The 57,671-nt window shown below is 65.1% G+C and carries 39 protein-coding genes and 2 pseudogenes (1 of these 41 running past the window's edge); 31 read left to right on the top strand and 10 right to left on the bottom strand.

The annotated features are described in order from the left end of the window. Together BM115_RS17030 and BM115_RS17025 are read left to right on the top strand one after the other, a co-directional pair. Nucleotides 1-27: the final stretch of a cupin domain-containing protein gene (locus tag BM115_RS17030; RefSeq protein WP_218158040.1), read on the top strand. It extends 471 nt beyond the left edge of the window; the window shows 27 of its 498 coding nt (coding positions 472-498); its start codon lies off the left edge, out of view; it ends in the stop codon at nt 25-27. Between the two features lie 42 nt (nt 28-69). After that, the gene (locus BM115_RS17025; protein ID WP_092296364.1) at nt 70-720 is read left to right on the top strand and encodes a DsbA family protein; all 651 of its coding nucleotides are present in this window, start codon (nt 70-72) and stop codon (nt 718-720) included. 15 nt (nt 721-735) lie between these two features. On the opposite strand, the gene BM115_RS17020 is transcribed toward BM115_RS17025, so the two are convergent. Both BM115_RS17020 and BM115_RS17015 read right to left on the bottom strand, forming a co-directional pair. Then, the gene (locus BM115_RS17020) at nt 736-2,664 is read right to left on the bottom strand and encodes a sensor histidine kinase (protein ID WP_143093913.1); all 1,929 of its coding nucleotides are present in this window, start codon (nt 2,662-2,664) and stop codon (nt 736-738) included. Next, nucleotides 2,657-3,364, bottom strand: coding sequence for a LuxR C-terminal-related transcriptional regulator (locus BM115_RS17015; RefSeq protein WP_255370871.1), 708 nt, complete (start codon nt 3,362-3,364; stop codon nt 2,657-2,659). The genes BM115_RS17020 and BM115_RS17015 overlap by 8 nt, the downstream gene beginning before the upstream one ends. A gap of 404 nt (nt 3,365-3,768) precedes the next feature. Here BM115_RS17015 and BM115_RS17010 point away from each other — a divergent pair, with 404 nt between their 5' ends. The 4 genes from BM115_RS17010 to BM115_RS17000 all read left to right on the top strand — a co-directional run bounded on the left by BM115_RS17010 (nt 3,769) and on the right by BM115_RS17000 (nt 12,566). Further along, a complete protein-coding gene (locus tag BM115_RS17010; protein WP_092296355.1) occupies nt 3,769-4,953 on the top strand; it encodes a hypothetical protein in 1,185 nt (394 codons plus the stop codon). An 831-nt stretch (nt 4,954-5,784) separates the two neighbouring features. After that, the gene (locus BM115_RS17005) at nt 5,785-10,701 is read left to right on the top strand and encodes a hypothetical protein (RefSeq protein ID WP_092296352.1); all 4,917 of its coding nucleotides are present in this window, start codon (nt 5,785-5,787) and stop codon (nt 10,699-10,701) included. Nucleotides 10,702-11,309: 608 nt separating this feature from the next. Beyond that, entirely contained in the window at nt 11,310-12,407 is a 1,098-nt protein-coding gene (locus tag BM115_RS27135) for a DUF6516 family protein (RefSeq protein WP_143093912.1), read from the top strand. Between the two features lie 3 nt (nt 12,408-12,410). Further along, nucleotides 12,411-12,566 carry a CzcE family metal-binding protein gene (locus BM115_RS17000; RefSeq protein WP_304441464.1) on the top strand — a complete coding sequence of 52 codons (156 nt, stop codon included), beginning with the start codon at nt 12,411-12,413 and terminating at the stop codon, nt 12,564-12,566. A 440-nt stretch (nt 12,567-13,006) separates the two neighbouring features. Here the strand turns inward: BM115_RS17000 and BM115_RS16995 are convergent. Further along, nucleotides 13,007-13,192, bottom strand: a pseudogene (locus BM115_RS16995) (integrase core domain-containing protein); the annotation flags it as partial. Nucleotides 13,193-14,946: 1,754 nt separating this feature from the next. On the opposite strand from BM115_RS16995, the gene BM115_RS16980 reads away from it, so the two are divergent. From BM115_RS16980 to BM115_RS16905, 16 genes are all read left to right on the top strand, one after another. Beyond that, complete coding sequence (locus BM115_RS16980) at nt 14,947-15,522, top strand: Pvc16 family protein (RefSeq protein ID WP_177219951.1); 576 nt, start codon at nt 14,947-14,949, stop codon at nt 15,520-15,522. Then, a complete protein-coding gene (locus tag BM115_RS16975; protein ID WP_092296343.1) occupies nt 15,519-16,256 on the top strand; it encodes a hypothetical protein in 738 nt (245 codons plus the stop codon). Before BM115_RS16980 ends, BM115_RS16975 begins: the two co-directional genes overlap by 4 nt. Before the next feature lie 24 nt (nt 16,257-16,280). Beyond that, complete coding sequence (locus BM115_RS16970) at nt 16,281-17,837, top strand: phage tail sheath family protein (protein ID WP_092296340.1); 1,557 nt, start codon at nt 16,281-16,283, stop codon at nt 17,835-17,837. Nucleotides 17,838-17,893: 56 nt separating this feature from the next. Next, nucleotides 17,894-18,352, top strand: coding sequence for a phage tail protein (locus BM115_RS16965; RefSeq protein WP_092296337.1), 459 nt, complete (start codon nt 17,894-17,896; stop codon nt 18,350-18,352). Between the two features lie 13 nt (nt 18,353-18,365). Further along, nucleotides 18,366-18,836 carry a phage tail protein gene (locus BM115_RS16960; RefSeq protein WP_092296334.1) on the top strand — a complete coding sequence of 157 codons (471 nt, stop codon included), beginning with the start codon at nt 18,366-18,368 and terminating at the stop codon, nt 18,834-18,836. 4 nt (nt 18,837-18,840) lie between these two features. Next, nucleotides 18,841-19,041, top strand: a complete 201-nt coding sequence (locus BM115_RS16955) for a DUF5908 family protein (RefSeq protein WP_092296331.1) — start codon at nt 18,841-18,843, stop codon at nt 19,039-19,041. Further along, nucleotides 19,042-19,740, top strand: coding sequence for a LysM peptidoglycan-binding domain-containing protein (locus tag BM115_RS16950; protein ID WP_092296328.1), 699 nt, complete (start codon nt 19,042-19,044; stop codon nt 19,738-19,740). It abuts the gene before it with no gap. A gap of 3 nt (nt 19,741-19,743) precedes the next feature. Then, nucleotides 19,744-21,531 (top strand): type VI secretion system tip protein VgrG, encoded by a 1,788-nt coding sequence (gene vgrG / locus BM115_RS16945; RefSeq protein WP_092296325.1) that lies wholly within the window; start codon nt 19,744-19,746, stop codon nt 21,529-21,531. A gap of 98 nt (nt 21,532-21,629) precedes the next feature. Further along, a complete protein-coding gene (locus BM115_RS16940) occupies nt 21,630-21,902 on the top strand; it encodes a PAAR domain-containing protein (protein WP_255370870.1) in 273 nt (90 codons plus the stop codon). A gap of 2 nt (nt 21,903-21,904) precedes the next feature. Further along, nucleotides 21,905-22,324, top strand: a complete 420-nt coding sequence (locus tag BM115_RS16935; RefSeq protein WP_092296319.1) for a GPW/gp25 family protein — start codon at nt 21,905-21,907, stop codon at nt 22,322-22,324. 11 nt (nt 22,325-22,335) lie between these two features. Next, complete coding sequence (locus BM115_RS16930) at nt 22,336-26,520, top strand: baseplate J/gp47 family protein (RefSeq protein WP_092296316.1); 4,185 nt, start codon at nt 22,336-22,338, stop codon at nt 26,518-26,520. Beyond that, a complete protein-coding gene (locus tag BM115_RS16925) occupies nt 26,510-27,328 on the top strand; it encodes a hypothetical protein (protein ID WP_092296313.1) in 819 nt (272 codons plus the stop codon). The genes BM115_RS16930 and BM115_RS16925 overlap by 11 nt, the downstream gene beginning before the upstream one ends. Next, a complete protein-coding gene (locus tag BM115_RS16920; RefSeq protein ID WP_143093911.1) occupies nt 27,325-29,946 on the top strand; it encodes a hypothetical protein in 2,622 nt (873 codons plus the stop codon). Before BM115_RS16925 ends, BM115_RS16920 begins: the two co-directional genes overlap by 4 nt. Next, on the top strand, nt 29,943-32,897 hold the full coding sequence (locus BM115_RS16915; RefSeq protein WP_092296307.1) for a contractile injection system tape measure protein: 2,955 nt from the start codon (nt 29,943-29,945) through the stop codon (nt 32,895-32,897). Before BM115_RS16920 ends, BM115_RS16915 begins: the two co-directional genes overlap by 4 nt. Next, nucleotides 32,881-34,269 (top strand): ATP-binding protein, encoded by a 1,389-nt coding sequence (locus tag BM115_RS16910; RefSeq protein WP_092296304.1) that lies wholly within the window; start codon nt 32,881-32,883, stop codon nt 34,267-34,269. The genes BM115_RS16915 and BM115_RS16910 overlap by 17 nt, the downstream gene beginning before the upstream one ends. After that, nucleotides 34,266-36,869 (top strand): putative Ig domain-containing protein, encoded by a 2,604-nt coding sequence (locus BM115_RS16905; RefSeq protein WP_143093910.1) that lies wholly within the window; start codon nt 34,266-34,268, stop codon nt 36,867-36,869. Before BM115_RS16910 ends, BM115_RS16905 begins: the two co-directional genes overlap by 4 nt. Nucleotides 36,870-36,887: 18 nt before the next feature. On the opposite strand, the gene BM115_RS16900 is transcribed toward BM115_RS16905, so the two are convergent. Together BM115_RS16900 and BM115_RS16895 are read right to left on the bottom strand one after the other, a co-directional pair. Continuing rightward, the gene (locus BM115_RS16900) at nt 36,888-37,532 is read right to left on the bottom strand and encodes a response regulator (protein WP_092296299.1); all 645 of its coding nucleotides are present in this window, start codon (nt 37,530-37,532) and stop codon (nt 36,888-36,890) included. Beyond that, the gene (locus BM115_RS16895) at nt 37,529-38,275 is read right to left on the bottom strand and encodes a sensor histidine kinase (protein ID WP_177219950.1); all 747 of its coding nucleotides are present in this window, start codon (nt 38,273-38,275) and stop codon (nt 37,529-37,531) included. The genes BM115_RS16900 and BM115_RS16895 overlap by 4 nt, the downstream gene beginning before the upstream one ends. Nucleotides 38,276-38,641: 366 nt before the next feature. On the opposite strand from BM115_RS16895, the gene BM115_RS16890 reads away from it, so the two are divergent. Then, entirely contained in the window at nt 38,642-40,909 is a 2,268-nt protein-coding gene (locus BM115_RS16890; RefSeq protein ID WP_092296293.1) for an eCIS core domain-containing protein, read from the top strand. Nucleotides 40,910-40,942: 33 nt separating this feature from the next. Here the strand turns inward: BM115_RS16890 and BM115_RS16885 are convergent, their stop codons facing one another. After that, nucleotides 40,943-42,796 (bottom strand): hypothetical protein, encoded by a 1,854-nt coding sequence (locus BM115_RS16885; protein ID WP_143093909.1) that lies wholly within the window; start codon nt 42,794-42,796, stop codon nt 40,943-40,945. A gap of 436 nt (nt 42,797-43,232) precedes the next feature. Between BM115_RS16885 and BM115_RS16880 the strand changes: the two genes are divergently transcribed. The 3 genes from BM115_RS16880 (at nt 43,233) to BM115_RS16870 (ending at nt 46,236) form a co-directional block, all read left to right on the top strand. After that, the gene (locus tag BM115_RS16880; protein WP_092296287.1) at nt 43,233-44,195 is read left to right on the top strand and encodes a lactonase family protein; all 963 of its coding nucleotides are present in this window, start codon (nt 43,233-43,235) and stop codon (nt 44,193-44,195) included. Nucleotides 44,196-44,353: 158 nt separating this feature from the next. Then, nucleotides 44,354-45,565: an NO-inducible flavohemoprotein gene (gene hmpA / locus BM115_RS16875; protein WP_092296285.1), complete on the top strand. Its 1,212-nt coding sequence runs from the start codon at nt 44,354-44,356 to the stop codon at nt 45,563-45,565. Between the two features lie 104 nt (nt 45,566-45,669). After that, a complete protein-coding gene (locus tag BM115_RS16870) occupies nt 45,670-46,236 on the top strand; it encodes a TetR/AcrR family transcriptional regulator (RefSeq protein WP_092296282.1) in 567 nt (188 codons plus the stop codon). A gap of 13 nt (nt 46,237-46,249) precedes the next feature. On the opposite strand, the gene BM115_RS16865 is transcribed toward BM115_RS16870, so the two are convergent. Beyond that, the gene (locus tag BM115_RS16865; RefSeq protein ID WP_092296823.1) at nt 46,250-47,257 is read right to left on the bottom strand and encodes a LysR family transcriptional regulator; all 1,008 of its coding nucleotides are present in this window, start codon (nt 47,255-47,257) and stop codon (nt 46,250-46,252) included. Nucleotides 47,258-47,485: 228 nt separating this feature from the next. Between BM115_RS16865 and BM115_RS16860 the strand changes: the two genes are divergently transcribed. The 4 genes from BM115_RS16860 to BM115_RS16845 are packed head-to-tail and all read left to right on the top strand — an operon-like array spanning nt 47,486 to nt 54,073. After that, a complete protein-coding gene (locus BM115_RS16860; RefSeq protein ID WP_255370869.1) occupies nt 47,486-48,292 on the top strand; it encodes an alpha/beta hydrolase in 807 nt (268 codons plus the stop codon). Nucleotides 48,293-48,296: 4 nt separating this feature from the next. Continuing rightward, on the top strand, nt 48,297-49,517 hold the full coding sequence (locus BM115_RS16855; protein ID WP_092296276.1) for an efflux RND transporter periplasmic adaptor subunit: 1,221 nt from the start codon (nt 48,297-48,299) through the stop codon (nt 49,515-49,517). 4 nt (nt 49,518-49,521) lie between these two features. After that, a complete protein-coding gene (locus tag BM115_RS16850; RefSeq protein WP_092296273.1) occupies nt 49,522-52,686 on the top strand; it encodes an efflux RND transporter permease subunit in 3,165 nt (1,054 codons plus the stop codon). Beyond that, complete coding sequence (locus tag BM115_RS16845) at nt 52,673-54,073, top strand: efflux transporter outer membrane subunit (protein ID WP_255370868.1); 1,401 nt, start codon at nt 52,673-52,675, stop codon at nt 54,071-54,073. Before BM115_RS16850 ends, BM115_RS16845 begins: the two co-directional genes overlap by 14 nt. 5 nt (nt 54,074-54,078) lie before the next feature. On the opposite strand, the gene BM115_RS16840 is transcribed toward BM115_RS16845, so the two are convergent. Next, nucleotides 54,079-54,720, bottom strand: a complete 642-nt coding sequence (locus tag BM115_RS16840) for a TetR/AcrR family transcriptional regulator (protein ID WP_092296270.1) — start codon at nt 54,718-54,720, stop codon at nt 54,079-54,081. 275 nt (nt 54,721-54,995) lie between these two features. Between BM115_RS16840 and BM115_RS16835 the strand changes: the two genes are divergently transcribed. Next, entirely contained in the window at nt 54,996-55,946 is a 951-nt protein-coding gene (locus tag BM115_RS16835; RefSeq protein ID WP_177219949.1) for a tripartite tricarboxylate transporter substrate binding protein, read from the top strand. A gap of 76 nt (nt 55,947-56,022) precedes the next feature. Here BM115_RS16835 and BM115_RS16830 read toward each other — a convergent pair whose 3' ends face one another. Both BM115_RS16830 and BM115_RS27505 read right to left on the bottom strand, forming a co-directional pair. Beyond that, nucleotides 56,023-56,913 carry a serine hydrolase domain-containing protein gene (locus tag BM115_RS16830; protein ID WP_092296264.1) on the bottom strand — a complete coding sequence of 297 codons (891 nt, stop codon included), beginning with the start codon at nt 56,911-56,913 and terminating at the stop codon, nt 56,023-56,025. A 483-nt stretch (nt 56,914-57,396) separates the two neighbouring features. Further along, nucleotides 57,397-57,531, bottom strand: a pseudogene (locus BM115_RS27505) (helix-turn-helix domain-containing protein); the annotation flags it as partial. Nucleotides 57,532-57,671: the final 140 nt, after the last annotated feature.

Genomic DNA, 57,671 nt, shown 5'->3' with positions numbered 1-57,671 from the left:
CCGCGCCAGAAGGCACACATCCACTGAGTCGCAGCCTTGCGGCGAGCTAAAAAAGATTGAAGGAATGATATGGAACTGCTCTATGTTGCCGACCCCATGTGCTCGTGGTGCTATGGATTCGGCAAGGAATTGACGGAAGTCCGCAAAATCTTGCCCGATCTGCCGCTGCGGATCGTAGTGGGTGGCATCCGAGCGGGGGCCACCGATATCCTCGACGACGCCGGCAAGCGATTCCGCCTGCATCATTGGGGCCTGGTGGAGAACGCAAGCGGCCTGCCGTTCAATCGCGAGGGGCTGATGGCTCGGGAGAACTTCGTCTACGACACGGAACCCATCCGCCGCGCCGTCGTCACGGCTCGCCTGCTGGTCCCGCAGGGCGACCTCCTGACGCTATTCCGTGCCTTGCAGAAAGCGTTCTATGTCGATGCCCGCGACACCACCGACGGCAAAGTGCTAGCGGAAGTCGCCACGCAAGCGCTGAATCGGCAAGGCCATGACGTCTCCGCGAAGACGTTCCTGGATCAGTGGTCCAGCGACGCCGCCATCGCGGCCACCATCGAAGACTTCCATACCGCACGCAGCTGGGGCATTTCAAGTTTCCCGGCGCTGCGCTTGCATCATGGCGGTCGTCTGTACCGCGTCTCGGACGGCTACGCACGAGCCGGCGATATCGCGCAACAACTGACGCGTGTGATCGATGCCGCCAGTGCGGCCGCTTGACGAAGGAGGAAGCCGCTAGCCCACATCCAGCGAAGCGGTCACCGGCGCAATTGGCAGGCTCAACGTGAACCACGTGCCTGTTGCGTCCGGCTCCCAGGATACCGCTGCATCGAGGGCCGACGCGCGGCGCTGCACGTTGGCGAGGCCTCTGCCGCCGTGTGCCAGTGGCACGCCGGTGGGGTCGAACGGCGTGCCGTTGTCGTGCACACGCACCATCACCACGTGGTCGTCGTGGCTGGTCTGCACGCGGATCGCGGTCGCGTGGCTGTGCTTGAGCACGTTCGTGAACACTTCCTGCAGGATGCGCAGGATGTGGAGGGCGCTCTGGGCGCCGAGCCACTGCAGCGGCGGGATGTCGTCGACGTCCCACGTAAGCGAGATGCCCGCGGCTTCGAGCCTCGACCCCAGCCGGTAGCGCAACGTGGCCAGCAGAAGCAACAGGTCCGTCGATACCGGTTCCAGCGAGTCAATTGTCAGCTTGAGGTCGTCGATGCATTCGCGCAGCACCTGGGCGATATCGTCGGCGCGCGCCGTGCCGGATGGGTCCTTCTCGACCATGCGCAAGGCGCTGATCAACGATGATCCACGACCGTCATGCATGTCCTGCAGCAGCCGCTGTCGCTCACGCGTCAGCGTCTCGCGGCGCTCCACATCGCGCAGCTGCCGATGGCTTTCCAGCAGTTCCGCCTCCCGCTGCGCCAGACGCAGCGAGAGGTTGGCGTTGGCCTGCGCCACCTCATCCAGCGCGCTGGTATAGCGGCGATACATCAGCACCATGAACAGCAGCAGCTGCACGCATCCCAGGTAGGACAGCAGGTAGATACCCTCGATATCGATGCGGTAGTTCTGCAGCAGCAGGTCATGCACGGCGATCGGCGTGCTCATCGCATTCCAGGCCGAGAACGTCAGCGCCTCGCGCGACCTGGCTAGCCAGGCAGCCCGCAAGGCCGCAATCGACACCACGAGGTTCAGCGCCACCAGCAGCAACTGGGACAGCGGGTAGAGGAACACCACATGCGTGAGCCACGACAGTGGCAGCGTGCTGGTGGCCAGGAACACGACCGAGCAGTACAGCGCGGCTTCCAGGCGCCGGTAGCGCAGGCCCAGATATCGGAAGATGAACAGGTAGCAGGCCAGGATCAGCCACGCGATACTGTTGAAGGCCAGCCAACTGAACCAGACCTCCGGAATCGGCAATGGGTCCTGGCCAACCAGGTACTGGAGCGTGTGCAGGAAGTAGGCCCCTGCGGCCAGGAAGCACAGCAGGTAGCGCGTTTCGTCGCGGCGCCGGAGCCAGACCAGCAGCGAGAAGATGCCGACCGCGAGCAGGCCACCGCTGGACAGGTAGGGAAACTGCGTCTGGAGGAAGCTTCGTGCTGCGTAGCGCCAGAACAGGTCGTCGCGCGTGCCAATCCGTACCGACGACAGGGCGGCGCCGACCTGACCCACCACATCGATACGGATGACGATGTCGCGCGGCGCCTGCCCGAGCGCGATCCACAAGGGATAGTTGTAGCCGTTCCATACCGGCCCGCCGCGAGACTGCCAGAGTTGCTCGCCGTCCGCGTACACGGTGAGGCGTCCCACGGTCTGCCAGCGCGGCGCGTAGAGGTAGAGGGGTTCGCCGGCAGCGGCCGTGGCCGCCGGAAGCGCCAGTCTCACCCAGACCGTTTCGATCTGGCCTGACCCCACCTCATCGGGTGTCACGTGACGCGGCACGGCCATCGGCAGCGGCGTGTCCCGCCATGCTTCGCCGGCGGCGGGCAGCGCGAGCTGCGGCGGAAGCCGGTCGAGCGTGCCGCCGGGCGTGATCCGTAGCTGCGCCGAGGTGATGTGCCAGGGCAGGGCCTCCGCCAGCGCGCCCTGGAGCGAACCCGCCAGCAGCAGGGCCAGGACGAAGGGGAGCCACCGCCGCCATGTCGGCGTGCCCGCGCCGTCAGTCATCGCGCAGCAGGCCATGTTGCCGGGCCACGTTGATGGCCTCGACCTTCGAATGGACGTCCAGTTTGACGTAGATGCGTCGGACATAGGTCAGCAGCGTATGTCTCGATACGCCGATCCGTTGCGCAATTTCGTCGTGCGAGAAGCCCCGCGTGATGTCGTTCAGGACCTCATATTCGCGCGGGGATAGGGCGGAAGGCTTCGGGCCGGCCGCTGCCTGGGGGGCTCGCACCGGCGCATCGACTGGCGGCGCCTGCAGGCGGGACAGCACCTGGCGGGCGATCAGCGGACTGATCGGGCTGCCGCCCTGATGCAGTGACCGCAGTTCCCGCACGATATGGGCCGCCGTGCTGTCCTTGAGCAGGTAGCCGGTGGCGCCCGCGGCAATCGACTGCATGACGTGGCTTTCGTCGCCGAAGACCGTGGCCACCATCACATCGCAGCGCGGCCATGCCACGCGTGCCGCGCGGATGGCATCGATGCCGGACCCGTCGGGCAGCCCCAGATCGACAACGAGGATGTCTGCGGCAGGGGCCGATTGCAGCAGCGCCAGCCCATCGCACAACGTCGTGACGACGCCAGCGGTGCGCATGTCGGGCGCGCTGGACAGCGCCTCGAGGAATGCCGCACTGAAACCGGGATCGTCCTCGATCAGGGCGACGCGAATGGGCGGGGAAAGGGGAGAGGAGCGGTCAGTGGACACGGGAGGTCGAATGCGAGACGAACGGGTCGACGCACGACATGCAACGGCCCGTGCAGCCGCTATCCCCCCACGATCGTGGGGCATGACGGCTTGTCGCACGATCTGGGGACATACAGCCCGAAAACCCAAGGCTATGATCCAGCCGGATTGTTGCACGCACGGGACCGGATGCAAAGACGGCGCGCGCGGGCATGCACCAAAACAACAGGCTCGACGAGCCAACAGACTAACGAACGGGGAAGGGTCGCAGAATGAAACGGGAAACCTGGGTGAAGGCATGGGCGGCCCTGGCGGTCAGTGTTGCACTGGGCGCATGCGGCGGGGACGGGGGAAACAACGGGGGAAACAACGGGGGGAACGGCGCGGGCAGTGGTGGCGGTAACGGCGGCGCGGGGACGCCATCGATGCCCGAAACACCGAGCACCCCGGGCAATCCGGAGACGCCCGCGACGCCGCAGGCCGTGACATACCTCGGCGTGATCAGCTTTGGCGACACGCTTGCCGTGACGCTCGATGCCCCGGCCGCAGGCCAGGTGCGGATCCGCTTCTCCGATTCGGCGTTCGGGCTGGCTGGTGCGGTGATCGGCCACTACGTCAAGAACGGGAACGTCTACACGGTCAGCGCGCTCGAGGCCGACAGCGCCGAACCGCCGCCGGCTTTCGTGACCGCGCTGCTGGGCTCGGTGACCGCGTCGTTCACGGTGTCGGGCACCACGCTGACGGGCGAGATCTCCGGCCTGCCGAAACAGCTCGGCAACGGCAAGCTGTCGGGACAGGTCACGGCAAGCAGTGTCAGCACGCCGGTGACGGCCGCCGATTTGGCCGGTACCTACACCTTCCTGCGCGGACAATCCACGTACTACGCAAGTTCCGGAAACCTCCAGATTCAGTACGGCATGGGCGGTCAGATGCGCGTGGGCGCCGACGGTACCGTGCGGCTGTGCCAGGCTGGCACGTACAGCGACACCTGCAGCATGGGCCTCGCCGGCACACTCGCGCTGGCGGACCAGACACGCTACCCGGGCGCCTACACGCTGACCCTGGGTGGCAAAGTCTGGGGACAGGTCTTCCCGCTGAAGACGAACGGCGTCACGGCGCTGTACCTCGACCACCTTCAACTCGATTCCGCAGGCAACCGCATGACCGGCACGGGCGTCTTCCGGCCCGCCCAGACGCTGACGGCGAGCCAGGTAGCAGGGCAGTGGGTCTGCCGGCAGCCGGGCGTGTCGTATGCCGCTGTCACGGGTCTCGGCATTAGTGCCGCGCTCGATGGTTCGATGCAGGAGGAAACGCTGACCATCTCCGGCACGGGTTCGGTCACCAGTGCCGGGACCGGACAGGTCGCCTCGCTGGCGCTGAATCGGGCCAACAACCTGCTGGGCGTCTCGTCGCCGGCCGCCATCCCGGGCACCATGTACGCGGACTGGACCGTGCCGGCGGTTCCGCCCAACACCGTCACGGGCCTGCGCACGCAGGTGTTCATGCCGCTCGACGAGAACAGCATGGCCTACTACGCCGAGGTGACCAGCAAGCCGACCGACCCGAGGAATTGGACGTTCGTCGTGCAGGGGATGTGTCGGAAGGGGTAGCGGTAGAGCCTCACGCCGGTGGGCTTGCCATGGAATGGCGTGGCCATCGGCTGGGATGGTTTTTGGCCTTGGCTTTTTCAGATTGGCTGCCGTGCGCCCAACGCACGGCGGCCAATTGTGCATTTCCGGGTTGAGCGATTGGCGCGCTGCTGATCAATAACTCTGGCGCCCTCCCAGAGCTGGGCCACCGCGCCAACGAAAGCATGGGTCTCGCAGTTTCGATGACACCACGGCTCCCTCAGCAGATCCGCCGGACTCCCCCTAAAGACTGGGTTTCGACATGGCCTCAGAGCGTCCAGGCAGCATTGCTTGGAAGCACGATGCGCGCGGCGAGCGGCGTCGGTTGCGCATGCACGTCGCTCGGGACGTCTGTCACACAAATCGATCCATATCGATAAGGTTTGTTATCGATACGGATACATGTTGCGGATCGAACCGTGGCGCTGAAACACCTAAATTCGTGTCTTATCGAGGCAAGGGTCCGCTGTTCGCGCTAGGAGGGTTCGTGCACCTAGTGCATCGGACTCTGCGGCGCGGAGAAATGTAGGCGCAGGAGACCGTGATGTAAAGAAATCGGGCCAGAGCTGCATTTGCGCGTTCTCCTTGCACGAGCTGCATGGCAACGTTCTCGGCTTACTCCCAAGGTGGGGTGTGCGCTCGTAAGATGCGCACCGTTGGTGAAATTGCGTAGTATTTCGCATGGAAAAAAGTCGCCGGATGTTGATTTCGCACACGGACATGCCTTAGTGGGCGATCCGAATCCGTGGCAGCCGGCATACAACAGTCTGGGCAGCAGCGTCACCTGCATGGCCCATTTTTGGACGGAGTGCAATGGAAGCAAGTACAACCGAGATTGCCACGATCTGGAACTTCGCGGCGGATTTCCCGGAACTCTCAAGCAACCTGATCGAGCGTAGGCATCTACTCAGCACAATGGCTGAAGCATTGAGTAACGACGCGCCGGTGCTTTTTCTAGAGGGCGAAGAAGGCGACGGAGCGACAACAACGCTGGCACAATTCTGCCAAGCTTACCCGGATCAGAGTTTCGCGCTATTTATTAAACCGGCAAGTAGTGTGACTTACGGACTGGAGTATCTGCGACTAACACTTGCCGAACAGTTTCACTGGTACTACTACGGTGAGACATTGAAGAAGGATGTTCTCAGCGTCAGTGAGTTCGAAGACCTGAGAATGAAGGTGCTACGCAAGAGCCGCACGACGACGCTCTATTTTGTCGTCGATGGATTGCATCAGATCCCCCCGGAAGGGCGGGGTGTCTTGGGGCAGGTGTTCAAGGAACTGCTACCAACCGGAGCGGCTAGGTGTCGCTTCATCGTCACGGGGACACAAGCTGACCTTGGATCGCACATTCATAGCAGCGTGAAATCCAAGCATTACCGGTTGCTGAAGCTTTCATTTGAGGAATGCAAGCAGTTCCTGTCAGATACCGAAGTGTCAGAAGAGGATTGTGAGAAGGTCTACCAACTTTGCAAGGGGGGTAGTCCTGGTCGCATCGCAGTCGTTCGCCGCTTGCTTCATGGAGGAACGCCGCTGTCAGCAATTTTGGAAACGGATCCAGCCAAATATCTCGAGTTCGTCAAGCTCGAGTTCGATGTTTTGGACAGCCTCGGCGACAGTGAGCAATTATTGATCGCCGGGATAGCACACTCCAAGCTCGCCTTGACGGTGTTGGATCTAGAGGCAACTTTTGACGTTCCCGGTGACGCAATCCGCTTACTGGTTAAGAAGTGTCAGTTCCTGAGAGAGTTGCCAAACCACAACGTCGAGTTCATCTCAGAAACTCACAGAAAGTACGCGGTCAAACAATTGGAACGTTTTGGCCGGCCCGCCTTGGAGGCGCAGCTGGCGTATTTGCAGAAGAATCCTCGAAGCGACGCGTCGCTACGGTTTCTACCCGCGTATCTGGAGACCCTGCAACGCCAAGACGCTATCCTTCAGCTTCTGTCCAAAGAGTATTACAGTGACCTCCTTCATTCCACGGAGTCCTTCTCTGCACTGAAAGCCCAGGCAGAAATGGGCTCTCGGAGTGCATTGGCTTTGGAGCGGGCGACAGAAGTCTTCAAGTTCTCGTTGCAGCGGTCGATCTTCGCCAGTGCCAGCCGCGGTGGCGGTTCTTCAGATCGCGTCAAGGCACTCGTTGCACTTGGGAAATCGAACGCTGCTATGGCCTTGGCGAATTCCGAAGCTACTAAGGAGAGCCGCCTCGCGCTGCTGAGTGCATTTGCACGTCGCTTTAGCGAACGGAACGGAACTCCCGATCCGGAGCTGCTCGCGTACATTAAACGTCTAATCGACGAAGTCGACATAAGCTCGCTGGGCGACACTGCCATGAGCATTGCCGCGGACGTGCTGATGTTTGATCCGGACGCTGCGATCGGAATCATTGAGGCTGCTGTGAAGGGCGCGACTGCAAAGGTCAAAGATGCGGCGTATGCCGAGCTTTCCTTCTCGGCGTCTATGGCGAAAATCAAGCACAAAGCGAAGGTCGAGGACAAGGCGCGTTCAAGGATCTCCGACCAGGCGTTGCAGCAAATTGCTCACTCCTTTGAGCTGATTGCTGAGAAGCTCGATGCCGGAGAGACAATGACCTTGCTCTCAAAAATGCCAGCTGTGCACCAAGTGCATTTCTTACGCTCACTGGTCAGTATCAAGAGACGCGATCCGCGTATCCTCGACCTAATTGAACTCGGCCTCGATATTATTATTCGCGAGACCGAATATACTCCACGTGCAAGGGACCTTGCGGCGTTGTGTGCTCCCTTCTTCGTCGAGATTAAAGATACCGAACGGCTCAAGAAGCTGGTCACGCGGTTTGATAGTCAACTGGGACTAGTTGGAAAAGCAGCACAATCTCGCGACCTGATAGTTCTGCAAATGCGTCTCGCGGCGGCAGAGAAACAGTACGACGAAATTGCTGCCCGACACCGGGTCGATCAAGCTTACTATGAGGTATTAGACATAAAGACGCCAGAGGCACAGATGGAATGCTTAGCCATCATGCTTGGCAATCTTTCAAAGCTTGACCGTGACGGAATTCTCGAGGCCAAAGATGGCTTCCGCGCGCTCATCAAAAGTGATCTGGACAAGCTTCTGACACTCGTGCTCAAGGATACTGCGGACCATATCAGCACGGTAATGCCAGTGCTCAAGGCACTGGCGGCAGATGACTGTCAAGCGGCACTTGCTCTCGCAGCGCGTCTGAATTCGCTGGCTCGGCGGGACGTCGCCTACCAGACCGTCGCTTCAGTCCTTGTTGCTCAGTCATTTTCCGAGAGACGGCTGGCGTCCCTTACGGAAGCGCTAAGTCGAATCAGCAATCCGGATCATAGGTCGCGAGCTGCCGAAGAATTGCTGAGTTACCTGGATGCCAATACGCGCAAAGCAGACTGGGTGCCAAAACTTGAGCGTCTTCGAGGGCATCTGACGCGGGGCTTCCAGCTCAGCCATTGGGACTCCTGGATGTTTAAGGCGGCCGCGACTGCGGGGTGCGATTACTCCGCAGATCTGCTTAGTCAACGTATTACAGAGGCGATCGGTCGTGTTGGATCGCCGCTGGAAGAAGCCAAGATCAACTTTCGGGCTTCAGAAGCACTGGCCGAAACGGAACCGCAGCTTGCGCAGCAATACTACGATGCAGGGCTTCGGGCGATTGGTACAGTGCCGTTTTCGACTTCTCGCACGACGAAGCTCTACGAGCTCTGTATGTCCTTGGTTGGGCGATCGGTCGCTCCGTTGGCCCGCGCCAACATGCTGGACGAGGATAAGCTGGCTCGTCATGCAGCTCTGGTCGATCACCTGCCCGGCATCATCCCCCGGCTGCGCCTCCTCAACGAATTTGCCGAGCGCCTTTGGTGTGCGAAACGACCGGATCTCGTCAATCGCGTGGTGAATCAACAAATTCGTCCGCTATTGGAGCAGTCGCGTGCGGTACATCCAGCTGTGAGCCGGGCGGCCATTCGCATTGCGTTTCCGTCGTTGGTGGCTGCGCATATCGGATTAGCCGTTCCGCTGCTTGGCGAACTCGGCGATATTGATGCGGACAACGCGCTGTTTGATGCCGCGACGATGAAGTTGCGTCACCTTTCTGGCCAGGAGCCGGAGCACCAGGGTAGGTTCGATTACGGAAAGGTGGAGGCTGCAGACATTTCTGATGTCATTGAACTCCTACAACACGCGCACGCTGACTGGACGATCTTCGGCTTGATGCGGGCCTTGGTCGAGGCGGTCAATGATCGAAACAACAGGTCGAAATTCACCGCAACTCAAAAAGCTGACTGGTCGGCAAAGTTGCGCCCTATTGTGGACGCCAAGTTGCCTGACTCCAAGAATATCCAGCACCAAGGTTACAAAATCGTCTGTCAGGCACAGGTCTATGCGCTTGTGGATTTAAATTGGACGGAATGGGCGACGCTGGAAGCGCAGGCGGACGCCATCGACAATCATGCCGATCGAGCCTATATCTATACCGAACTGGCGACGGCACTACCGAGCAAGTACGCCACGAGCCATCGGAAGCGGCTTCTGGACAAAGCACTGGTGGATATCAATCGGATCCCTTCGCCTATTGATCGATTATCGCATCTGCAGGGCTATGCACAGAGCGCCCATGCAAATGATGCTGCCACGTCCGCGCGGGAATGCCTGAGGGCTGCTATGCAGCTCTCGATTGAAATTGAAGACCATGCTCGCGTGGCAGAGCATCGGCGTGAGTTGATTGATATCGCCGACCAGGTTGACGCTGGGCTCGCGGACGAACTCATACAGCTTGTCGACGACGATCCAGCGCGCGCCCAACTCAAGGAAGACGCAAGGCACGCGGCGGCAATTGCCAAGGCGAAGCGAGAAATGGCGAATGCCAAGCAACTCCAGGACACGAATGCATGCGGGCTGGACGTATTGCCTATGGCAGCATGGCGAAATCTCGGTGCACTTGAAGCGAACCGCCTTGAAGTCAAGCCAATAGAGGTCATGACTCAGTATGTCACGATGGCCGCCGATGGGACCTTGCAGGACGCGTATCCAGTGCTTTCGTGGCATATCACAAACATGGAGCGTAAATACATCAGTGCGCAAGATGTGAAAACCCATCTTGTGCCACTGTGCGAGGCGATGCTGCTCTCTACCGAGCTGACCTACGCGATTCTTAGAAAAGTGTCAGGCAAGGGGCCGGAAGTTCGGGAGGAGGCGACAGACGATGACGCGGAGGAAGGTCTCTTGGTGCGTCGGCGCAGTCGGGACGAGGCGCTCGCATTTATCGCAAGGTGGATTCGCGAGAATGCCGACGATCAGATTGTGTACTGCGATGCATATTTTTCGACTAAAGACATCCAACTGTTGAGGATGTGCTTGGCGCAGGCTCCGCAGTCTCAGGTCAAGATTATTGCCAGCAAGCCGCATTTGGTGAAGGTCAAGGAACTAGGAGCGGAGTCTTTCGAGAATGCATGGCGCGAACAGAGCGATCAGGACCCTCCTGAGACGGAGATTATCGCGCCGGGTTTTATGGATGCCCCGGATAAGCACGTGCTTCATGACCGGTGGATTTTGACCGGATCGGCTGGGCTGCGTCTAGGCACGTCGTTCAATTCGCTCGGCGTCGAGCGACTATCTGAGGTATCCGAAATGGAAAAAGGGCAAGCCGCGCTCCTTCGAGAACAGATCGACAAGTATCTTGGGAGGCATCGAATAATTGACGGTGCCAGAGTTCAGTACAGCGCCTTTACTCTGTGATTTTACGGATCGTACCTAACCGCTCGTAGCCTGAGCCTCCGGTGGTGGGAGATGCTAAACAGTCTCTCGCTACCGGGATAGAGATGGTCATTTTTATGCGATTTCGAGGCAACATGCCGGATCACGAACGCGCGTGAGTGCTCGGCGTGTAGATCGCCGTTTCAGTTCACCCGGCAGCCCTGGTGACACCGGTACCGGAAATTCTGGCCGCCGTCCTGCAAAGATATCGCAAGAACCATCCTTCCTCCGCAGCGTCTGATGGACCTGTTGGGTGTGCTCACCAGATATACCGGTGACACTCTGCCATTCGGTTTTTGTTATTCATCGCGTAAACATAAGGATCACTTCGCCTTGGCGATCGAGTCTGGAAAGCTGTGCGGGATGGCGAGGCCGTGTGAACGTCAACGCGGTGACGCCTATTGGCGGTGGCAGGGCGTCTCGACGCTGACGGGCCATGCATGGATCGCTATGTTCGCACAATACATGGAGAACATCGGGTAAGAGGAAGCAGATTGGTGCCGATAGTTTGTAAGAACTATCGGATTGCGCAGTCGGACGATCATGAAAATTAGAGAGTATAGGAATTGAAGCTAAATGATTTGATCAAAATGTGCTTCGACCAGGGCTGCGATGGTCGCGCAACGGACGCATTTGTTTGTGGTATTGGAGTAAACCTGATCAGCCGCGATATTCCGGCCCTGCCAGTGGAGATGCGATCCCTGCAAGACTTGGAGAAAATGCTTAAGGCCGCCGATGATGCCCACATTTTTGTTGATGGAGGAGTATTCCACATTAACGCCGTGTACCGTGTGACTGACAGGTTTCCCGCTGCACGTATCTACTTCGTTAAGACTGAAGATTTACTAACTGTTGGATCGATTGGATTAAATTTTGAAAAACAAGGTATTCACCTTCATCCTATCGATAAGACGAAATTCTCGCGATTGATTGACGATCAAGAATATGCGAAGCGATACGATCGGTGGAAGGAGCGTTTTGAAGAGAACGGCAGGGCGTTCCGTGGTCTGCTGGCCGGCCGGCTTGAGAATACTGCAGTTGATCAGGGTATCTGGCTCTCATCAGATGGTCGCTGCGCGGTCTGCGGGGGCGCCTGCGATCGAATGTCCACTAGCACTGTTATCGGAAAAAGTGGTCTGATGATCGGGCTGCAGCTGTGCGAACGGCACGAGGCAGAGGCGCATAACCATCCGAAACTAATTCTTGGCTATTTAGCCGACAAAATGGGAATTTCGGCCCCATTTTTTGTGGATTCAAAGGTCGTGCAGCATGGGAAACAGACTGTCGAAATGACATGTGAGGCGGTGCAGACGGAGCTGGCTTGCAAAATCGAGAAGGTTGATGGTCAGACCATTACCGCTGTTCGAAAGTCAGGGTTTCGAATCATCCTTCGTCAGGACTCACTGCACGACTATGCCTACAATATTCAAAGCCCACAAAAGAAGCCTGTCTCACGTATTGATTCGGCAGATCATCACTCAGTAAACTATGGTCCGGCGCATGTCCATCGAAATTTGAGTAAATCAAAGAAGAACCAGGTTGAGTCTAGCTTTACGTATGGGTTTGCGGTAGCTGATCTTAAAGTGATCAGGCGACTCGTTGAAGACGCGGAGTCACAGTGGTCAGCGATTCAGGGCGCTGGAAACGTGCCGGATTGCAAAGCCGATGGTGCTGACGGGAAAGTCTGAGAATTGCGGTATGTCAGCGTGGACTCAGGCGAGACAGTTGCCTTTCGATCCGGCGGGAAGGTCTCTGCACGGACCTTCGCCCAGATGGTCAGCGACACGAGTGTGGATCTTGGTCTGCTGATACCAGCTCTGCCAGGTAGCGCAGGGGTGCGTGTTTAGGGGTCCCCTTGATTCCCGTGCAATTCACCGGGGTAGCCACCCCTCGCATCCGTGCGAGTTTCCGGGCCGCGCTCGCCTGATACCCCAAGTCAAATCAGTCACTTGCTAACTGGTCCTTTTCGTCCCTCTCTTGAACCCTGATCGACCTTTGGGCCCGGATGGCGCGCCGGCGAGCCCGAGCGATACCGTGTTTTGGCAAGATAATGGTAGTCGCCAATGATCCATCGCGCTCGCTTCCAAGCAGTAGACGGACCGCCGAGATTAGCGGCAAGAAGACTGACACGCAACGAGACGCCGACCAAGTGCCTCTCGTGCCACTTGCGGCACTCAAATTCGTGAGTCAGCAACTCATTGATTTACATGACTATCGTGTTCGTTTCTGCCCGGAAACCCGCGTGAATGCTGGATTTGCTCCCGTATCCCCGGACACGGTCTCACCCTTAGGTTGAGAACCCCACAGCCCGCCTGAACTCCCGCGGAGAGCGGTAATTCAGGGCGCTATGGGGGTGTTGCTCGTTGTAGTGCTCGAAGGCAATTGCCAGGTTGCGAACGGCCGTCTCCGCATCCGGCTTGGGCATGAAGGCGACGTAGTCTCGCTTCATGGTCTTTACGAAGCTCTCCGCCATAGCCAGCTAATAAGATATCTGAGAAAACTCGCGTACTGCTTGACTCCTGGGGCGATCGCGGAATGGCGGTTGAATTCCCGCATCCTTTGCTCTCTCATGAACAAGAGGCAGTTCGTCTCGCAGCAGCGACAGGGCTTCTGGATCAAGGGGCTCCGCCGGAAGCGATTGAGGTGCTTCCGGAAATATCGAGAAATCCGGAGGGATTCATGGCGGTGACAGCACGGATACTGCTAAAGAAGCGCGGCATTCCCCTGTCGACGGATAGGAACGCCCACTGAACTGGCGGCCGTCACCGTGATTGCCAACGACGCCCACCTGCGCGTTGGGCGTCGTTGTTTCCTGAAAGCGCACGGTAAATGCATGGATTTATCGGTGGGTGGGCATGGACAAAGACAGATTACAGAATTGGATGGTTCCGTTATTGCAGGTCCAGCACGTGGACGCGCGGCACCGAGATATGAGGGAGCCAGTCGACGCCATGGATAGTTCGGACGTGGCGACTTGGTATGGGAACAAGTTGTGGTTTTACGAGAGCCTGCGAGGCCTTGCCAGGCTCGACGCCAGGTTAATTGAAGGCGATCGATGACTACTGGCGTGTGCGAATCGTGATCAATATTACGCCGACACCCTGACGGACCAGGTGACGCTCTCGGGCCTGTGGCTCATGGGTGCGTATGAATCGCTTCGCACGTTCAAAGATAGGTTGAAGGAATTCAAGCATCCTCAACAGAAAGAGTTTGCCGTGCTCTGCGATAGGTTTGGCACTGTACGCGAGCCCTTGGCAAAATTTGAACCTCAACGAGACAAAGGCAGGAAGCTGAAGGGCTACTCGATTGCTCGTCCAGCGACGTCTCGCGAGGGAGCCGGTTGGATTGTAGACGAAGGCGTCTTCATCTCCCGCCTTGAGTTAGCCAATGACCTAATCACAGCGCTCGCCGAATACGATCCCTTTCCCAGCACTTCGGAGTGGTCCCTCGCCCGCCCAAGGGGCCTTTGAACCTTAGGGAGTTCCTCTGCGATGAGGCGTCGCCGCTGCAAACGTAACTCTAGTTCTCGCGCCGCATTCCAGCGACTCGACTAACAGTTGATAATTGGACAAAGCTGGCGTCGGACTTCCCAAGGGCCGCTCCTGGCCGACTTGAGCCTGTCGAACTACCACGCATGCGGTTGATATACGAGGTTTGAGGTAGCGATGGGCGGCCCAGGAGACGGAACAGGACTCCATCTTACGCACCGCATTTAACATAAATTGCGTTCGACATCCTCGCCAAGCGCTGTCGCGAGATACTGGTGTCTGCCACCGAATATCTGCGCCAACACCTAGATTGGGAAGGCGCTGCTCGTCACCGATGGCAATTTCCGAACCAATCAGTATCGACAGTGGTTCTCCAAAATAGGCGCAGCACCCCCCACCGTCAGACAATCACCTACCCCCACAGAGCAATGTCAGGCGCAGGCCGTCTCTGACAATATCCGCCGACCGAGAAATCGGTAAGACCTAAATTCGCGTTCTGACCGCTGCCAATGCGCAGCGGTTTTTTTTTTGTGCGTGTCACGCGTGCGCCGGGGGCCGCCAGTCCCCAGCGCCTACCTGAGATACCCCTCGAAAGTACTACCTAGGGATTTCCGAACCCGGGTTCAGACAATTACCGATGGCCGGCAGGTGTGGCGCCGCGCAACATCCACGCGGTCAAGCAGACGTCAGGTTGAAGGAGCCCAGTGGTGAAGCCAGTGATAGCCGGTCGGGAGCGGGTGTGATTGATACCGCGCTCGCCCATCTCGCCTTGCAGTTGAATCAGATGTTCCGCCGCCGCGTGGTGCTGGCGGAGGACATGGTCGTTGTGTCCAACCTGCAGGAGCTGGGGGGAGGCGCGGTGCCTTCGGTAGCCAACAAGCTGGTGCTGTTCCTGGGCGGGATCGAGCGCGATACTGCCGCGCATCGGGCGCGCGGCGCCGTCACGGCCGAGCAGGGCAGCCGCGTGGCCGGCGCCGAGCCGCTGTTCCTGAACCTGCTGGTGGTCTGCGCGGCCACGTTCAGTGGGCAGACTTACCCCGAGGCGCTGCGCGCCCTGGCCGACGCCATCACGTTCTTCCAGGCCACCCCGGTGTTCGACCATCAGAACACCCCTGACCTCGACCCCCGAATCGACCGCATCGTGCTCAATATCGAAAACCTGAGCACGGGCGAGATGCATAGTCTGTGGAGCATCCACGGCGGCCACTACCTGCCCTCGGTGCTGTATCGCGTGCGGCTCGTGTGCCTGGACCCCGCTGCGACGCAACGTCGCGACCCGCTGGTGGGGCGCCCCGAGGTGGGTGTTCGGCCATGACGTCCGGCTATCGTGCGGTCACCGCGCTGTCCATCCGACATCCGTACTTCTCCGCGGGATGGCCGGGCGCCTTGCACCTCGCGCCGGAGCCGCCCTCGGCAGCGCTGATGTCCCGTTTTGGCCTGCTGCTGCGCGGCGAGCCGCGCCGCTTCGTGATCATGGCGGAAGCCAGCCAGCTCGACACCTTCTGGCGCGCGCGCGACGAATGGCCTGAAGCCGGCCTGTCGTTCACGGCCCGCTCCGCCGATCCGCTCTGGGCTTACTACACCGACGTGCGTGCCCCTGTCTTTGCGGAAAGCACGACGACCGGTTCCCTGCGCGTGAATTTTCCGCTGGCCTCGCGCGATTGCCCGACGCTGGCCGACTGGCTCGCCGCCGCGCCACTCGACCATGTTATCGACGTGCCGGTGCGCCATACGTTCTGGAAATACCTGCTGATCGGCGACTGGGGCACGCTGGATACGCTGCATTGCGCGGATCTTGCCGGCGCGGTCAGCTTTGCCGAGCCGGTGCCCGAGACGCTGCCGGACGGCGCCACCGTGACTGCCATCCGCTCGGCCGCGCCGCTGCCGCTGGCGGAGCGCCCGCGCCACCGTTTCCAGTTGCGCCGCGCATCGGGTGCGGGCGCCCGCGTGCTGGTGCCGCGCCTGCCGATGGCAGCCCCTGTGGCGTTGCGCCGGGAAGTCATCGACGGCGCGCTGTGCGATGTATCAGAGATCTTTGTCAACCGCTAACCGTTTTCACCGGGAGAGTGTGCAATGGGTGCAATGAAGACGCCTGGCGTCTATATCGTGGAGAAGAACGCCTTCCCGAATTCGGTGGTGGAGGTGGCAACGGCCGTTCCGGCGTTCATCGGCCATACGCAGATTGCCGATAACCGCAACAAGCCGCTCAGCATGAAGCCGTGGCGCATCAGTTCCATGGCCGAATATCACCAGTACTTCGGCTTCTCGCCGTTTCCGCGCTTCACGATCGCCGAAAAGACCGATGCCTCGGCGATTGCCGCGTTCCGCGTGGCCGGCAAGGACTACGTGCTCGAGATGCCGGAAGGCAAGGACGGCGGCGGCTACATGCTCTATCGCGCGCTGCGCCATTTCTTCCAGAACGGCGGTGGCCCGTGCTACATCGTCTCCGTGGGCGACTATACGCAGGACCTCGACCTCGACAAATTCAAGGCTGGCATCGACGAACTGCTCAAGGAGCAGGAGCCGACCATGGTCGTGATTCCGGAGGCCGTGCGTTTCAAGGCCGCCGAATGCATCGACCTGCAACAAGCCGTGCTGGCCCACTGCGGCGACAAGATGCGCAGCCGCGTGGCAATCCTCGACATCTGGGGCGGCGACAAGCCGCGCAGCGACCCCGCCGGCGATCCCGTAGCCGCATTCCGCAACGCGCTGGGGATCAATTTCCTGGATTTCGCCGCCGCCTACTACCCGTGGCTGAACACCACGGTCATCGGCGACAAGGACATCAGCTACGAGAACATCGCCAACCCGGACGTGCTGATGCAGTTGCTGCGCAGCGACCTGGGCCTGCCGGACACCTTGCCCGACGACGCACCGCCCAAGACGCGGGAACTGGCCGGCGCCGTCGCCGACATCGGCAAGGACTGGAGCGCCGCCACGCCGCCGCTGACGGACGACGCCATCCTGACCAGCAAGGCGTTGCTGAACAAGACGCTGACTTCGGTCAGCAGCCTGTTCAACACCATCCTCAACGAAGTCAAGTACCAGTTGAACCTGCTGCCCCCGAGCGCGGCGATGGCCGGCATCTACACGATGGTCGACAACACGCGCGGCGTCTGGAAGGCGCCCGCCAACGTCAGCCTGGCCGGCGTGGTGTCGCCGTCGGTGTCGATCTCCGCGGTAGACCAGGAAGAGCTGAACGTCACCACGCAGGGCAAGTCGATCAACGCCATCCGCAGTTTCATCGGCGAGGGGGTGCTGGTCTGGGGTGCGCGCACGCTAGACGGCAACAGCCTCGACTGGCGCTATGTGAACGTGCGCCGCACGATGATCATGCTTGAGGAATCGTGCCGGCTGGCGGCCAAGGCGCTCGTTTTCGAGCCCAACGTGGCCAATACCTGGGTCACCATCAAGAGCATGATCCAGAACTTCCTGACCAGCATCTGGAAGCGCGGCGGTCTGGCCGGCGCGGTGCCGGAGGACGCGTTCAGCGTGCACGTCGGGCTGGGCGAGACCATGACGCCCGACGACATCCTCGAGGGCATCCTGCGCGTGACCGTGCTGGTGGCGATGGTGCGGCCGGCGGAGTTCATCGAGATCACGTTCCAGCAACAAATGCAGAAGTCCTGACGCCGGGTCGCGGGCAGGGTCCAAAGACAAATCACAGATAGCAAGGGAGAAGTGTCATGGCAGACGACGGCTCGGCACAGTCGAAGAACGTGTGGCCCATTCCGAAGTTCCACTTCCAGGTGAAGTGGGACTCCACGGTCATGTCTTTCGAGGAGGTCTCGGGGCTCGACGTCGAGGCCCAGCAGATCGAATACCGTTCGGGCGACAGCCCGGTGTTTTCCACGGTCAAGATGCCCGGGCTCAAGAAGTTCGGCAACGTCACGATGAAGAAGGGCGTTTTCAAGGCCGATAACAAGTTCTGGGACTGGTTCAACCAGATCAAGATGAACACCATCAAGCGCGTGCCGGTGATCATCAGCCTGCTGGACGAGACCGGCAATCCGACCATGGTCTGGACGCTGAACAACGCCTGGCCGGCGAAGATTACGGGTACCGACCTGAAGGCACAGGGCAACGAGGTGGCCGTGGAAACCATTGAGATCGCCCACGAGGGCCTGACCATCGCCAACAGCTGACGCGGGATCTTCCATGCAGAAATCGGCGCGCTTCGGCACCGACTTCACGCCGGTTTCGTTCGCCTTCTCGGTTGGCTTCACCAACATCGCCACGGGCGTTGACTGCTCCTTCCAGGAGGTGTCGGGCATGGACCAGACGATGGAGGTGGAGGACGTGCAGTGCGGCGGCGAAAACCGCTTCGTCTACAAGCTGCCGAAGGGCATCCGCCAGGACAAGCTGGTGCTGAAGCGTGGCGTGGCGGACATGCGTTCGCCGCTCATGCGCTGGTGCAAGTCGGTCCTTGGCGGCGGCTTCGTGCAGGCCGTGACACCGATGGACGTGAGCGTCTACCTGCTGGACGAGGTGGGCAACAAGGTACGCGGCTGGACCTTCCATGCGGCGTACCCGGTCCGCTGGGGCGTGGACGAGTTCCAGTCCACCAAGAACAACCTCGCCATCGAGACCATCGAGCTGGCCTACCTGAACTGCACGCGGGAGCTCTGAGCCCATGACGATCGAAGTCCGCCAGATGGTAATCCGCTCCGAACTCGGCAACGGCCAGCGGGGTGCGGCACCGGCCCGTGCCGAGGCCGAGCCCGATCCCGCGCAGTGCTGCGACGAGGACGAGGCCGCCAGCACGCGCCACCGCGAGCAGCGCGCGCAACTGCGCATGCTGCGGGCGCAGCTGGCCCGGCTGAGGGAGCGCTAGATGCCATTGCAGTCGGCCGAATTGACGCCACTCAAGATCACGGCCTGCGAGGACAAGGGCGGCGTGGTGTCGCCCCAGGCCGGCGCGGGCAAGTCCGTCTCGCTGCTGATCAACCCTTCGCAGCTGCGCCACGAGCGCAACACGTGCTTCAGCAAGGAGAAGCCGATGGGCGACACGGGCTCGGGCCGGCCGTTCAGCCATATGCAACCCGGCAAGCTTTCGTTCGCGGTGATCTTCGACGGCACCGGCGTGGTGCCGCGCCCGGCCAACAGTGCCGTGCCGGCCGAGGTGGAGGACCAGCTCAAGGCGCTGAGCGCCGTGATCTACGAGTACAAGGGCGTGCAGCATCAGCCCAGCATCGTCCAGATCCTCTGGGGCCAGCTTATCTTCACGGGCCGGTTGACCAGCTTCAGCACCGACTACACCATGTTCCGCCCCAGCGGCGTGCCGCTGCGCGCGACGGCCTCGCTCGCCTTCGACTCGTATACCAGCAGCAAGCAGGCCAAGCTCGAGGCGGACGCCAGTTCGCCGGACCTGAGCCACCTGGTGCAGGTGCGCGATGGCGACACGCTGCCGCTGCTGTGCGAGCGCATCTACGGCGACAGCCGCTATTACATGGCCGTGGCACGCTTCAATGGCCTGCGGCAGTTCCGTGCGCTGACGCCGGGCATGGCGCTACATTTTCCGCCGCTGGAGTAGCGCATGCCAACCTATCCGTCGATCGACACCGATGGCGTGCTGCGCCTCACCGTGAGCGCCAACGGCACAGCGCAGCCGGATCTCGCCGTGGTCTCGGTGACCGTGCGCCGCGCGTTCAACCGCATCCCATGGGCCGAGATCGTGATCCGCGACGGCGATATGCCCACCGGCACCTTCGCCTGCGGCGACTCCGCAGATTTCGCGCCCGGCAGCGGGGTGACCATCAGCGCTGGTTTCGGCAACGACGAGGCGCAGATCTTCAGTGGCGTGGTGATCCGCCACGGCGTACGCATCGAGGGCCAGAACGATTCGCGGCTCGTGATCGAATGCCGCGACGCCGCGGTAAAGATGACCGTTGGTCGCAACAATGCCAATTTCATCGACAGCACCGACAGTGACGTCCTGTCCACGCTGATTGGCGCACACGGGCTGACGGCCAAGGTCGACACCACCGTGGGCAGCTATGGCGAGATGGTTCAGTTCCACAGTTCGGACTGGGACTTCCTGCTGGCGCGCGCCGAGTTCAACGGCATGCTCGTCGACGTGGAGGACGGTACGGTCAACGTCCAGACGCCGCAGGCCGGCGGCGCCGTCGCGTTCGGCGTGACGTGGGGGCTCGACCTGTACGAGTTCGATGCCGACATCGACGCCCGGCTGCAGTACCAGTCGGTGCAAGCCACCGCCTGGGACCCGGCTGCGCAGGCCATCGTCCAGGGCGACGCGGCCGCGCCGACGCCGTTCAACGCGCAGGGCAATCTCGACAGCGCCACGCTGGCCGATGTCATCGGCCTGTCCGTCATGCCGCTGCGCACGGCCACGACGCAGTCGCCACAGATGCTGACGAGCTGGGCCAAGGGCGTGCAGACCCGCGCCGAGCTGGCGCGCATTCGTGGCCATCTGCGCTGCATGGGCACGGCCCTGGCCCGGCCAGGTGTGCTGGTGCAGGTCAGCGGGGTGGGCCAGCGCTTCTCTGGCGCGGTCTACGTCACCGCAGTGGAGCATGCGCTGGTGGGCGGCTTCTGGCACACCGATGTCGAGTTCGGCCTCGATCCGGCCTGGCACCCCCTCCAGCACGACGTGGTGGCGCCGCCCGCGTCGGGGCTGCTGCCCGGCATCGGCGGCCTGCAGATCGGGGTGGTGCTCAAGCTGGACGGCGACCCGCTCAACGCGCAGCGCATCCAGATCTCGCTGCCGGTCACGCAGGCGCAGACACAGGGCGTCTGGGCCCGGCTGATCCAGGGCTATGCGTCGAACGGCTTCGGTGCCTTCTTCCTGCCCGAGGTCGGCGACGAGGTCATCGTCGGCTTTCTCAACGACGACCCCTGCCACCCGGTGGTGATCGGCGCGGTCTACAGCGCCAACCATGTGCCGCCGTATGCCATCGAGGCCGCCAACGACACCAAGGCCATCGTGACCCGCGCGCGCCACGTGATTGCGTTCGACGAGAAGAACAAGACCGTGACCATTACCACGCCGGGCAAGAACAAGGTCGTGTTCGATGACACCGCGCAGTCGATCCTGCTGCAGGACCAGCACAACAACAGCGTGAAGCTCTCGGAGGCCGGCATTGCCTGCGACAGTCCCTACGACATCACGCTCACCGCCCAGGGCAGCATCCGCATGAGCGCGAATGTGTCGATCGAACTGACGGCACAGGCCGACGTCAAGGCCGCCGGGCTCAATGTGCAATGCGAGGCACAGGTCGGCTTCACAGGCAAGGGCGGCGCCACGGCCGAGCTGTCCGCCGCCGGCCAGACCACGGTGCAGGGGGCCATGGTGATGATCAACTGAGCCCCACCGGCCGCCCCGCACCTTACTGAACCGAATCGAATCGAACCGAACCGAGCCCACTGCCTGCCGCCATGCCTCCCGCCGCCCGCTTGACCGACATGCACGCCTGTCCGATGCAGACCCCGGGCCTCCCGCCCATTCCCCACGTGGGCGGGCCGGTGATCGGCCCCGGCGTGCCGACAGTGCTGATCGGCAAGCTGCCGGCCGCCGTGGTTGGCGACAACGCGGTCTGCGTGGGCCCGCCCGACGTCATCGTGCAAGGCTCGGCCACAGTCATCATCGGCGGCCGCCCGGCGGCACGCGTGGGCGACACCACGGCCCACGGCGGCACGGTGGTGATGGGCCTGCCCACGGTCATCATCGGAGGCTGACGATGAACGAGACGAGTCCGTTCCTGGGCCGGGGTTGGCAGTTCCCGCTGCGCTTCGACCCGCGCAACGGCCAGGTCGGCATGGTGGCCGGCGTGGAGGATATCGAGGAAAGCCTGCGCATCCTGCTCGGCACCTATCCGGGCGAGCGCGTGATGCTGCCGGCCTACGGCTGCAGCGTGCGCCGCGCGGTCTTCGACACCCTCAACGAGAGCACGCTGACGGAACTCAAGGAACTGATCCGCCGGGCGATCCTGTTCTTCGAGCCGCGCATCCTGCTCGAGCGGATCGACGCCGACGTGCTGCCGCTGGAAGGCCGCGTGGACCTGCAGGTGTGCTACATCGTCCGCACCACGAACACGCGGCACAACCTCGTCTATCCGCTCTATCTCGACCAGGCCACCGAGCCGGTCCGGATGTACTGAGGCGGCGCGGTATGTCAAACGGTACGCGTCAGGAGGACCGCCTGGCCGATGCGCTCGCATCGCACCACCTGCTGCCGGACGAGTTCGGTCTGGCGGACCGCCTGCGTCTCACCCTGGCGCAGGCGCGCGGGTTGTGCTTCGGGGCGGGCGGCGACGCCAACTGGGATACCGTGCTGCGCCAGGACGAATCCATCCTGCTGGCCGAGCTGGCATCGTTCCCGCTTGAGCGTCTGGAACGGGATTTCCTGGCCGCACTGGACAGCGAAGGCGAGGGCGCGCTGTGGGCGCGCATCTGGCAGCTGGTGCGCGCCTACGACGGCTGGTGCTGGTGGCTCGGCGGGCAGGGCGTGATCGCTCACGGCGTGGGGGACCAGCCGCCCGTGGCCGACGGCAACGGCATGGGCGATGCGCTGCGCGAGGCGCTCTACGCGCAGATCTCCCAGGGACTGGCGAGCGTGCTGCGCACCGGCATCGACGCCTTCGGCCACGGCGGCGGCACGCTGCACCCGGCCTGGGCGATGCCGGCCGGGCATGGCGCCCACGCCGACGCCCCTCTGGCCGGCACGTTGCCCGAAGACGATGCCGCCGCGCGGCGGCAGTGGCTGCGCCGTGCCTGGCTGGCCATGCGGTTGGCCATCGCGCGGCTGCAGCCGCTGGCACGCGCGCGGCTCGGGCCCAGCCTTGCCACCGGCCGGCACGAGCCCGCAATGGGCCTGCTTTTGACGGCGCTCCAGCTGTTCCAGTACAGCCGCGCGCCGCTGAACCGCTTTCCGGACCGGCTGATCGATTTCTACTACCGCGACGTGCTGCGCCTGTCCCCGCGCCCGGCGGTGCCCGAATCGGTGCACCTGCTGCTGGGCCGTGCGCCGCGTTATGCCGGGCCGGTCGATATCGACGCCGGTACGCGCTTCCTGGGCGGCAAGGACGCGCAGGGCCGCGCGCTGGCTTTCGCCGCCGATACCGCGCTGACGGTGACCGATACCGCGGTCGCCATGCTGTGCAGCCTGCGTGTGGCGCGCGACCCGAGCATTTCGCCTGAGCGGGAATTCGACTATCCCACGCGCATCCAGGTCGAAACGCTGCCGCTCCTGCCGCCCGAGGCCGCGTATGCCGAACGTGCGCCGTGGTGGCCGCTGCTGGGGGGCGCCGTGCGCGACTCGGCCGCGCAGGCGCACGACGCGCGGCTCGGCTTCGCCATTGCCTCCCCGCTGCTGCGGCTGCGCGAGGGCCAGCGCGAGATCCGCGTCCGGCTGCAGCTGTCGCATCCGGCCAGCGACGATCCGGCGCTGCAACGCGCATTGCGCACCGCGCACGCGGCGCGCACCGTCGACTGGCTCGCCGATCTGTTCCAGCGCTACGCGGCGCGGGAGCGCCAGCAGTTTCCGCCACGCCCACGTCCACGCGCAACGCCGGCCCCCGCGCCCGCTGAATCGTCCGAGCCCGCCACGCTGGCCCAGGAAGCCTGGGCGCGCTCGCCGGATTTCGGGTCCGACGTGCAACTGGCCTACCTGCTCGCGGCCTGCCTGGCCTGCGCCGACGCCGAGCGGTTCGCGGAACGGCTGGGGCGGCTGTTCGCGGCCTGGCTCGTGGCAGGCGAGGAAGACCTGCGCGCCGCCGATCTCACCGCACTACGCGCGCACGCCGCCAGGCTCGATCCGTCACGCGCGGGGCGCCGCGTGGAGATCGACGATCCGCTGATCCTGATCCACCCACCGCGCGACGCCGCGCAGGCCGGCGCGCTGCCGGACCGCGCGCTGATCTTCGAGCGGGTGTTCGCCGATGTCTGGCACGTCCAGTTGAGCGTGCCCACGGGTTGGCTGCGCATCGACACGGTCTTCACACGCCGGCGGCCCGGCAGCGGCGACCATGCCGGCGGGGCCATCGAACTGACGCTGCGGCTCGGCCCCGAGCAGCCCCCGGTGGTGCCGTGCCAGCCCGCCAGTCATGGCGCGCCGTGGCCGGCGCAAGCCGTGCTGCAGTGCATGCTGCGCACGCAGAGCCGGCTCTTTGCGCACGGCCTGCTGGCGCAGTACGCGGTCCACGATATGCGCCTCAGCGTGAGCGTGCAGGACATGCGCGACGTGGTGCTTTACAACCAGCTTGGGCGCCTCGACCCCTCCAAACCGTTCCTGCCGTTCGGCCCGACGCCTGCCGTCGGCAGCCATCTGGTCCTGGGCAGCGCCGAGTTGGCCTGCAAGCCGCTACAGGCGCTGCAGGTCGACCTGAAATGGTCGGGCCTGCCCACCGCGCCGGGCGGCTTTCCCGAGCAGTACGCAGGCTATCCCGGCGACTGGTCGGCCAGTGACTTCGGTGCCGGCGCGCAGGTGCTGACCGATGGGCAATGGCGCGGTGCGGATACTGCGGTGCTGTCGCTGTTCAGCACGCACGACGGCGATGGCCGCGGCGAGCGCCTGGTGCCCGGCCACCGGCTGGTGTTCCCGAGCACGGTGCTGCGCCGGTTCCAGCGCGCGGCCGCACCGGTCGCCCCGGGCCAGCCGTTCCAGTATGGCCTCGGCACGCGCGCCGGTTTCTTCCGATTCGATCTGAGCCAGCCCGCCGGCGCGTTTGGCCACGCGGCCTATCCGGCGCTCCTCGGCGCAGCGCTCACCCGCAATGCGCGGCGCAAGCGCGCCGGTCCGCTCCCGCGCGAACCCTACACGCCGGTGCTGGAAAGCCTGTCCCTGCGCTACCAGGCCAGCCAGGACATCGACCTCGTCGGGGAGCCGAACGGCGGCCATGTCGATGGGCTGGTGCAGGCGGCCTATCACCTGCATCCGTTCGGCGTTTCGCCGATGGCGCGAGCTGGCGGCCAGCCGCCCGCGCTGCTGCCGCGCTTCCCCCATGACGGCAATCTCTACATCGGCCTGTCCGGCGGCAATCCACAGGGGGCGCTGAGCCTGTTCTTCCACCTGCGCAGGGAGGCAGCGGCCGGGCGCTGGGCCGATGCCGAGCCAGCCTTGCATTGGGCGGCGTGGCGGGACGGTGGCTGGCAGCCGCTGCCGGCGCACGCGCTGGTCAGCGACGGCACGCAGGGCATGCTGCGCCCGGGCATCGTCCGGCTCAACCTGCCGGCCGGCATGGCGACGGACTGCCTGGCTGTGTCGCGTCCCGCCGGCCAGGCGTACTGGCTGCGGCTCAGTGCCGATTGGGGCTTCCTGCGGCTGGCGGGTCTCCATGGCGTGCACGCCCACGCCGTGCACGCCACGCGCTGTGCCCCGGCCGATGCCGGCATCGCCCCGGACGCGGTGCAGGTAGCCTTGCCGCCGGGCAGCATCGACCGCCCCGAGCGCAGCGTGCCGGGTCTCGGCGCGGTGGTGCAGGTCGGCCCGTCCGAGGGCTGGCGCGCCGCCGATCGCCCTGAGGCGGTGCGCCAGCGCGGTGCCGAGCGGTTGCGCCACAAGGCGCGCGCGGTCACGCGTTGGGACTACGAGCGGCTGGTGCTCGATGCCTTCCCGGCGGTGTGGAAGGCCAAGTGCTTCCCCCACCACGAGGTAACGATCGACGACGACACGGCGGCCAACCGCAGTACGCGCCATCGCCACCTTGCCAACCATCCCGGGCAGGTGCTGATTGTGGTGGTGCCGCATCCGCATTCGGGCGACCTGTTTCGCAGCACCGAAGCCCCGCGCTTCGACGCCGCCGTGCTCGACGCCATGCAGCGCCACCTTCAGTCGTGTGCGCCGCCCGGCGCGGCCGTGCGGGTGCGCAACGCTGCCTACGAGCGCGCGCAGCTGCGCTGCATCGTGCAGCTGCGCGCCGACGCCCACCCCGGCGCGGCGGTGCGCCAATTGAACCGGGCGATCGTCGAATACCTGTCGCCGTGGCATGCGGATGGGCTCGGCGCGGAGTTCGACTGGAGCGTGCGCGCGGAGGCCGTGGAAGCGTTCCTGCGCGGCCAGCCCGGCGTGGCCGCCGTGGGCCGTGTGTCGATGCTCCATATCGTGCGCAACGACAGCCAGTTCAACGCGCTGCGCGACACCGCCACGCACGTGACCCACGGCGAGGCGCGCACGCTGCGCCCGGCGCAGCCGTGGAGCCTGCTGCTGCCCACGCGGCGTCACCTGATCGAGTTGCGCGACGAGGTCGGCCCGCTGGTGCCGCAGCGCACCGGCATCGCCCGGCTCGAGGTGGGCCATACCTTCATCGTGGGCCGTTCGCTGCCGACGTCTTCCGCGCAGGAGCGAGATGACCAGTAGGAACCGAGAATCCCTCAAACGCTATTTCCGCGAAGGCGCGCTGCCTGACGAGGACCATTTCGCCGATCTGATCGACTCGATGCTCAACATGAGCGACGAGGGCTTCCGCAAGACGGTGGAACATGGTTTCGAGGTCTATTCGCCGGTTGGTCACGATGCGTTGATCAGCTTCTTTCGCGACCAGGACCCCGAGCGGCCCGCTTGGCGCATCGGCTTCGGCGGTGAGCGCGACGCGCTGCTGGTGCAGGGCCGCGCGGCCGGTGCCGGTGAAGGGGAGGGCAAGGAGGAGGGCGAGGTGGGGCCGGCGCTGCTGTGCCTGGACCAGGCGCGGCGTATCGGCATCGGCACGGAGCAGCCTGCGGCCACGCTGGACGTGGCCGGAGCGGTGCGCAGCCGGGGGCGCCAGGGCGCGTTCGGGCGCACGCATGCGACCCCGCTGCGCGCCGATGGCACGTGGCAAGACCTGACCGACGACCTGGAGGGCTGTCAGGCGTTCGAGGTCATGGCCGGCGCGGGGCTGCGCGGCAAGGGCCGCTTCGGGATGGTCCACGCCATCGCCGTCAACACCTACAACCCCACGCTTGGACTGTTCGACTTCCTGAACCGCAAGCGCGGCATCCGCTGCACGCACGGCTACTACAGCCGCCGCTGCGACAAGCTCGAATTGCGCTGGACCGGCACCAGCGGGCGCAATGCCACGTACCGGTTGCAGATCCGCACCGGCTGCGATTTCGGGCCGGACGTGCAGATCCAGGCGCAGCTGACCCAGCTCTGGTTCGATCCGCACATGAGCGGAGGCCAGCCGTGAGCCGAACCAACCCCGCACCCATGACCGGGCCGATGTCGGGTCCGGGCGCTTCCACCGATCCGCCGCCACGCGGCACCGTGTTGCCACCTGGCGCAGTGGATGCCGACGCGCTCGGTACGGCCGCCATCGCACGGCTGTACGGCGACGCGCCGTTCAGCTATCCCGACCTGCGCGCGCGGGGCATTGCGCTCTCGCAGGCGGCCAGCGGCCAGCTCTGGACCGACTACAACCTCCACGACCCCGGCGTCACGCTGCTCGAGTCGCTGTGCTACGCGATGACCGAAGGCGTATTCGCCGCGGACGCCGACGTGGCCGACCTGCTGACCGCGCCCGATGGCCGCATCCATTACCGCCGCCACGCGCTCCACGGCGCGGAGGAAGCGTTGCCGTGCCGGCCGACCACCGAAGCCGACTGGCTGCGCTACCTGCTGGACCGCGTGCCGGCGGTACGCCAGTTGCGCCTGCGCATGCCCGCAGCGGACGGGCGATGGCAGATGGCGCTGCGCGTGGCTGATGGCGACGGCGAGGCCGCCGCGCGCGACACCGTGCGCGCCTACCTGGCCCAGCGCAACCTGGCCGAGGATCTCGATGGCGCACCCGGCATCCTGCGCCCGCGCTGGTGCGCGCTGGAGATCCGCCTCAGCGTGGAAGGCCCGCGCGAGCTTGGCGACATCCTCGTCGAACTGGTGCGCCGCTGTGCCGACATCGTCGGTGCCGCGCCGCCGCGCCAGCCAGTGCAGGCCCGCCTCGCCCAGCGCGACGCCCAGGGCCGCGTGCTGCCCACCGACGAACTGTTCGACGGCCCCGCCGTGCAGTGCGGCTGGATGGCCACGGAAGACCTTCGGCACGATCCGGCCAACCGGCTTTACTTCAGCGACCTCGCACGCGCACTCCGCGAGATCGACGGCGTGGCCGACATCAGCACGCTACGGCTCGTGCCACTTGACGCCCCGGCCACGGACGTTACCCATGACGAGGCCGGCGACAGCCTGCCGTGGCAGGGCCCGGACTGGGCGCTGCAATTGCGCTGGCCGGAAGATGCCGATGCGCTGGCACGCTGGGAAGTCAGCCGGCGCGGCAGCCGGCTCCATCTGGATACCCATGCCCTGCTGGTACGGCTGGCCGATGCTCGGCAGGCTGCGCGCGTCGCCCTGACAGCGCCACGTACGGCGCCGTATGCAGGCCAGTTGCTGCGGCGGCCCACCGGACACTACCTGCCCGATGCCCCCTACCTGTCGAGCTGGCACCACTTGCCACCGCTCTATCGGGAGGCTCACCTCGCGCCGAAGGCCGACCCGGTACGGCAGGCCCAGTTCGGCGCCTATCTTGCCCTGCTCGAACAATGGCTGGCGCACGGCAGCGCGCAGACCCAGCACCTGCGGGCACTGTTCAGCGTGGCACGCGCGTCGGCCGACAGCTACTGGTGGACGCCGCTGGACGCCACGCACATCCCCGGCCTGGCCGGGGTGCCGGCCGACACGCCGGCGGCCGTGCAGGCGGCGCTCAGCCAGGAAGACGACGCACCCGAGCGACGCAGTCGCGTGCTGGACCTGATGCTGGCGCTGCACGGCGAATCGTGCGACCAGCACAGCATCCAGCGATTCGGCGTGTACTACGATAGCGCCGCCTGGCAGGCCCATCTGCTGACTTGCAAGCGGCGCTTCGTTCAGCGGATCGTGCGCCATACGCGGGACCGCGCCGGCGGCTTCGACTACAGCCGCCCCTCACTGGGGCGGCGGGGCAATACCGCGCCGCTGCAGGAGCGCGTGGGGCTGCTGCTCGGCTTCGCCGAGACGCACAGCCGGCGCCTCGCGGGCGTGCTGGCGCGCCACGGGCTGGCCCTCGACGAACGCCCGCCGCACGTCGCCCAGCCGCCCATCGCCCCCGCCACCCGCCCGACACCCCAGGCGGGCGCGCCCGACCACCCCGAGCTGCTGGTGATGTACCCGCCGGCACGCGCGCGGCTTGTCGCGCATTACGAGGAAGACCTGGCCGAGCGCCAGGTGCATGAACGGCTGGCTTTTCACTTCCCGCAACTGGCGCCGCAGGCGCTGCCGGCAGCACTGTTCCGCTGCGCAGTTCATGCCGGGCGTTATCACCGCGTGGAAGGGGCATCGGGGCCGGAACTGTGGTTGGGGCCGGACGAAGCGGGCCATTGGTGGCCGCTGCCGGTGCGCGACGGACCCGGCGGCGTGCTGGCACCCGCGCTCTACCTGCATGAGCTGGCCTGCCGCGTGCAGCGCGAGGCGGAAGGTCTTCATCTGGTCGAACACATCCTGCTGCGCCCGCTGGGGCAGGATGGCGGCCAGCCGGACGTGCCCGAAACCTTCTACGCCCACCGGATCAGCGTGGTGCTGGCGGGATGGACCGCACGCGGCGCGGACCGGAGCTTTCGCGATCTCGCAACGGAGACCATCGGTCTCGGCTGTCCGGCGCATGTCAAGCCGGACGTCCATTGGCTCGACACCACCGCGCTGGCCGCCTTCGAGCGGGAGTTCGCGGCATGGCTGGACGCCCGCATGGCCCACGCCCGCGACAGCGCCGCCGTGGCGCAGCTCGACGTCTGCGCCGCGCGGCTGCGGCGGCGGCTGGCCGCCCTGGCGGGAGACCAGCCATGAGGCAGGCGCATGCGATCGAGACGCTGACCTGGCACGCGCTGGGCTCCGACGACCGCGAGGCAGCGCGCGCCCATCAGGCCCGCCTCAGCGCGTTCCTGAACGGGCCCGGGCGGGCGACGATTGCCCGTGTGTTTTCGCGCCTCTCCGTGCCGGGCGAGGTGTGGCAAATTGAGCGGCTCGAAATCGACACCGGCCCGATGCCAGCGGATGGCAGCTTCGGCCAGTGGTCAGCCATTCTCGAGCGCCAGCTGGCCGACGCGCTGCACAACACACTGCATAGCGCGCGTCACCGCCAGCGCGGAGGGGGCATGCGTGCGGACGCCGCCGCGCTGGCCGGCATGGCGCCAAGGCCGGCGGACCACCAGCGGCTGGAGCACTTCCTCTTCTATCTGCGCCACGGACACCTGCCGTGGTCTCGCAGTGCGATGGCGGGGCGTGGGTTGTCGGCGTGGCTGGCCACGCTGGCACGGCGCACGGGGCCGCGCCTGTGGTCGTTGCTGCGCGCGCTGCGCCCCGCGGACTACGTGCTCGCGCGCCTGAGCCAGATCACGCCGTACCAGGGGTTGCAGGCGCTGGTGGCGATTCGCCATCGGGAACTGGCCGAGAGCCTCGACATGCTGGACGCGCAGATCCTCGCGCCGCTCCAGGCACGCGGTCGCCTCAGCGCCTATCAGGTGCAGCAGCTGCAGCAGGCGTGGCGGGTGGCGGCGTTCCGCACGCTGTGGGACCGGCACGCCGGGCACCTTGGCGCAGATGGCATCCAGCGCTTGCGGCGCGAGCTTGGCGCCGCACTGGCGCGGCAACTGGGGCAGGGCGGACTGGGCGCGTGGCGGCCCGCACGCCGGCAACCACCGGGCCGCGCCAACGATGCCGCGCTCGCCCCCCTGCTGTTTGCTGGCGTTATCGACACCGTGGCTCCCGGCGCGATGCTGGCCCCGGTGCCTGCGCGCCTCGCCCCAGGCATGCCGGGGGGCGCGCCCGAGCACGCGCGGCGACCGCTGGATGCCGCGCTGGAACGGCTTGGCACCGCACTGGACGGTAGCGTGCCACTGCACGGCGCGGCGCTGGAGGTGCTGCTGCAGGATCTGTATCGACGCGAACCCGACGTGCTGCGGGCCCGGCTGCGTGGGCTGGTGCTGCGGGACGGGCAGGCCGAACAGTGGCTGGCGCGGCACGGCGCGCCGCTGACTGGCCGTGTGCTGCGGGCGCTCGCACCGCGCGACGACGCGGCGCGCGGCGCGAGCCTCGGCGTGCACTGGGCCGAGTCGCTGCGGCAGTTTGCGCTGGCCGCGCTGGCCCGCCCGGCCGGCGTGGGCCGCGCCGCGCGACCCGGGGGCGTCTCGGCGCTGCAAGCGTGGCTCGCGGCGTACAGCCTGCGGCAACTGGCGCTGGGCGAGCGCGCACCGACCGACCAGCGGCGCTGGGAACGGCTGTGGCAGCGCGCGCTGCGGGCATGGCAGCCTGACCATCGCCCGTCGCGCCGCCCGGCGGCTTCAGTGGCTTCAGCGGCTGCAGCGGTTTCATCGGCGCCCATCCAGGCCGTTCCAGGCCCTCAGGCTGTCCAGGCCATGCAGGGATCGACGGCAAGGCCGGCGACGTATGCGCCACAGACGCCTCGTGCGTTGGCCGGCCGGCTCGACTGGGACGCGATTCACCGCATCGCTTCCCGCACACTGCGGATTGCCCATCTGCTCGCCTTGCCGCAGCGTCCCGCCGCGCGGCGGGACTGGATGGTGCGGCGGCAGGCGACGAGCTGGTTGGCCGATCCCGCGCTGTGTGCCGACTGGATTGCGGTGACGCGGCCCACACAGCGCTGGGCGCTGTTGGGCGTGCTGTTCCCGCGCGAGCTTGGCACGTTGCGCGAGGCCAGCGCCGCGCTGGCGCAGACCGCGGCGCTGCTGGGTCCCGACCTCTCGGCAGCGGCGCGGGCGCGCAGCCACTGGCGCTTTCTCGCACACCATGTACTGGTGGAGCAGCGGCCGATCACGGCGGCATCGCTCGCGCGGCGCCATGCCTTGTACCTGTATCGCGAGCAGGGCCACGGCGCAGGGGCGCTTGGCCAGTGGCTGCGGCGTGTGGCGCAGGCCAGTGCCAGGCCGGAGGCGCCCGAAGCCACGCCCCCGCTTGCGCCGGCGGTGAAGCTGGCGAAGCTGGGGCAGTGGGGTCGGCTGGGGCGCTGGTGGCGGCGTGGGCATGCAGCCCCGGCGTCCTTGCCGGCGCCAGCCCTGCCTGCAGGCGCCATCCGTGCCTTGCACGCTGCACCCACCGAAACCGAGCAATGGGAAGCCCGCCAGCCACTGGACTGGCCGCTTCCGCCATCGACAAGGAATTCACCCGTGGCCGACCGCCCAACCCCTCCGGCGCCGGCGCGCCCCGAAGCCGCCGTACTGGCCGAACTCGCCGCGCTGGAAGCCGCCATCGCAACGGGCACGCATTACGTGTCCGATGCCGGGCTCGTGTTGCTGGCCAACTATAGCCAGCAACTGTTCCGCATGCTGGACCTGCTCGACGGTCCGCGCCTGCGCGATGCGCGGGCGGCATCGAAGGCGGTGCGCTGTCTGGCGTGGCTGGCGCACGGTCACGACGACGCCAGCGAGCCCGAGTGCATCCTGCCGAAGCTGCTTTGCGGCATGCCGCTCGGCGAGCCGCTGTCCGCGCCTGCGGAAGGCCCGACCTGGCTCGACACGGAGACGCGCGCGGTACTCGACAGCCTGCTGGGCGCGGTGATCGCCCACTGGAAGACGATCGGCCAGACCTCCCCGGATGGCCTGCGCGAGACGTTCCTGCGCCGCGAAGGCCGGTTGGTGCGCGAGGAAGCCGCCGCCGGCACGCACTGGCGCCTGGTGGTACGGCCTGCGCCGTTCGACATGCTGCTGGACCGCCTGCCGTGGTCGTACGCCACCATCAAGCTGCCCTGGATGCAGGAGGCGCTGTATGTCGACTGGCGCTGAGGTGGACATTGCCCTGCACGCCGAGGCGTTGCGGCGCGAACTGGACTGGCTTGTCGCCGCGCTCGATGCCCGCTTCCGGCAGCATTTCGCGCAGCCGGCCGGGGCGTCTCCCGCAGCGCATGGCGACGCAACCGAGGTGGCGCCGGACGTGCCGCCGCCGCCCGCGCTGCCCGCCGGCAGCGCGTTGTCCGTCATCGTGACGCAGCACGGGCTCGCGGCCCACGAGCGGCTGGTGCTGGCGCTGGCGCTGGCACCGCACCTGCGGCCCTCTGCGCTCGACCTGTTTTTCGTCAAGAACCGCGATTTCGACCGGGGCTTCACTGAATTCGGCGGCAGTCGGGCGCAGCACCACGGCGGCTTCCTGCCGAGCGGGGAAACGGCCATCTTCCTGCTGGCTGGCGAGGACCTGGCCGCCCGGATCGCCGCGCTGGCCCTGTTCGACCCCGATCATGCGTTTGCGCAAGCAGGCCTGCTGCAGCTCGATGGGGAGATCGGTGGCGAACCGCAGTTGAGCGGCGCGCTGCGCGTCAGCGCCGAGACGCTCCAACGCCTGCAGACCGGCGTCTGGCACAAACCCGACTACAACGCGCAGTTTCCGGCGCGGCGCATCGCCACGGCGCTGGCGTGGGACGACCTCGTGCTCGCGCCGGACGTGATGGACGAGATCGAGATCGTGCGCACCTGGCTGCGCGACGGCCCGGCCCTGATGGAGACCTGGGGCCTTGCCAGGACCGTCAAACCCGGCTACCGCTGCCTGTTCTACGGCCCACCCGGCACCGGCAAGACGCTGACCGCCACGCTGCTGGGGCAGGACGCGGGCGTGGACGTGTACCGGATCGACCTGTCGATGGTGGTCTCCAAGTACATCGGCGAAACCGAGAAGAACCTTGCGCGCGTGTTCGACCAGGCGCAGAGCCGGCGCTGGGTGCTGTTCTTCGACGAGGCGGACGCGCTGTTCGGCAAGCGCTCTGCCACGCAGAGCAGCAACGACCGCCACGCGAACCAGGAAGTGGCCTACCTGCTCCAGCGCGTGGAGGACTTCCCGGGCACAGTGATCCTGGCCACCAATTTGCGCGGGAACCTCGACGAGGCCTTCTCGCGCCGCTTTCAGTCGATGATCTATTTCCCGATGCCTGATGCAACCCAGCGGCTGCGGCTGTGGCGCAGCCTGATCCGCGAGCCGGGGCGGCTTGCGGCCGATATCGATTTGCCGGAGCTGGCCGAGCGGCATGAGCTGTCTGGCGGGGCCATGGTCAACGTGCTGCGCTTCGCCGCCTTGCAGGCCCATCGGGAGGGCGCGGTGCAGATTGGGGCCGGGCATCTGTTGCACGGCATCGCGCGCGAGCTGCGCAAGGAAGGGAGGACACCATGAGGCCAGCGCGGCGGGGTCTTGCAGCGGCGCTATTCGCGGCCGGGCTCGGGTTGCTCTGGCCTGCCCCGGCGGCAACGCCGGGGCAGGCATCGGCCGGGGTGGCCCCGCCTGCCCCGGCTTCCGTGCCGGCTTCGGCTGCCGTGGCGGTGCCGGCGTCCGCGCCGGCCGGTGCGCCGCTGGCGGTGGTGACGGTGGTCGCCTCGGCGCCGGCTGCGCTGTCGTGCGCGGTGGCGCCGGGCCAGCCCGTGCCCGATCAGTGCATTGCCGATGCCGACCCGCTGTCGTTCGAAAAGACGGCTGTGACCACGCTGCCGGCGGCGGTAGAGAACCTGCCGTATACGTACCGCTTCCGCGCCACGGGTGGCGAGCCGCCCTACGTGTTCCGCGCGGCTGACAACGGCTTGCCGGAGGGCCTGGCGCTCGATGCGGCCGGTAACGTGCAGGGTGCCACGGCGAGACGCGGCCGGCACACCTTCCTGGTCGAACTGCGCGACCGCTGGGGACAAGGCGTGCGCCAGCGCTTTGCGCTGAACGTGGTCGGGCCGCGCGCGCCGTCGCCGGCACGGCCGGCTTCCACGCCCGCCGCCGATCCGCCGATCCAGACCGTGCCGATCGCGGCCACGCAAACCCCGCTGCGTGGGCGCACGCTGATCGATACGTGGCTGCTGACCGAGGCTGTGCTCGGCAAGATCGCCCCGCCCGCGGCACCGCCGGCGCCGGAGGGCGAGGCCGATGGCGAGGGGGCGGGCGCATCGGAGCCCCCGGCGCCCCCGGCGCCCCCGGCACCACCGGCGCCAGACCCCGATGGCCTCGACGAACTGAGCGAGGCCGGCGCCAGCCAACTGGCCACACTGTTGCAGCCGTTGGTCAATGTGGAATACCCGACGCGCGCGCTGTTCACCGCGGCCCTCGATGCGCGTGTCTGCACCTACGCGGCGGAGCTGACCGCCAAGGTCGCGCTCGATACCGGCAAGGCCGCCCCCGGTGCCGCGCAGTGGCGCGAGCGCTGCCTCACGGCATGGCAGGGCCCGCCGCCGAAGACGCCACCCCAACTGGCCGAGACGCCGGTCAAGTGGCAGGACCTGCCGGCTACGCTGCTGCCGCCGCGCGTACGCGCCTGGCTGGTCGAGCAGGCCATGACCAGCCACGATGCCGCCAAGGCCGTGGCACCGGGCTGGTCAGGCACCGGCTGCAACTGCTTCGTGTCCGAGTCCACCGGCAAGGTCTATGGCATGGTGCCGAACTGGAGCGACCCGAAGACCGGGCCAAAGACCGACTTCGGGCTCTATGACCGGCTGGTCGGCTATGCGCAGCCGTTCGACGAGGACGGGAACGTCACGCCCCTCGCGCCCGATGCGGCGCAGATCGACTTCCTGCGTGCGATCCACCGTTATGGCAGCAAGCTGGACGTGACGCTCTATCGCAAGGACTGGCAGTTTCTGCTGCGCCTGCCCGAGACACAGCGGCGGCGCGTGGCCGAGGAGGCCGCACGGCAGGCGCTGCGGCTGATCGACACGCCGCTCCGGCGGCTGGACACCCGCTGGGAGGACCGCGTTCCCGGGCTGGCTGGCGAGAGCCATGTCGGCGACGGCATCACGCTGTTCCTCGACCAACCGACGTTGCCCGGCGATGCGCGCTACGCCGCGTTCGACGACTTCCGCAACCGTCTGGTGCACGCGCTGATTGCCGAGATGCGCCAGCGCCACCGCCACTACACGCTGAACCTGATGGTCCAGGCGGCGGACCTCGTGCCTGCGCTGCGCCACGGCGACGAGCCGGCCACTGCTACGGCGCCCAAGCCGTCCAATCCGCCCACGCCCGCCGCACGGGGCAGGGCGCCTCCGCCGCCGGCGCCGCCGGCTGACCCTCCCTCTGCTACCTGGACCTTCGACGGGCTGCTCGACTATCTGGTGCGCGCCGAGGATCCGCCGTTCCAGGATGGTCGCATCGCCGTGGGCGCGGGTGGCTATCGATCCCACACCAATGTCACCGTGCGTTACCTGGTGGCGCTGCCGGAGCCGACCACGCTGAGCAAGAAGACGCTGCGCGAGGCCGTGGAGAGCACGCCGGCGCTGGCCGGCACCAACCGGGCAATCCTGATGCGGCGCATCCTGCCGCTGGTGTCGGTGGGCAGCAGCCAGGCGCAGCAGATGAGCGACGACATGGCTTACTTCAACGACAACTTCGGCGGGGTGGCGCTGTGGCCGCAGCCGGTGGCCGATGCCACGTTCACCCACCTGGTGGAAACCACCTTGCGTGGCACCATCCTGGCGGGCGAGACGCGCGAGGGCGCGCTGTGCAATCTGGTCTGCGACTGGCGCTGGGCGCTGCGCGCGGCGTTCTGGCTGCTGCTCGGCATCGTGGCCGTGTCGTTGGCCGCGTTGCTCCTCTCGTGCCGCGTGCGCGCGCTGGGCCGGCCGTACCAGCTTTATGTCGTGGTGGCGGGCATTGTGCCGCTGGTGATCGGCGGGCTGCTGTTGCGCTGCGATCCCGACCTCGCTTCCGCGAACTTCAGCAACCAGCTGCTTTTCGCGGTACTGGCGGTGGTGATCGTCGCGCTGCTGGTGCCGCTGCTCAAGCCCAAAGTGCAGAGGCCCTGAGCCATGGCGAAGCGCTTGCTACTGGCTCAGGCCCTCGCGCATCGCGTAGCGCGTCAGCTCGGCGATGCTGCGGATGCCGAGCTTTCGGAAGGTGTTCTCGCGATGGCTGGCGATGGTTTTGTCGCTGAGAAACAGCAGGCGGGCGATCGACTTGGTGCTGTGCCCCTCGGCAAACAGCTGCGCGATCTGGCGCTCGCGCGCGGTCAGCTGCGGCAGCCGCAGCGGCACCTCCACGGCGGCGGGGCTGCGCGCGGCGTGGAGCACGCCGCCGATCAGCTCGCCGCTCAGGTAGACCTGGTTAGCCATCACGCGGCGCACGGCGCTGGCCAGTTCGTCGTAGGAGTTTTCCTTCAGCACATAGCCCGATGCGCCGGCGTCGAGCGCCGCGATGACTTCCTGGTGCTGGTTGTTGACGGACAGGCACAGCATCTTGCACGGCATGGACTCGGCGGCCAGCCGGCGGATGGCCTCCATGCCGTTCATGATCGGCATGCCGATGTCGAGGATCGCCACGTCCGGCCGGACCGAGCGCACCAGGTGAAGCAACTCGATGCCGTTGCGGGCCTGGGCCAGCACTTCCATGTCGGCTTCACGCTGCAGCAGTGCGATCAGGCCCTCGCGGATCATCGCGTGGTCGTCGGCGACCACGATGCGGATGGTCATGGCGCGCCCGCGCCCGGCCAGCGGACGCGCGCGCGCACGCCCCGGCCTGGCGCAGTCTCGAGAGCGAGTTCCGCCCCGACCTGGCGCAGCGCGCCCGGCAGCCCGCGCAAGCCGCAGTGGCCGCGCGCGGGCTGGTGGAGCAGGGCGGCGTCGAAGCCGGGGCCGTCATCGGCGATCGTAATGTCGATGGCGCCATCGACCCCGCGCAGGGCCAGCGCCACGCGCGCCCCCGACGCATGCTTGCCGGCGTTGGCGAGCAGCTCGCGTATCGCGCGCAACAGCACACGTGCCACCGCCGCTGGCGGATCGGCGGGCAGCGGCGCCGCATCGACATCGATATGGATACCCTGCCGGCTCTGCTGCCGCGCGGCCTCTACGATCCGCGCGCATTGCACCGGAAACGCGCATGGGGGCTCCGGGGCTGCCGGCGTGGCCGCATCGAGCAGGCCGGCAATCACGTCGCGCGTGGTGCGCAGTGCGTCCTTGACGAGTTGGCGGCCGTGGCGCAGCGCCGCGTCGCGCGGGTCGCTGCTCGTGCTTGCGGCAGCGGCGGCGGCTCCCTGGGTGGCCGTGTCGATCTGGATCAGCGCGAACGAGAGGCGTTGCGCAAGGTCGTCGTGCAATGTCTGGGCCAGGGCCGCGCGGGCGGCGGGGTCAAGCGCGGTATGGCTGCCCCGATGGTAAGAGACGGCACGCAAATCGTCGAAGTGCGATGCCGGCACAGGCAATGAACCACTCATCATTCGTCCGAATTCCCGAAAAGACTCAACAGCTCTCCGGCAATGCCTTTGCATTGGACGCATGGTTGCGGCGCCGTCAGCCGGGATTTTGGCCGGCCTCGTACAGGATGGAACCTGGGGGCCGACGCGTATCGGACAGTACTATAGATCGCGTACCCGCTGCGCATCCTGCGGAAAAAACGCGTAAAACAACGAGCGATTTCTTCTTGTTTAATCGAGATGTAAGCGGCGTTTAATCCCGTATCGCGCCGCGATGGCGGGGCGCTTAGTCCCTGGCGCCTCCGACCACTTCATGTGACATCGTCGCGTGACATTCGATTGACTAGTATTGGATCCACCCTCAAGTAGACGGAAGAAGACGGACCTGCCATGCGCCTGAAAGTGGAAAAGCCCCATCGCCCCGAAGCCAGCCACGCATCGCCGCGCGCGCGACGGGAGCCTGAGAACGCCCACGACGCCATGCACGACGGGCGCCTGCAGGCGCCCGTCCAGCGGCAGGCCCAGGACCTCGCCAGCCATGGCGAGCGCGCTAACGCGCTGCGGGACCGGCAGGCGATGGCCGATGCGCGGTCCGATGGCCTGCCGGCACAGCTGAAGTCGGGGATCGAAGCGCTCTCGGGTATGTCGATGGACCACGTGAAGGTTCATTACAACTCGCCAGCGCCGGCGCGCGCGCAGGCCTTGGCTTATGCCCAGGGCCACGACATTCATCTGGCGGCTGGCCAGGCGCATCACTTGCCCCACGAGGCGTGGCACGTCGTGCAACAGGCGCAAGGCCGCGTGCAGCCCACGCGCCAGCTCAAGGCGGGAATTCCCGTCAATGATGACGAAGCTCTCGAGCGGGAGGCTGACCGGATGGGCAGCCTGGCGCTGGCAGGGGGGCAGGGCACGGCAGCGCCCCGGTCTGGCGTGGCGGCCGCGCACGGGGCTATCCAGCGAAAGCCAGACGCGTATGGCGACGTCGAGCATGCGACAAAGAAGGCCGGCAAGCAGGCGGAGGGCCATCCCGAGGCGCCACTCGATGCCTCGCTCAAGTTCCAGCGTTTCCGCAAGCTGAACCGCCTTGCCGGCGCGCTCTACCAGAACCGGGCGGTGCCCCATATCGACCCGGTGGTGACGGGGCTGAAGACCTTCCTGGTGACCGTCGATACCGATCTCGGCCTCACCGAGGCGACCATGCCGGCCGATGACGGCATTCACCGCGACAGCGTCAGCGCACTCCAGGAGGCCGTGAAGCCGGACACCGCCCTCACGCCGCAGGACTACGAGGCATACAGTTTGCTCGGGCCGCTCGATTTCTGGCTCGAGAACCAGCACAGCTCGGACGATGTCCAGCTTGAACTGCGCAAGCTGCGCCTGAGAATGGCCGAGCGCCCCGGCGTCAGCATCGTCGCGCATCGCGGCCATGGTCCCACCAACCGCACGCGCGGCGGGCTGATCCGCCAGACCGATCTGCGCCGCACCGGCAACCCCGCGGAAAACTCGAAGTCGGCGTTCGACGCGGCCTATGCCCAGACCACGCGCACCCCCACGGCACCGTCGCTGGACGGTATCGAGTGCGATGTCTTCCTGTCGCAGGACGATGTGCCGATCCTCAGCCACGAAGGCAACATCAAGGAACAGCTCTCTGACGCGCAAAAATTGGTGCACCACGCACTGGTTGGCGACAACACGCATATCGAGGACCTGACCGCTGCCCAGCTGACCGGCATCCAGCGCACCGCCAGTGCCGACAGCGCATTCCTGACATTGAGGGGCTTCCTCGACGGCACGCTTGGCGTCGCGCAGTCTTACTTCACGGCCAGTGGCAAGCCGCTGCGGGTGGAAATCGAAATGAAGGGACACCAGGCCGACGAGAAGATCACGGCGGCAACCAACCTGATCACGGGGCCGAATGCGAAGCAGCGCAAAAAGGATGAGAAGACGCGGCTGGAGGCCGAATACAGCGGCAAGCTGGAGGGTGCGGTCGCCAAGGCCATCAGCCAGTTCAAGAAGGCGCATCCCGAGCCCTGGTGGGAAATTATCCTGTTCAACAATTCGCCCGATGCGGCGAAGCGCTTCGACGACCTTCGCAAGAAAAAGCCGCACCTGGGCCAGATCTACACCGGACTCGGCTCGAACAACACCGTCCATGGTGCCGACGCCCGGGTGGACGAACTGCGCATGGCGGCATCGGGCGAAAACCTGGCGCTCATGAAGGGCAACAAGAACTTCATCGTGACCTATGTGCCCGGGGCGGAACGCGCGGCGGAAACCCCCGACGCGCCTCTGGGCGACCTTGATTTCGCGCCCACCCAGAAGCCCGAGTATGTGGACCGGGTCAACAACGAGATGCGAGACACCACGGGGGCCCAGTCGACCATCATCTATCGGATTCTGGCCGAGACGGCCGGCGCGAAGAACGTGCACCTGCTCACGGACATGCCCCGCAACGCCGGATACTACAAGGGCATGCAGGCGCTGGCGGCGGACCTGAACGGCAAGGCGCCGAGTGCGATGCATATCGCCTGGAACGGGCTGCGGGAGGACCAGAAAACGGCCGTGCGGACGCTGGTGCTGGTCTCCCCGGAGACCTATCCGGAGGCCTACCGGCGGATCTTCCACCACCAGCGGCGACGCGGAAAGCGGGGGCTGTGACAGGGCGCCACCGCTGGCGCCCGGCGTCTGGTTCTAGTCGTCCAGGTAGGCCGTGAGCGATTTCTCGCTGCCCACGGGCCCGAAGATCGGCTTGTGGGCCTTCGTGGCCTTCCAGCGCTTGCTTGCCGTGCGCTTCTCGCGCAGCGACTTGACGGAGGTGTCGGTGTAGAACTGGTCGAGAGTCACCTGCAGGTCGGACAGCATCGTGAGCTTGTCCTCCAGCGCCTGGCGCTCGTCTGTGTCCACGGTCTTGTCGAGTTCCATCTCCAGACCAGTCTCCATCTTGTCGATCAGGGCTTTCTTGCGCTTCAGGTAGTCGGACTCCAGCCGCGTGACGTGGAAGTCCGTACCGTGCTGCTGGTTCGCCCATTCGACGCGCCGCTTCAGCAGCTTGCGGCGCTTCGTATGCTTGCGGTCGCGCTCCTCGGCGGTTTTGCGGCCGGGGCGCGCCGGGCGCGCCGAGTCCATTTCGTCGATCAGCTGCTTCTGCGAAGCCACCTTGGAAAGCGTGGCCAGACTGACCGTGAACAAGTCCATCCTCGGCTTGTTCTGGAAGATGTTCTCATCGACGTCCATGACGCTGGCGTCGCTGTGCGTCCCATAGTCTTCTGCATCGGACTGGTCATCGTCCGACTCCTCGCCGCGGGTGCTGAACTTCGGGAAGCCGAGCGTGTTCTGCACGTAGGTGGTTGCCTCGTCCGGCGTCGTCAGATGCGTGCCGTCCATCTGGGTCATCTGCTGGGCGAAGGCGTTGTTCAGGTGCAGCCGCTGGGTGAAGAAATTCTCCGGGGAGGGCGCCTTGTTTTCCGGCAGGGCCCGATAGGCGAGTTCGAGGATCTGCTTGGTGCAGAGGAAAACGGCCTTGTAGGTGGCACCGTCGAGGGTGCTCTGGGGCAGCGGCCGGTTGACATCCATCAGTGCGGAGAACGCCAGCTCGGGCTGGTCCGGTTCGGTGGGCTTGGGGGGCAGGGTCCTGCCGAAGCCGTGGCTGGCGTCGTGCACCAGCATGGCCTTGGACTTTTCCAGCTCGAACTGGCGGAACCGGTTTTGCCCGGCCTCCTCGTCGGTCGGGCCCTGCTTCCGGCGCCCCTTCAGTTGCGGATGATTGAACGCCTGATATTGCAGGGCATGCTGCACCATCAATTGGATGTCGGCGTCCATCCGGACATCGACATGGAGCTTCATGCGCTCGAAATTGTCCACCGCGGCCTGGGCGGCCTGCTTGGCCTGTTCGGGATCCATGCCCTGGGTGGCCGCTGCAAGGATCGAATGGAGGTCGACGTACGAGAAATCGCCCACCGGATCGGCCTCCACGGCCTCTGTATCCGAGTCGTCGTCGCTACGCTTGCGCTTCTTCTTGTTTTCCGCTTTGGTCTTCGCCTCCTGCTCTTCTTGCGCCAGATGCCGATGGGTCCGCGAGCGCGCTTCCGGATAAGACGCGCCCACGTTCCGGGTGGTATGCAGGCGGCGGCCAATCTGTTTCAGCGCGAACCGTTCCAGGCGGGGGTCGTCGAGCTTGTCGAGGAGTTCATGCGTGTTCAGCGTACCATGGTCGCCCTTGGTGGCGAGCGCAACCAAGGCGGCGATCTGACTGGGCGTGGCCTCGTCGCCATAGAGTTCCCTGGCGAGCTTCCCTGCGGCGGCCCGGCTGCTGATGTCGCGCAATTCGTCATCCTTCTTGTAGACGAACTTGCCTTGCAGGACCGGAGACGTGCCGGCGGCAGTCAGCGACGCGAGCGCCTGGCGCTGATGCAACTGCCGGGGCGAGCGGTCGACCAGCGCCTGCCGGCCGCCCGCCGCCACCGGCGTCGCCGATCGCTCGGCGGAGCCGGGTTCCGTGGCATGAGGATCAGGGGCCTTTTTCTGCCTCGTCAGGGATTCACGCATTGGGATCGCTGGAAGGTTGGGATTGCCGAGGACACTAGCAGGCCGCTCGCGTGTTGTCCACGAGGGCCGTGGTGGGTATTCGATGCGCTCGCACCAGCCACCCCCCGATTGGGGGATGTGGCATATCGCCGGCGCTGATAGAGTCGCGCGCAAGCTGCCCCGTTGAGGGCGCAAGTGGCCGCCGGCTCAAGGCTTGGGCGGCCTGCATCACCCATCTGGTGGTGCAGGCCGCGCCCGCCAAGTCGTACGCCCTTGTGCTGACCCCGGCGAGTCTGGTCGTGACGGCCGGCGGCGCCGCGCAGACCGTGACCGTCGCCGTGCGCCGCTCGGACGGCGTGGACGGGGCAGGGGATCTCACCAACTGGGCGTGGACAACGGACGATCCAGACCCTGGCCGCCGGCGCGGCCGACATCACGGCCACGGCGACGCTGGCCGATGGCAGCCGCATCAGCAGCCGACCCGATCAGCGGCGCGCTCGCCGCGGTGCAAGGTAGTCCGTTTGCGGCCACGGGGCAGATCGCCGATCTCGCCTTTTTGCCGTCGGGACGGGTAGCGTACGCGCTGATGCGAGACACAGACAGATTGATGCCATTTGCGCTGGACCCGGCATCCGGCGTTTTGGAAGCCGTGCCAGCTGCCGCGATACCGAGTCCAATCGCGGGAGTTAGAACCATCGCCGTGTCGCCCTCTGGGCAGTCGTTCTACGTAGGCTTGGATTCTGGCTGGACATTTCGGTACGACGTGGATGCCGCCAGTGGTATGCCGCGTGCCTGGACTAGCAACATCAAGGTGGGATCCGCAACGCAGGCGGGGACGGCTATCGCGATTTCACCCGACGAACAGTGGATCTACGTTGCCGGCATGAGTGCGGATGCGGTCACGACGTTGCGGGGCGATCTTTATATCGGATTTTTTGCTGACACGCCTTCCGGAGGCATCGGACCGAATGCGGCTGTGCTTTCGCCGAACGGGGCGTTTCTCTATACCCCTAACATGGGCAGCGGCACCGTCGGCGTTCATGCACTGGCTGCCGGTTCTGGCCTCATTGTCGGTACCAACGCGTTTGCAGTGGGTTCGGCGCCGACCGATATCGCGATGGCACCTTCCGGCCAGTTTGCCTACGTGGCCAACAGCGGCAGCAACAATATTTCGTCTCTTCAGATCGATGCCACAACAGGCATGCCGACAACGGCTCCGGTGAATGTTGCTGCCGGGATAGGCACCCAAAGGCTGCGCGTGACGCCGAACGGGAAGTTTCTGTACGCGCCGGCGCTCAATGGATCGGTCTACGGCTACGCGATTAACGGGACGAGCGGTGCCTTGACCGCGGTGCCGGGCAGCCCATTCCCCACCGGCAACGGCAACGTGGCGATCGCCATTGTCGAGCCGAGGCCCTGAGGAGAGGCGGGCCGGTTGCGGTTCCAGCAGGACCGCAACCGGCCGACGGACGACTCGACCAGCGGCGATGGCATAAGCCTCGCCTCGCCGCTCCGCCTCACGTCTCCTATGCTGTTCAAGCGCCTGCGCCGCTTGACCTGCCCCCAAGGAGATCCCCCATGCTCACCCAAAAAACCAAAGACATCGTCAAGGCCACCGCTCCCGTCCTGGCTGAGCACGGCTACGACATTATCAAGTGCTTTTACACGCGCATGTTCCAGGCCCATCCTGAGTTGAAGAACATCTTCAACATGGCTCACCAGGAGCGGGGGCAGCAGCAGCAGGCGTTGGCGCGGGCGGTTTATGCCTATGCGGAAAATATCGAGGATCCGAGCAGTCTGATGGCGGTATTAACCAATATCGCCAACAAGCACGCGAGTCTGGGTGTTCGTCCCGAGCAATATCCTATCGTCGGGGAGCATCTGCTTGCGGCGATCAAGGAAGTCTTGGGCAGTGCAGCGACGGACGACATTATCTCGGCATGGGCGCAGGCGTATGGGAATCTTGCCGATGTGCTGATGGGGATGGAAAGCGATCTGTATGAGCGGTCGGGGGCACAGGACGGGGGCTGGACGGGCTGGCGGCATTTTGTCGTGCGGTCAAAGGACGCGGAAAGCAGCGTTATCACCTCATTCGTTCTGGAACCCGTCGATGGCGGGCCGGTGGTCAACTTTGAGCCCGGCCAGTACACCAGCGTTGCCATCAACGTGCCTGCACTGGGTATGCAGCAGATTCGTCAGTACAGCCTGTCCGATATGCCGAATGGCCGCAGCTACCGGATCTCGGTCAAGCGTGAAGGGGGCGGGCCGCAGCCGGCGGGCTATGTATCGAACCTGCTGCATGACCACGTGAATGTCGGCGATGAAGTCAGGTTGGCAGCGCCTTATGGCAGTTTCCATATCGACGTCAATGCGCGCACGCCCATCGTGCTGATTAGCGGCGGCGTAGGGCTGACGCCGATGGTCAGCATGCTGACGCAGGCGATCCAGGACCCGCAGCGGCATGTAGTTTTCGTGCATGGTGCCCGTAATGGGAGCGTTCACGCCATGCGCGACCGGCTGCGCGAGACGGCTCGGACATTCCCCAATTTCGATTTGATCGTGTTCTACGATGCGCCACTGCCGGAGGATATCGCCAATCACGACTACGATTTTGCCGGGCTAATCGACGTGGCGGCGATCAAGGATTCGATATTGCTGACCGATGCCGATTACTACATTTGTGGCCCGATTCCATTCATGCGGCTCCAGCATGACGCGCTGAAGGGATTGGGCATTCGTGAGTCGCATATTCATTACGAGGTTTTCGGCCCCGACCTGTTCGCCGAATAACCCAAGAAGGCCAGCGAGCAGTGGATCTCGTCATGATTGCTGGCTTGAGACTTACGCGCGACAATGCGTGCCATATTGCCAACCGCTGAATCACTGCATGCAACATGGGACACTCGAAGGAGACGAAGGCCTCTACGCGTCAACGCATACTTGCCGTCGCCGCACAGCGCTTCCGCGAGCATGGTTTTTCAGGGATCGGGCTGGCTGAGATCACCCGCGAGGCAGGTATTACGCCGGGGGCGTTCTACCGGCATTTCTCGTCGCGCGAGTCAATGCTGGCCGAAGTCGTCCGTATCGCCGCGCGCAGTCTCGATGAGTGGGCTGCAGGATCGCCTGATGCGCCCAGTGCGGTGCGCAATTACCTCAATGCCGCGCACCGGGACGCACCCGGTGTTGGCTGCCCCTTGGTGGCGCTGGTGCACGACATCGCGCACGCAGACCCGACCACACGCGATGCCTATACGCTCGAGGTGAACGGCGTGCTGGACTTCCTGGAAGGACTCAACAAGGCGGAAGGGCACGCCGATTCACGGGCGATGGCGCTGCTTCAACTCTCCGCCTTCGTCGGTGCGATGGGGTTGTCCCGTGCCGTCAGCGATCCCGCGTACTCGCAAGACCTCCTCGACAACGTGGCGGACGGTCTGGTCCAACTCGCCACGCCGCTGCGCTAGGGACGCTGGCGCCCTACAGCACGGCTTCGTGCTCGTGTGCTATCGCGGGGGCCGCGGCCGGCACGCGAGCGGATGCGCCTGCCAGCGGCATCGCATCGGGACACTTGCCTTCATCCGCCGCCAGCAGCGGGCAGCATTCGAACATCTGCGCCACCCAGTCGACGAACACCCGCACCTTTGGCGCGAGATGCCGGTTCTGCGGATAGATCGCCGCAATCGGAATCGGCCGTGGCCGCCATTGCGGCAATAGCTCCACCAGCGCGCCACTGCGCAGGTGCTCCTTCACCATGAAGCGGGGCGCCTGCAGCATGCCGGCGCCGCTCAGGCCATACGCCACGTAGGCATCGGCGTCATTGAAGCTGACGCGGCCGCGCATCGCCACCTCCACCGGATTGCCGTCCACGATGAAGTTCATGTCCAGCGTGCGCCCGGTGCGGTTGGAGAAGTAATGGATGGCGGTGTGGTGCGCCAGGTCGGCCAGCGTACGCGGGATGCCATGGCGGGCGATATAAGCCGGGCTGGCCACGGTGGCCAGGTGCATGTCGCCCAGGCCGCGCGCTACCAGGCTCGAGTCCTGTAGCGGTCCGACGCGGATCGCACAATCCACGCCGTCCTGGATCAGGTCCACGAGCTTGTCGCCATAGCCCACCACCAGTTCGATGTCGGGAAAACGCGCGTGGAACGTATGCAGCCGCGGCACGACGATGGCGCGGCCGATGGCCGCCGGCATCTCCACGCGCAGCCTGCCCATCGGCCCCTGACCAGAGCGCGTCATGGCCACCTCGGTCTCGGCAATCTCCGCGAGGATGCGCATGCAGCGCTCGTAATAGTCGGCGCCCTCGGGCGTCAGCCTGAGCTGCCGCGTGGTGCGGTTGATGAGCCGCACGCGCAAGTGCGCTTCCAGTCCCTGGATGATCGTGGTGGCCGACGTGCGCGACAACCCCAGCGCCTCCGCCGCACGCGAGAAGCTGTTCATCTCCACCACGCGCGTGAAGACTTCCATTGCCTGGACCTTATCCATCGTCTTGCCCTTCATTGGTGCGCCGGACCGGAACGCCTGGTGCGTTACGGGCCCGATTGTTCGGTCACGCCAAATTGTGTTCTGGATTATGAACGTTTACCAGAAGTTCGCAATGTACCAGACTTCGTGCATCGCAGCATTTGCAATTCCAGGCAGCCCCTCATGGTCCCGAATGGCCAATCCCCTCCTGTAACGACCCGCGTGGAAAGCGTGCGGATTGCGGGTCACGTGCAGCCGATTCCCTTGCGCATCTACGTGCCGGTCGGACTGGACGTCCGGCCTCCCGTGGTGCTCTACCTGCACGGCGGCGGTTTCGTGCAGGGCAGTGTGGCGTGCGCCGACGCGGCAGCGCGGGCCATTGCCGCCGCCACCCCAGCCGTGGTGATTGCGGTGGGCTATTCGCTGTCGCCCCGGTTTCCGTTTCCTGTACCGCTTGAGGACGGGTATCTGGCAGGGCTTTGGGCCTTGGCCAATGCGGGCACCTACGGCGGTGACGCGCGCCGCATGGGTATCGCAGGTCACGATGCCGGCGGCAACCTCGCGGCTGGCATCGCGGCCATGGCGCGTGACCGCAGGGACCTGACGCTGCTCGCGCAAGCGCTGATTGCCCCGCTACTCGACCCCAGCATGACCCGGCTGGCCGATGGCGGGAGGCTGGTTGGGGCCGATCTCTCGGCGAGCGACTGCGCCATGGCCTATCGCGCCTACTTGCCTGACGTCCTCCAGCACTTGCACCCCTACGTGGCGCCGCTGGAGTCGCGCCGCCTGCAACGGTTGCCGCCCACGCTGATCGTGAGCGCCGCGCGCGACCTCTGCCACATCGAAGGCGAGACCTACGCCAGCGAACTGATTGCGGCGGGCGTGCCGACCGAGACCACCCGCTACGCCGAGGCGTCACACCAGTCGATCGTGACCCATGCCGGCGCGCTGGCCGACGTGGCAGCGTTCTTCGCTCGCCGTCTCCACGCTGCCGAAGCCGGCCCGCGCCGCGCGCAACGAACATCCCATCCACAAAGACACGCTTCGCAGGAGTGAAGTCATGGAACAACGTAGATCCATTTTCCGCCGTCCACCGGTGCTGGCGGGCGTCGGTGCCGTCATGGTGGCAGCCGGGTTGGCAGCCAGTGTGGCGCTGACCGAAACAAGCGCCGCCGCACCGCCGGCCGCCGCTGCGCCCACGGAGGTGACCGTGAAGTCGCTGCAGCCGGAGGACGTGCGCGTCTGGACCAGCTTCTCCGGGCGACTCAAGGCGGTGGACGAGGCGCTCGTGCGGCCCGAGGTGAGCGGGCGCATCGTGGAAGTGAAGGTCCGCGACGGTCAGTCCGTACGCGCTGGCGAGGTCATGTTCGTGATCGATCCGCGGCCGTACGAAGCCGCCGTGGCGCGCGCGAGTGCCGACCTCGCCTCGGCGCGTGCGCGGGCGGAGTTTGCCACCACCGAGTACGACCGCGCCAAGGGCCTGATTGCCGCCGAGGCAATTCCCAAGAGCGTGCACGACCAGCGCGGCAACGAGTACCGCATGGCGCAGGCGGCGGTGCTGGCCGCCAATGCCGCGTTGCGGCAGGCCAGCATCAATCTCGACTATGCCTACGTCAAGGCACCCATCGCGGGCCGTATCAGTCGTGCCGAATTGACGGTGGGGAACCTCGTGCAACCGGGCCCCAACGCGCCGGTGCTCACGCGTATCGTGTCCAACGATGGGATCTATGCGGACTTCGAGGTGGACGAGCAGAGCTATGTCCGCTCCATCCGCAATCACGCGGACACGCAAAGCAAGGAACAGCAGATCCCTGTGGACATGCGGCTCCAGGGCGATGCCGAACACGTCTATCAGGGAAAGATCTACACGTTCGATAACAGCATCGATGTGAACACCGGCACCATCCGCGCGCGAGCGCGCTTTGCCAACAAGGACGGCGCATTAGTGCCCGGCATGTTCGTCTCCATCAGCCTGGCCGGTAGCGGAGACACCCGTGCGCTACTGGTGCCGGACGTGGCGGTGGGGTCCGACCAGAGCAAGAAGTTCGTCTTCGTAGTGGGGCCGGAGAACAAGATCGTCTATCGCGAAGTGACGCTCGGCGCGGGCGTCGATGGCCGGCATATCGTGCTGAGCGGGCTCAACGCGGGCGACCGCGTGGTGACCAAGGGCCTGCAGTTCGTCCGCCCCGATGTCGTGGTCGCCCCGAGGGAGGCCGCTCCCGAGGCGGTGAAGACGGCATCGGCGGGCCCGGCGCGGGGCACGCCGCCCCTGGCGGAGTGACAGCATGAATCTCTCGAAATTCTTCGTCGATCGGCCCAACTTCGCGGCGGTCATTTCCATCATTATCTTCCTGGCTGGGCTGATCGCCATCCCCAAGCTGCCGATCTCCGAGTATCCGGAAGTGGTACCGCCGTCGGTGGTGGTGCGCGCGCAGTTTCCGGGCGCCAATCCGAAGGTGATTGCCGAAACCGTCGCCACGCCGCTCGAGGAGCAGATCAACGGCGTGGAGAACATGCTCTACATGTCGTCGCAGGCCGCCAGCGATGGCCAGATGACGCTCACCGTGACGTTCAAGCTCGGCACCGATCCGGACCTCGCCACGCAACTGGTGCAGAACCGCGTCAATGAGGCACTGCCGCGCCTGCCGGACGTGACGCGCCAGCTTGGCGTCAGCACGGTCAAGAGTTCGCCCGACCTGACCATGGTGGTGCACCTGGTCTCGCCCAATGACCAGTACGACATGCTGTACCTGCGCAACTACGCACGGCTCAACGTGAAGGACGAACTGGCCAAGATCAGCGGCATCGGCCAGATCAACATGTTCGGCTCGGGCAATTACGCCATGCGCATCTGGCTCAATCCGCAAAAAGTGGCCGAGCGCAACATGAATCCCGACGAGGTGGTGGCCGCCATCCGCAAGCAGAATATCCAGGTGGCGGCAGGGGTGATTGGTGCCGCGCCATACGCGAACAACGTCGAGATCCAGTTGCCGGTTAACGTGCAGGGGCGTTTGTCCGATGTCGACCAGTTCGAGAACATCATTGTCAAGCGCGACGGCGGGGTGGTTACCTACCTCAAGGATGTGGCGCGCATCGAGATTGGCGCCAGCGACTACGCGCTGCGCGCACTGCTGGACAACAAGCAGGCGCTGGCACTGGTGATCTTCCAGTCGCCGGGCGCTAACGCCATCGAAATATCGAACAATGTGCGGGCACGGATGGAGGAACTGAGCAAGCGGTTTCCCAAGGGGCTCGAGTACCGCATCGCCTATGACCCCACGACCTTCGTGCGCGACTCGATCACCGCCGTCACGCATACGCTGATCGAAGCCATCGTGCTGGTGGTACTGGTGGTCATCCTGTTCCTGCAGACCTGGCGTGCAGCGATCATCCCGCTGCTGGCGGTGCCCGTGTCCGTGGTGGGCACCTTTGCAGCGATGCATGCGTTCGGGTTCTCAATCAACGCGCTGTCGCTGTTCGGGCTGGTGCTCGCCATCGGCATCGTGGTCGACGATGCCATCGTGGTGGTGGAGAACGTGGAGCGCAATATCGCCACCGGGCTCTCGCCACGCGATGCGACCATCAAGGCCATGAAGGAGGTGACTGGTCCGATTATCGCCATCGCCCTGGTGCTGTGCGCCGTGTTCGTGCCGATTGCCTTCATCAGCGGCCTGACCGGGCAGTTCTATCGCCAGTTTGCGCTGACCATTGCGTTCTCCACGGTGATCTCGGCCTTCAACTCCCTGACACTGTCGCCGGCACTGGCGGCGCTGCTGCTGCGCGGGCACGATGCGCCCAAGGACCGGCTGACGCGCTTCATGGACCGGCTGCTTGGTGGCTTCTTCACCAGATTCAACCGATTCTTCCACCGCAGTTCCGAGGCGTACAGCGGGGGCGTGACGCGCGCGCTGCATCGCAAGCGCGGTTCGATCGCCATCTACCTCGTGCTGCTGGGGGCCACGGTGCTGGGCTTCAGCAAGGTGCCGTCGGGCTTCGTGCCGATCCAGGACAAGGGATATCTGGTCAACCTGATCCAGCTGCCGAATGGTGCCACGCTGGAGCGAACCGAATCGGTTGTGCGGCAGATGACCGACATCGCCGCCAAGGAGCCGGGCTTCCGCAATGCGGTGCAGTTCCCGGGGCTGTCGCTGAATGGCTTCATCAACAGTTCTTCGTCGGCAACCGTGTTCTTCGGCGAGAAGACGTTCGAGGAGATGCGCGAGATCGGCTCGTCCGGTCCGGCCCTGGCCGGCGCGCTGCAGCAGAAGTACAGCGCCATCAAGGATGCGTTCATCGCTGTGTTTCCGCCGCCGCCCGTGCAAGGGCTGGGCAATACGGGCGGCTTCAAGCTGCAGATCGAGGATCGGGGCGATGTGGGTTACCTGGCGCTGAGCAAGACCGTCAACACGGTGCTGGAGAAAGCGCGCAAGGCGCCCGAGCTGGCCGGGGTGTACTCCACGTACAACGTCACCACGCCGCAGCTATTTGCCGATGTGGATCGCACCAAGGCGTCGCAGCTGGGCATCGACGTGGATGACATCTTCAAGACCATGCAGATCTACCTGGGCTCGCTGTACGTGAACGACTTCAACAAGTTCGGCCGCACGTATCAGGTGATTGCACAGGGCGATGCGGACTTCCGCTCGTCGCGTGATGACATTCTTCGACTGAAGGTGCGCAATGGCGAGGGCAAGATGGTGCCGCTGGGCGCGGTGGTTACGCTGAGCGACACCAGCGGGCCGGAGAGCGCCGCACGCTACAACGGCTATCGCTCGGCCGATATCAACGGCGGCCCGGCGCCCGGTTACTCCACGGGGCAGGCACAAGCCGCGATCACCAAGATCCTGGACGACACGCTGACCGGCGAGATGACGTTCGAATGGACCGAGCTGGCCTACCAGCAGATCCTGGCCGGCAACACGGCGCTGATCGTGTTCCCGATCTGCATCTTGCTGGTGTTCCTGGTGCTGACCGCGCAGTACGAAAGCGTGTTCCTGCCGCTGGCCATCATCATGATCGTGCCCATGTGCCTGTTCTCGGCCATCATGGGCGTGTGGCTGACCAAGGGCGACAACAACCTGTTCACGCAGATCGGCTTCTTCGTACTGATAGGGCTGGCGTGCAAGAACGCCATCCTGATCGGCGAGTTCGCGCGCGAGTTGGAGATCGAGGGAAAGTCCACGTTTGCGGCGGCGGTGGAGGCGGCTCACCTGCGGCTGCGGCCTATCCTGATGACATCCATCGCGTTTATCGCAGGCGTGCTGCCGCTGGTGCTGTCGCACGGTGCCGGTGCCGAGATGCGCCATGCCATGGGGGTGGCGGTGTTCTTCGGCATGATCGGCGTAACGTTCTTCGGCCTGTTCCTGACCCCGATTTTCTATGTGATGGCGCGCGCATTGGAGAAGCGCATCACCAAGACCGAAAAGGTGCATCACCATGTTGAAGCTTAAGCTGATGACGGCGCTGGCGGCTGCGGCGCTGGCGGCCTGCACGGCACCCGTGGGGCCGCAGTCGTCGGGCATCGATCCTGCGCCGCAGTGGACGAAGCTGGAGGACGGAAATGGGGCGGCAAACGCCTATCTGGTGGCCGACGCCGGTGCCGGCGTAGACCAGACGTGGTGGTCGCGCTTCCGCGACCCGACACTCGATACCCTGGTGAGCGAGGCATTGGCCAGCAACAAGGCACTGGCGATTGCCAAAGCCAGGGTGGAGGAGGCCCGCGCGGGCCGCCTGTTGGCGCAATCGGCGCTGGCGCCGCAGGTCAATGCGACGGCCAGCTCCGAGCGCGGCAACCGGGGGTTCGTGACCAATGACCAGGCCGTGACGATCAATCAAGTGGCGATCTCGGCCGCGTGGGAGGTGGACCTGTTTGGCCGCAACCAGGCACGCACGGCACAGGCGGCTGCGGTGCTGCAGTCCGCTGAAGCGAGCCAGCAGGCGGTGCGCGTGGCGCTGCTGGCCGAGGTGGCACGCAGCTATTTCGAACTGCGCAACTTCGCGCAGCAGATTGGCATCACGGAACGCAACCTGGACAGCCAGCGCCGCACACTGCAGTTGATCGAGGCGCAGAAGCAGGGCGCGCTGGCGAGCAACTTCGACGTACAACGTGCCGCCGCACAGGTATCCGCAACGGAGTCGCTGCTGCCTACGCTGCGTACCGGATACGACGGCGCGATGAACAGGTTGTCGAGCCTGCTGGGCCGCACGCCGGGCTCGTTGTCGGCGATGCTTGCCGGAGAGCCGGCCTGGCAACCGCTCGATCCAGGCATCGTTGTCTCGGCCCCGGCAACGGTGCTGGCCACGCGGCCCGACGTGCGTGTGGCGGAGCGTCAGTTCGCGGCGAGCATCTCGGCACGCAAGGCAGCGGTGGCGGAACTGTTTCCCAACATCTCGCTGACGGCCTTCTTCGGGGCGCAGAGCGCATCGCCGTTCTCATCAACACCGTGGGGGATTGGCGCCGGGCTGATCCAGCCGGTGCTGAACTTCGGTCGCATCCGCTCGCAGATCAACGCGGCCGATGCACGGCAGACGCAGGCCTATCTCGGCTATCAGCAGACTGTGCTCGATGCGCTGGAGGACATGGAGAACGCGCTGTCCGGGTATCTGAACGAGAACGTCAAGAATGCATCGTTGACGGCAGGGGTGGCGCAGAACCGCAAGGCGGCAGAACTGGCGCGCCTGCAATATCGATATGGGTATGTGGGACTGCTCGATGTACTGGTAGCGGAACGGGATCAGCTAGAGGCGGAGTCACGCCAGGCGGCCTCGGATGCGAACTTGCGCAAGGCACTGGTGCGGATCTTTGCGGCGGCTGGAGGTGGCTGGGAAGTGCAGTAGGTAGCTTAGCGCTCCTCTCCCTCAGGGAGAGGGGCAGGGGAGCGGTCTGGCGTTTCAATCACCGCCATCAGCTGATCCGCCACGGCATTCAGCAATTCCCTCGATAACTTTGCATCGGACACCGCGCGTGACAGGGTCAGCGCCCCTACGCACGCGCTATACACCAGCATCGCCTTGGCCCGCCTGTCGCCTCCGTCCTCCGGCAGCAGCGACGCAATCAGTTCCACCAACCGCCGCAGCCGATTCGTATACAACGCACGCGATTCCACACCGCTGACACCCGTGTCGTTCAGGAAGGCCGCAATGCCGCAGCTGTTTTCGCGCCGGTCCCGATGCGATTCCCCAAGGTATTCCCGCAACGATCGCCGAAGATTTGCACGCAGGCGCAGGCTCCACTGGTCGGTATCGAGGAACGCCTCGGCCATCGCCTCGCAGACCAGCGCCTCACGTGTGGGAAAGTGCTTGTAGAAGCCGCCCACCGTCAGCCCGGCTTCCTGCATGATGTCCGCTACGCCGATGCCGCGAAGTCCGTGCACGCGGAAACGCTGCGCCGCAATGGTGACAATGCGTGCGTGAGTGGCTTGCCTGGAGGCTTGCGAATGGCCCATGGGAGGAACGACTGGATGAAGGCGGATGCTGCGGAGCATAGCCGATATCGCCACACACTGAACGGCCTCTCACGGTCTCGAGCGGCGACTGCTGGCCGATCGCGCCTTCATGTCCTTCCCGCTCTGCGTTGCCCACAGAGCAACGATCTTGTGTAAGGATTGCTGTATCTCGAACAAGATTTCCGGCCAACAATCCCCTCACAACCGGTTCTCGTATCGATGCGAGAAGGTCTAATAAAGTGGAGGACGAGATGCAAGACCGAGGACACCCCCCCGCCAAACGCTGGATGGCGCTTAGTGCCGTCATCCTGGGGATGACGCTGACCGGCGCACCGGCATCCGCTGCCGACGCGTTTCCCACCAAGCCAATATCGATGCTGGTCGCATTTCCTCCGGGAGGGCCCGCCGATGTGCTGGCGCGGGCCATGCAGCCGGCAATGGCCAAGGCGCTCGGCCAGCCCGTGATCATCGAGAATCTGCCCGGCGCCGGCGGCGCGCTGGCAGTGCAGCGGCTGCTGAGCCGTCCGGCAGACGGCTACACGCTCATCATGGGCTCGCCCAACGAGGCCATCCTGACGCCGCTGGCGCTTGCCAGCGCCAAGTACAAGTCGGAGGAACTGGCTCTGCTGGCGCCAGTCTCGAACCATCCACTCGTCGTGATGACGCGCAGCGACCTGCCGTACAACTCGCTGGAACAGATCATCGCGGCCGGCAAGTCGGCAGGTAGCAATAGCCTGACCTTCGGCAATCCGGGCTACGGGACCATGTACCACATCGTCGCCGAATACATGGCTCAGCTGACCGGCGCCAAGATGCTGCAGGTGCCGTACAAGGGCGCCACGCCAATGCTGGCAGACCTGACCGGTCGCCAGATTGACATGACGATTCTGCCAAACCTCGGTGCCTCCACGCAGTTGCTGGAAACGCACAAGATCAAGGCGGTGGCGGTGCTGGACACGCAGCGCATGCGAACTCTGCCCGACGTGCCTGCCATCTCCGAAACCAGCGTCGCGCGCAAGTCCGAGTTCGTGTATTCGATCTGGCTGGGCGTCATGAGCAAGGCCGGTGTCCCAGCGGAGCGTGCCCGCGTATTGACGGACGCCTCGCAGCAAGCGCTGCGGTCGCCCGAACTGATCAAGGCGCTTGAGCTCTCCGGCGTGCAGCCGATGAAGCCACAGACCCTTGCGGCGTCCGCGAAGTTCTACGTCGACGAGACCGAGAGGCTTAGGAAGATGGCCGCCTCGATCAAGCTGACGCCCCAGTAGTTCCAACCCAAAGCGGGCATCCAGGATGGGCAGAGACTGATATCCACTAGACGCCAGGCATGACCGGAGAATGCCCTCAGCGCGTTTTCTCCAGCGCCTCATGTATCTGCTGGACAACGTGCGCCTCGATGTCCCCCTCATTTGCACCCGGCGAGAAAACTGCGCAGCACGCCGTGGCTTCACCAACGGCGCCACGATAGACTGCCACGACACTTCCGGGCCCACATCCGGTATGTCCAGCCACGATCAAGCCGCCTCCGATAGCGCCTCGCATAAGACCCAGCGCGTATCCTGGCGAAATCCAGGGACGCCCGGCGATCGGGCCACCCAGTACCCGTGTCGACTGCATATCCTGAAGCAAGTTGGCGGGAAGAAGCTCTCCGGCGAGCAGACGATCCAGAAGAAGAGCAGCCTGTGAAACGGGGCCGATCAGCAATCCGTGATAGACCCAGGCCGGATCGTAGTTCAACGAACTGTCGAGGTAATCCCGGTGTATATCTGTGCGCTCCGTTGCGAAACGAGCCGTCGAAATATCGAGAGGCACCAACACCTGCCGCCTGACGGCTTCTTCAAGCGGCTGGTCTGTCGCACGTTCGATAAGCCTTGCTACGAGCATGTAGCCAACATTCGAGTAGCGCCAGGCAGCTCCGGGGGTGTATCGAAGCCGGCGACCATCGAGACGGCGCATCATCTCGTCTGGCGACCATGCCGCTTCATGGTTTGCAATGGCAGCGTGGTACTCGGGAAGCTCGCCATAGTCTGCGAGTCCAGCCTCGTGCCGCAGGAGTTGGCGCAAGGTGAATGCGCTTTCAGGAAGTGAAGTATCCAGGTCGAGCAGTCTGTCTCGCACCAGTGTCAGAGCTGTCGCGGCCAATACTGTCTTAGTAAAACTCCACCATGGTACGGCGGGTTCAAATTGCCCGGGAGGTCTTGGTGATTGGCCGTTGGAGATGACGGAGATCAGCATTGAGCACTCAAGCGGTAGTGGCTGGATGGTGGTAAAGCGTGGAGCAGGCAAGATACACCATCAACCGGTAGCGCCGTCCGCAATGACTGCTCAAACTACGACCTTGACGAAGGAATAGAGGTGATGGAGACGAATGGCAGAGTTCTATTCGCAGAGAGCCCTCTCCATGTCGAGCTGCGCCAACGGTCCGACCGCTATCGCGATTTTTCCCTGTAGGCCGTTGCCGGAACTTTCGAGTCGGGCGTGGGCGAGGGGGATGTCGGCGAGGGAATAGACTGCGCCTAATCGGCGTCGATCATGATCCGACGGACCGTCTGCGTCGCCAATTCGGGTGCCGTTGCGCTCGCGTAGCTTCTCGGCCGCCAAAGTCGGCCCGAAGTCCGCGTAGCTGTCGCGGATCAGGCCGCGCACGCGGGATTCCAGACCAGGAGGAAGCTGACGACTGCTGCTGCGTCCACGCTTGCGAGAACCCAACCCACAGGGCCCGTCCTCGCGATATCGGAGCGCCAGCCGTTCGATCTGTCGCCGCGACAGGCCAAGCTTCTCGGCCGCGCGCCATATCGGCAGGCCTTGTTCGACCACGGCCTGAATCACCTTGAATCGGTCGAGTTCGCGCATCGTCATCGTGATGGACTCGGGCATCGGCATGGCGGCCTCCGGTCTTGCGCAGACGGGAAACCGCCAGAATGCCAGCCTTGGCTAAGGGGGCGACATTTCTATCTAGCTGCAGTCCGACATTAGCATGTAGCCGCTACATC

Source organism: Cupriavidus sp. OV096 (assembly GCF_900115455.1).
Taxonomy (GTDB): domain Bacteria; phylum Pseudomonadota; class Gammaproteobacteria; order Burkholderiales; family Burkholderiaceae; genus Cupriavidus.
Note: the sequence above shows the minus strand (reverse complement) of the source record. Positions and strands in the feature narration are given on the sequence as shown.

Bases quoted from the DNA above. Each gene is read 5' to 3' on its own strand.
- BM115_RS17025 (WP_092296364.1), top strand. From the start codon at position 70: ATGGAACTGCTCTATGTTGCCGACCCCATGTGCTCGTGGTGCTATGGA.
- BM115_RS17020 (WP_143093913.1), bottom strand. From the start codon at position 2,664: ATGACTGACGGCGCGGGCACGCCGACATGGCGGCGGTGGCTCCCCTTC.
- BM115_RS17010 (WP_092296355.1), top strand. From the start codon at position 3,769: ATGCCCGAAACACCGAGCACCCCGGGCAATCCGGAGACGCCCGCGACG.
- BM115_RS17005 (WP_092296352.1), top strand. From the start codon at position 5,785: ATGGAAGCAAGTACAACCGAGATTGCCACGATCTGGAACTTCGCGGCG.
- BM115_RS27135 (WP_143093912.1), top strand. From the start codon at position 11,310: ATGTGCTTCGACCAGGGCTGCGATGGTCGCGCAACGGACGCATTTGTT.
- BM115_RS16975 (WP_092296343.1), top strand. From the start codon at position 15,519: ATGACGTCCGGCTATCGTGCGGTCACCGCGCTGTCCATCCGACATCCG.
- BM115_RS16970 (WP_092296340.1), top strand. From the start codon at position 16,281: ATGGGTGCAATGAAGACGCCTGGCGTCTATATCGTGGAGAAGAACGCC.
- BM115_RS16965 (WP_092296337.1), top strand. From the start codon at position 17,894: ATGGCAGACGACGGCTCGGCACAGTCGAAGAACGTGTGGCCCATTCCG.
- BM115_RS16960 (WP_092296334.1), top strand. From the start codon at position 18,366: ATGCAGAAATCGGCGCGCTTCGGCACCGACTTCACGCCGGTTTCGTTC.
- BM115_RS16955 (WP_092296331.1), top strand. From the start codon at position 18,841: ATGACGATCGAAGTCCGCCAGATGGTAATCCGCTCCGAACTCGGCAAC.
- BM115_RS16950 (WP_092296328.1), top strand. From the start codon at position 19,042: ATGCCATTGCAGTCGGCCGAATTGACGCCACTCAAGATCACGGCCTGC.
- vgrG (WP_092296325.1), top strand. From the start codon at position 19,744: ATGCCAACCTATCCGTCGATCGACACCGATGGCGTGCTGCGCCTCACC.
- BM115_RS16940 (WP_255370870.1), top strand. From the start codon at position 21,630: ATGCACGCCTGTCCGATGCAGACCCCGGGCCTCCCGCCCATTCCCCAC.
- BM115_RS16935 (WP_092296319.1), top strand. From the start codon at position 21,905: ATGAACGAGACGAGTCCGTTCCTGGGCCGGGGTTGGCAGTTCCCGCTG.
- BM115_RS16930 (WP_092296316.1), top strand. From the start codon at position 22,336: ATGTCAAACGGTACGCGTCAGGAGGACCGCCTGGCCGATGCGCTCGCA.
- BM115_RS16925 (WP_092296313.1), top strand. From the start codon at position 26,510: ATGACCAGTAGGAACCGAGAATCCCTCAAACGCTATTTCCGCGAAGGC.
- BM115_RS16915 (WP_092296307.1), top strand. From the start codon at position 29,943: ATGAGGCAGGCGCATGCGATCGAGACGCTGACCTGGCACGCGCTGGGC.
- BM115_RS16910 (WP_092296304.1), top strand. From the start codon at position 32,881: ATGTCGACTGGCGCTGAGGTGGACATTGCCCTGCACGCCGAGGCGTTG.
- BM115_RS16905 (WP_143093910.1), top strand. From the start codon at position 34,266: ATGAGGCCAGCGCGGCGGGGTCTTGCAGCGGCGCTATTCGCGGCCGGG.
- BM115_RS16900 (WP_092296299.1), bottom strand. From the start codon at position 37,532: ATGACCATCCGCATCGTGGTCGCCGACGACCACGCGATGATCCGCGAG.
- BM115_RS16895 (WP_177219950.1), bottom strand. From the start codon at position 38,275: ATGATGAGTGGTTCATTGCCTGTGCCGGCATCGCACTTCGACGATTTG.
- BM115_RS16890 (WP_092296293.1), top strand. From the start codon at position 38,642: ATGCGCCTGAAAGTGGAAAAGCCCCATCGCCCCGAAGCCAGCCACGCA.
- BM115_RS16885 (WP_143093909.1), bottom strand. From the start codon at position 42,796: ATGCGTGAATCCCTGACGAGGCAGAAAAAGGCCCCTGATCCTCATGCC.
- BM115_RS16880 (WP_092296287.1), top strand. From the start codon at position 43,233: ATGGCAGCCGCATCAGCAGCCGACCCGATCAGCGGCGCGCTCGCCGCG.
- hmpA (WP_092296285.1), top strand. From the start codon at position 44,354: ATGCTCACCCAAAAAACCAAAGACATCGTCAAGGCCACCGCTCCCGTC.
- BM115_RS16870 (WP_092296282.1), top strand. From the start codon at position 45,670: ATGGGACACTCGAAGGAGACGAAGGCCTCTACGCGTCAACGCATACTT.
- BM115_RS16865 (WP_092296823.1), bottom strand. From the start codon at position 47,257: ATGGATAAGGTCCAGGCAATGGAAGTCTTCACGCGCGTGGTGGAGATG.
- BM115_RS16855 (WP_092296276.1), top strand. From the start codon at position 48,297: ATGGAACAACGTAGATCCATTTTCCGCCGTCCACCGGTGCTGGCGGGC.
- BM115_RS16850 (WP_092296273.1), top strand. From the start codon at position 49,522: ATGAATCTCTCGAAATTCTTCGTCGATCGGCCCAACTTCGCGGCGGTC.
- BM115_RS16845 (WP_255370868.1), top strand. From the start codon at position 52,673: ATGTTGAAGCTTAAGCTGATGACGGCGCTGGCGGCTGCGGCGCTGGCG.
- BM115_RS16840 (WP_092296270.1), bottom strand. From the start codon at position 54,720: ATGCTCCGCAGCATCCGCCTTCATCCAGTCGTTCCTCCCATGGGCCAT.
- BM115_RS16835 (WP_177219949.1), top strand. From the start codon at position 54,996: ATGACGCTGACCGGCGCACCGGCATCCGCTGCCGACGCGTTTCCCACC.
- BM115_RS16830 (WP_092296264.1), bottom strand. From the start codon at position 56,913: ATGCTGATCTCCGTCATCTCCAACGGCCAATCACCAAGACCTCCCGGG.